This window comes from Ensifer sp. (genome assembly GCF_031989085.1).
Lineage (GTDB): Bacteria > Pseudomonadota > Alphaproteobacteria > Rhizobiales > Rhizobiaceae > Ensifer.
Genome location: NZ_DALZXU010000001.1, coordinates 731,207 through 788,253 on the forward strand (window position 1 = coordinate 731,207; position 57,047 = coordinate 788,253).

49 protein-coding genes (1 of these 49 cut by a window edge) are annotated in these 57,047 nt (G+C 63.4%); 30 read left to right on the forward strand and 19 right to left on the reverse strand.

Annotated features, from left to right (window positions below):
* Positions 1-5 precede the first annotated feature (5 nt).
* The 6 genes from RTP54_RS03555 to RTP54_RS03580 all read right to left on the reverse strand — a co-directional run bounded on the left by RTP54_RS03555 (position 6) and on the right by RTP54_RS03580 (position 6,422).
* Positions 6-833: a DUF937 domain-containing protein gene (locus tag RTP54_RS03555; protein ID WP_112808810.1), complete on the reverse strand. Its 828-nt coding sequence runs from the start codon at positions 831-833 to the stop codon at positions 6-8.
* A 200-nt stretch (positions 834-1,033) separates the two neighbouring features.
* Positions 1,034-2,407 carry a glutamate--cysteine ligase gene (locus RTP54_RS03560; protein WP_312361023.1) on the reverse strand — a complete coding sequence of 458 codons (1,374 nt, stop codon included), beginning with the start codon at positions 2,405-2,407 and terminating at the stop codon, positions 1,034-1,036.
* A gap of 146 nt (positions 2,408-2,553) precedes the next feature.
* Positions 2,554-3,291, reverse strand: coding sequence for a 16S rRNA (uracil(1498)-N(3))-methyltransferase (locus RTP54_RS03565; protein ID WP_112808808.1), 738 nt, complete (start codon positions 3,289-3,291; stop codon positions 2,554-2,556).
* A gap of 10 nt (positions 3,292-3,301) precedes the next feature.
* Entirely contained in the window at positions 3,302-4,807 is a 1,506-nt protein-coding gene (locus RTP54_RS03570) for an inorganic phosphate transporter (protein WP_312361028.1), read from the reverse strand.
* A 114-nt stretch (positions 4,808-4,921) separates the two neighbouring features.
* Positions 4,922-5,428 (reverse strand): NUDIX hydrolase, encoded by a 507-nt coding sequence (locus tag RTP54_RS03575; RefSeq protein WP_112808806.1) that lies wholly within the window; start codon positions 5,426-5,428, stop codon positions 4,922-4,924.
* Positions 5,429-5,633: 205 nt separating this feature from the next.
* Positions 5,634-6,422 (reverse strand): FadR/GntR family transcriptional regulator, encoded by a 789-nt coding sequence (locus tag RTP54_RS03580; RefSeq protein WP_312361031.1) that lies wholly within the window; start codon positions 6,420-6,422, stop codon positions 5,634-5,636.
* 170 nt (positions 6,423-6,592) lie between these two features.
* Here RTP54_RS03580 and RTP54_RS03585 point away from each other — a divergent pair, with 170 nt between their 5' ends.
* On the forward strand, positions 6,593-7,867 hold the full coding sequence (locus RTP54_RS03585; RefSeq protein WP_112816813.1) for a DUF3422 family protein: 1,275 nt from the start codon (positions 6,593-6,595) through the stop codon (positions 7,865-7,867).
* Positions 7,868-7,870: 3 nt separating this feature from the next.
* Here the strand turns inward: RTP54_RS03585 and RTP54_RS03590 are convergent, their stop codons facing one another.
* Positions 7,871-8,767 (reverse strand): LysR family transcriptional regulator, encoded by an 897-nt coding sequence (locus RTP54_RS03590; RefSeq protein WP_112816812.1) that lies wholly within the window; start codon positions 8,765-8,767, stop codon positions 7,871-7,873.
* Between the two features lie 106 nt (positions 8,768-8,873).
* Here RTP54_RS03590 and RTP54_RS03595 point away from each other — a divergent pair, with 106 nt between their 5' ends.
* The 4 genes from RTP54_RS03595 (at position 8,874) to glcF (ending at position 13,348) form a co-directional block, all read left to right on the forward strand.
* Positions 8,874-10,313, forward strand: a complete 1,440-nt coding sequence (locus tag RTP54_RS03595) for an FAD-linked oxidase C-terminal domain-containing protein (RefSeq protein ID WP_312361038.1) — start codon at positions 8,874-8,876, stop codon at positions 10,311-10,313.
* Entirely contained in the window at positions 10,310-11,521 is a 1,212-nt protein-coding gene (gene glcE / locus RTP54_RS03600) for a glycolate oxidase subunit GlcE (RefSeq protein WP_312361042.1), read from the forward strand. Before RTP54_RS03595 ends, glcE begins: the two co-directional genes overlap by 4 nt.
* 27 nt (positions 11,522-11,548) lie before the next feature.
* Positions 11,549-11,929: a DUF4870 family protein gene (locus tag RTP54_RS03605; RefSeq protein WP_112808793.1), complete on the forward strand. Its 381-nt coding sequence runs from the start codon at positions 11,549-11,551 to the stop codon at positions 11,927-11,929.
* 123 nt (positions 11,930-12,052) lie between these two features.
* Entirely contained in the window at positions 12,053-13,348 is a 1,296-nt protein-coding gene (gene glcF / locus RTP54_RS03610; protein WP_312361045.1) for a glycolate oxidase subunit GlcF, read from the forward strand.
* A 51-nt stretch (positions 13,349-13,399) separates the two neighbouring features.
* Here the strand turns inward: glcF and RTP54_RS03615 are convergent, their stop codons facing one another.
* Both RTP54_RS03615 and RTP54_RS03620 read right to left on the reverse strand, forming a co-directional pair.
* A complete protein-coding gene (locus RTP54_RS03615; RefSeq protein ID WP_112816808.1) occupies positions 13,400-14,095 on the reverse strand; it encodes a L,D-transpeptidase in 696 nt (231 codons plus the stop codon).
* A gap of 191 nt (positions 14,096-14,286) precedes the next feature.
* Positions 14,287-15,060, reverse strand: a complete 774-nt coding sequence (locus RTP54_RS03620) for a L,D-transpeptidase (protein ID WP_112808787.1) — start codon at positions 15,058-15,060, stop codon at positions 14,287-14,289.
* 252 nt (positions 15,061-15,312) lie between these two features.
* On the opposite strand from RTP54_RS03620, the gene RTP54_RS03625 reads away from it, so the two are divergent.
* From RTP54_RS03625 to hisG, 4 genes are all read left to right on the forward strand, one after another.
* The gene (locus tag RTP54_RS03625; protein ID WP_312363158.1) at positions 15,313-15,957 is read left to right on the forward strand and encodes a DNA-3-methyladenine glycosylase I; all 645 of its coding nucleotides are present in this window, start codon (positions 15,313-15,315) and stop codon (positions 15,955-15,957) included.
* Positions 15,958-16,101: 144 nt separating this feature from the next.
* The gene (hisS, locus tag RTP54_RS03630) at positions 16,102-17,616 is read left to right on the forward strand and encodes a histidine--tRNA ligase (RefSeq protein WP_162704300.1); all 1,515 of its coding nucleotides are present in this window, start codon (positions 16,102-16,104) and stop codon (positions 17,614-17,616) included.
* 5 nt (positions 17,617-17,621) lie between these two features.
* Positions 17,622-18,764 (forward strand): ATP phosphoribosyltransferase regulatory subunit, encoded by a 1,143-nt coding sequence (locus RTP54_RS03635; RefSeq protein ID WP_312361055.1) that lies wholly within the window; start codon positions 17,622-17,624, stop codon positions 18,762-18,764.
* Positions 18,761-19,456 (forward strand): ATP phosphoribosyltransferase, encoded by a 696-nt coding sequence (hisG, locus tag RTP54_RS03640; RefSeq protein ID WP_112808781.1) that lies wholly within the window; start codon positions 18,761-18,763, stop codon positions 19,454-19,456. Before RTP54_RS03635 ends, hisG begins: the two co-directional genes overlap by 4 nt.
* A 245-nt stretch (positions 19,457-19,701) precedes the next feature.
* Here hisG and RTP54_RS03645 read toward each other — a convergent pair whose 3' ends face one another.
* The gene (locus RTP54_RS03645) at positions 19,702-20,454 is read right to left on the reverse strand and encodes a phytochelatin synthase family protein (RefSeq protein WP_112808779.1); all 753 of its coding nucleotides are present in this window, start codon (positions 20,452-20,454) and stop codon (positions 19,702-19,704) included.
* 175 nt (positions 20,455-20,629) lie between these two features.
* Between RTP54_RS03645 and RTP54_RS03650 the strand changes: the two genes are divergently transcribed.
* From RTP54_RS03650 to RTP54_RS03660, 3 genes are all read left to right on the forward strand, one after another.
* Positions 20,630-21,337 (forward strand): glutathione binding-like protein, encoded by a 708-nt coding sequence (locus RTP54_RS03650; protein WP_312361059.1) that lies wholly within the window; start codon positions 20,630-20,632, stop codon positions 21,335-21,337.
* A 94-nt stretch (positions 21,338-21,431) separates the two neighbouring features.
* Complete coding sequence (locus RTP54_RS03655) at positions 21,432-22,655, forward strand: FAD-dependent oxidoreductase (protein ID WP_312361061.1); 1,224 nt, start codon at positions 21,432-21,434, stop codon at positions 22,653-22,655.
* Positions 22,656-22,874: 219 nt separating this feature from the next.
* Entirely contained in the window at positions 22,875-25,673 is a 2,799-nt protein-coding gene (locus RTP54_RS03660) for an EAL domain-containing protein (RefSeq protein WP_112808775.1), read from the forward strand.
* A 76-nt stretch (positions 25,674-25,749) separates the two neighbouring features.
* Here the strand turns inward: RTP54_RS03660 and RTP54_RS03665 are convergent, their stop codons facing one another.
* The 3 genes from RTP54_RS03665 to groES all read right to left on the reverse strand — a co-directional run bounded on the left by RTP54_RS03665 (position 25,750) and on the right by groES (position 28,855).
* A complete protein-coding gene (locus RTP54_RS03665; protein ID WP_112808773.1) occupies positions 25,750-26,196 on the reverse strand; it encodes a hypothetical protein in 447 nt (148 codons plus the stop codon).
* A gap of 662 nt (positions 26,197-26,858) precedes the next feature.
* A complete protein-coding gene (gene groL, locus RTP54_RS03670) occupies positions 26,859-28,496 on the reverse strand; it encodes a chaperonin GroEL (RefSeq protein WP_112808771.1) in 1,638 nt (545 codons plus the stop codon).
* 62 nt (positions 28,497-28,558) lie between these two features.
* On the reverse strand, positions 28,559-28,855 hold the full coding sequence (groES, locus tag RTP54_RS03675) for a co-chaperone GroES (RefSeq protein WP_004675403.1): 297 nt from the start codon (positions 28,853-28,855) through the stop codon (positions 28,559-28,561).
* Between the two features lie 449 nt (positions 28,856-29,304).
* On the opposite strand from groES, the gene RTP54_RS03680 reads away from it, so the two are divergent.
* Positions 29,305-30,153, forward strand: a complete 849-nt coding sequence (locus tag RTP54_RS03680; protein WP_112816897.1) for a TIGR01459 family HAD-type hydrolase — start codon at positions 29,305-29,307, stop codon at positions 30,151-30,153.
* Between the two features lie 14 nt (positions 30,154-30,167).
* Positions 30,168-31,151, forward strand: a complete 984-nt coding sequence (locus RTP54_RS03685) for a bifunctional riboflavin kinase/FAD synthetase (RefSeq protein WP_312361066.1) — start codon at positions 30,168-30,170, stop codon at positions 31,149-31,151.
* A gap of 33 nt (positions 31,152-31,184) precedes the next feature.
* Here RTP54_RS03685 and RTP54_RS03690 read toward each other — a convergent pair whose 3' ends face one another.
* Positions 31,185-31,496 (reverse strand): hypothetical protein, encoded by a 312-nt coding sequence (locus RTP54_RS03690; RefSeq protein WP_162703443.1) that lies wholly within the window; start codon positions 31,494-31,496, stop codon positions 31,185-31,187.
* Here RTP54_RS03690 and ileS point away from each other — a divergent pair.
* The 3 genes from ileS to RTP54_RS03705 all read left to right on the forward strand — a co-directional run bounded on the left by ileS (position 31,495) and on the right by RTP54_RS03705 (position 35,637).
* The gene (gene ileS, locus RTP54_RS03695) at positions 31,495-34,404 is read left to right on the forward strand and encodes an isoleucine--tRNA ligase (protein ID WP_112809429.1); all 2,910 of its coding nucleotides are present in this window, start codon (positions 31,495-31,497) and stop codon (positions 34,402-34,404) included. The genes RTP54_RS03690 and ileS overlap by 2 nt on opposite strands.
* Positions 34,405-34,533: 129 nt before the next feature.
* Entirely contained in the window at positions 34,534-35,154 is a 621-nt protein-coding gene (locus RTP54_RS03700) for a hypothetical protein (protein WP_112808769.1), read from the forward strand.
* A 3-nt stretch (positions 35,155-35,157) separates the two neighbouring features.
* Positions 35,158-35,637: a GNAT family N-acetyltransferase gene (locus RTP54_RS03705; RefSeq protein WP_112808767.1), complete on the forward strand. Its 480-nt coding sequence runs from the start codon at positions 35,158-35,160 to the stop codon at positions 35,635-35,637.
* Positions 35,638-35,651: 14 nt separating this feature from the next.
* Here the strand turns inward: RTP54_RS03705 and RTP54_RS03710 are convergent, their stop codons facing one another.
* A complete protein-coding gene (locus RTP54_RS03710; protein ID WP_112808765.1) occupies positions 35,652-36,101 on the reverse strand; it encodes a nucleoside deaminase in 450 nt (149 codons plus the stop codon).
* A gap of 73 nt (positions 36,102-36,174) precedes the next feature.
* Between RTP54_RS03710 and RTP54_RS03715 the strand changes: the two genes are divergently transcribed.
* From RTP54_RS03715 to RTP54_RS03725, 3 genes are all read left to right on the forward strand, one after another.
* Positions 36,175-38,193, forward strand: coding sequence for a pseudouridine synthase (locus tag RTP54_RS03715; RefSeq protein ID WP_312361074.1), 2,019 nt, complete (start codon positions 36,175-36,177; stop codon positions 38,191-38,193).
* Between the two features lie 6 nt (positions 38,194-38,199).
* Positions 38,200-38,760 carry a 16S rRNA (guanine(966)-N(2))-methyltransferase RsmD gene (gene rsmD / locus RTP54_RS03720; protein ID WP_112808761.1) on the forward strand — a complete coding sequence of 187 codons (561 nt, stop codon included), beginning with the start codon at positions 38,200-38,202 and terminating at the stop codon, positions 38,758-38,760.
* Between the two features lie 72 nt (positions 38,761-38,832).
* On the forward strand, positions 38,833-39,717 hold the full coding sequence (locus tag RTP54_RS03725) for a patatin-like phospholipase family protein (protein ID WP_312363160.1): 885 nt from the start codon (positions 38,833-38,835) through the stop codon (positions 39,715-39,717).
* Between the two features lie 25 nt (positions 39,718-39,742).
* Here RTP54_RS03725 and RTP54_RS03730 read toward each other — a convergent pair whose 3' ends face one another.
* Positions 39,743-41,578: a monovalent cation:proton antiporter-2 (CPA2) family protein gene (locus RTP54_RS03730; RefSeq protein WP_112808759.1), complete on the reverse strand. Its 1,836-nt coding sequence runs from the start codon at positions 41,576-41,578 to the stop codon at positions 39,743-39,745.
* A gap of 151 nt (positions 41,579-41,729) precedes the next feature.
* Here RTP54_RS03730 and RTP54_RS03735 point away from each other — a divergent pair, with 151 nt between their 5' ends.
* The 6 genes from RTP54_RS03735 (at position 41,730) to lpxK (ending at position 47,817) form a co-directional block, all read left to right on the forward strand.
* Positions 41,730-43,076 carry a TldD/PmbA family protein gene (locus RTP54_RS03735; protein WP_112808757.1) on the forward strand — a complete coding sequence of 449 codons (1,347 nt, stop codon included), beginning with the start codon at positions 41,730-41,732 and terminating at the stop codon, positions 43,074-43,076.
* A 61-nt stretch (positions 43,077-43,137) separates the two neighbouring features.
* Positions 43,138-43,953: a 3'(2'),5'-bisphosphate nucleotidase CysQ gene (locus RTP54_RS03740; RefSeq protein ID WP_312361085.1), complete on the forward strand. Its 816-nt coding sequence runs from the start codon at positions 43,138-43,140 to the stop codon at positions 43,951-43,953.
* Positions 43,954-44,011: 58 nt separating this feature from the next.
* Positions 44,012-44,248: a DUF4170 domain-containing protein gene (locus RTP54_RS03745; protein WP_077504213.1), complete on the forward strand. Its 237-nt coding sequence runs from the start codon at positions 44,012-44,014 to the stop codon at positions 44,246-44,248.
* 91 nt (positions 44,249-44,339) lie between these two features.
* Positions 44,340-45,653 carry a lipid IV(A) 3-deoxy-D-manno-octulosonic acid transferase gene (waaA, locus tag RTP54_RS03750; RefSeq protein ID WP_112816800.1) on the forward strand — a complete coding sequence of 438 codons (1,314 nt, stop codon included), beginning with the start codon at positions 44,340-44,342 and terminating at the stop codon, positions 45,651-45,653.
* A gap of 25 nt (positions 45,654-45,678) precedes the next feature.
* The gene (locus RTP54_RS03755; protein WP_112808751.1) at positions 45,679-46,383 is read left to right on the forward strand and encodes an HAD family hydrolase; all 705 of its coding nucleotides are present in this window, start codon (positions 45,679-45,681) and stop codon (positions 46,381-46,383) included.
* Between the two features lie 393 nt (positions 46,384-46,776).
* Positions 46,777-47,817 (forward strand): tetraacyldisaccharide 4'-kinase, encoded by a 1,041-nt coding sequence (gene lpxK / locus RTP54_RS03760; RefSeq protein ID WP_312361096.1) that lies wholly within the window; start codon positions 46,777-46,779, stop codon positions 47,815-47,817.
* A gap of 113 nt (positions 47,818-47,930) precedes the next feature.
* On the opposite strand, the gene RTP54_RS03765 is transcribed toward lpxK, so the two are convergent.
* Positions 47,931-48,164 (reverse strand): DUF2093 domain-containing protein, encoded by a 234-nt coding sequence (locus tag RTP54_RS03765; RefSeq protein WP_112808749.1) that lies wholly within the window; start codon positions 48,162-48,164, stop codon positions 47,931-47,933.
* A gap of 94 nt (positions 48,165-48,258) precedes the next feature.
* Positions 48,259-50,070, reverse strand: coding sequence for a DNA mismatch repair endonuclease MutL (gene mutL, locus RTP54_RS03770; protein WP_112832701.1), 1,812 nt, complete (start codon positions 50,068-50,070; stop codon positions 48,259-48,261).
* Positions 50,071-50,376: 306 nt separating this feature from the next.
* Between mutL and RTP54_RS03775 the strand changes: the two genes are divergently transcribed.
* Both RTP54_RS03775 and RTP54_RS03780 read left to right on the forward strand, forming a co-directional pair.
* On the forward strand, positions 50,377-52,104 hold the full coding sequence (locus tag RTP54_RS03775) for a response regulator (protein WP_312361102.1): 1,728 nt from the start codon (positions 50,377-50,379) through the stop codon (positions 52,102-52,104).
* A gap of 265 nt (positions 52,105-52,369) precedes the next feature.
* Complete coding sequence (locus RTP54_RS03780; RefSeq protein ID WP_112808743.1) at positions 52,370-53,716, forward strand: putative bifunctional diguanylate cyclase/phosphodiesterase; 1,347 nt, start codon at positions 52,370-52,372, stop codon at positions 53,714-53,716.
* A gap of 16 nt (positions 53,717-53,732) precedes the next feature.
* On the opposite strand, the gene RTP54_RS03785 is transcribed toward RTP54_RS03780, so the two are convergent.
* Positions 53,733-54,665, reverse strand: a complete 933-nt coding sequence (locus RTP54_RS03785; protein WP_312361105.1) for a LysR substrate-binding domain-containing protein — start codon at positions 54,663-54,665, stop codon at positions 53,733-53,735.
* Positions 54,666-54,755: 90 nt separating this feature from the next.
* On the opposite strand from RTP54_RS03785, the gene RTP54_RS03790 reads away from it, so the two are divergent.
* Positions 54,756-56,306: a trimethylamine methyltransferase family protein gene (locus RTP54_RS03790; RefSeq protein WP_312361107.1), complete on the forward strand. Its 1,551-nt coding sequence runs from the start codon at positions 54,756-54,758 to the stop codon at positions 56,304-56,306.
* A gap of 90 nt (positions 56,307-56,396) precedes the next feature.
* Positions 56,397-57,047, forward strand: the beginning of a protein-coding gene (locus tag RTP54_RS03795) for an FAD-dependent oxidoreductase (RefSeq protein ID WP_312361109.1). 1,398 nt of this gene lie beyond the right edge of the window; the window shows 651 of its 2,049 coding nt (coding positions 1-651); it begins with the start codon at positions 56,397-56,399; its stop codon lies beyond the right edge, outside the window.

The window sequence follows — 57,047 nt, forward strand, 5'->3', positions numbered from 1 at the left end:
CCTGATCAGGCCTTGCTGCCAGTGCCGGCCTTGTAGCTGTCGAACAGCGCCTCGATGTTCTTCTGGTATTCCTTCTGCATCTCCAGCCCGCTGTCGAACATGCTGTTCATCATCTGGGAGAACTGAGCGGCGGCAGGGTTGTCCTGGGCCGACTTGGTCGTTGCGCCAGCACCTGGCTGCATCATGTCCTGAAATGCCTTCAGGAAGGGATTGTCGGCAAAGAAATCGGGAGCCTTGGCCTTCTCTTCGGCCTTGGCGCCGCCAAAGAAGCCTTGCATCGCCTGGGTAAAGGGATTGTCGAAGGGGTTGGCCTGCGGCTCAGGCTTCTTGGCAAACCCCGTCGCCTCCATCCATTGCTGCATCATCGTGGCCATGGGATTGTTTGCGAAGGCGCTGTTGGCGCCGGCAAACTGGCCGGTCGCCTGCTTGAACAGGCCACCCATCAGCGTGTCGGCCATGGCCGGAAGCATCTGCTTGTAGATCTCCTGGCTGATGCCGGTGACCTGGGCCGCCTGGGCGGCGATCGCCCGCGACATTTCCTTGGAGCCGAAGAGCTGGCCGAGAATGCCGTTGCCGTCGGCCATGCCCTGTGGCGTGAACGCCTGGGTGACGTCCTCGAAGTATTTGGCGTAATTGCCGCTCGACATCGCCGTCAGCAGCGCGCCGAAATCGTAGGGGTTTGTCGTGTTGCGCTTGAAGGCGGCGGAAAAGGCCGGCAGCAGAGCGGCGGTGGCCTTGGCCATCTGCTCCTGGGCAAGCCCGAATTGTCGGGCCATCAATTCCGAGGCCTGTCCGTTCTGCGCCTGCGTGAACATGTCAAAAAGCGGTGCCATCCCCGGTTCCCTTCGGCAAAACGACGTATGTCGTTGCACTATAACGGGAAATCGGAGGCTGGAAACCGCTTTTTACGGCATGGTTCCCTAAATCGCGTTTGATCCAGGGACAGGAATTATGCAGCAAATTTAAACTGTTGTAGCAACCCCTCGTGCGTCATGCCTGATGCGCGAGGGGCTGTAACTTGAGGCTTGCCGGTTCAGTACTGGTATTCGGCAAAGACCGGATCGACCGAACCGTTCCAGCGGCCGTTGTAGAGCGACAGCAGATCCTCGGCGAGAGTCGACTTCTTGGCCAGCACCTCGTCGAGCGGAGCCAGGAACTGGCTTTCGTCGATGCCGTCACCGTTCAGACGGTTGCGGCGCTTCAGGCCGCCGCGCGAGATCGAAACTGCCTCGCGGGCGATATCGTAGAGGCTGCCGGCGCGGAACGTCGCATTGAGCGCCTGCGCGGGAACCGCGTCGCGCAGCGTGCCGACCTCCTCGAAGGTCCAGTCGCGCGTCAGCGCTTCAGCGGCGGCCAACGCCTCGCCGTCATAGAGCAGGCCTACCCAGAAGGCCGGCAGCGCGCAGATCCGCCGCCACGGGCCGCCATCGGCGCCGCGCATTTCCAGGAAGCGCTTGAGGCGCACATCCGGGAAAAGCGTCGAGAGGTGGTTGGTCCAGTCGCCCATGTTCGGCTGCCAGTCGGCAATCTCACCCTTGAGCGCTCCGCCCATGAACTGGCGGAAGGTCACGTGGGTGCAGTCGTGATAGCGGCCATCGCGAACGACGAAATACATCGGTACGTCGAGTGCCCATTCGACATAGTCGGCAAAGCCGAAGTCCGGCCTGAAGGCGGAGGGCAAAAGGCCGGAACGCTGGTTGTCGGTGTCGCGCCAGATGTCGCCGCGCCAGGACAGAAGTCCGTTCGGCTTGCCGTCGGTAAAGGGCGAGCTTGCAAACAGCGCAGTCGCCAGCGGCTGCAGCTTCAACGATACCTGCATCTTGCGACGCATGTCCTCTTCCGAGGAAAAGTCGAGGTTCACCTGGATCGTGCAGGTGCGGTACATCATGTCGAGGCCCTTGGTGCCGACCTTGGGCATGTAGCGGCTCATGATGTCGTAACGCGATTTCGGCATGCGCGGGGTTTCGTCGAACGTCCATTTCGGGCTGCCGCCGATGCCGAGGAAGCGGATGCCGAGCGGCTCGGCCACTTCGCGCAGGACCGCCAGATGCTGGTTCGATTCCTTGCAGGTCTGGTGCAGGTTTTCGAGCGGCGCTCCGGAAAGCTCGAACTGGCCGCCCGGCTCCAGCGAGATCGCGCCGTTGCCGGAGTGCTCTGCAAGGCCGATGATGTTGCCTGCGTCTATGATCGGTTCCCAGCCGCTCTTTGCGGCCATGCCGTTCAGAAGCGCCTGGATGCTGGCGTCGCCGAAATAGGGGACAGGGCTGTTGTCCGCCTTAAAGAAGGCAAACTTCTCATGCTCCGTTCCGATCCGAAACCGTCCCTCCGGCTTCGAGCCCTCCGCGAGATAGGCGGTCAGGTCAGCAACAGAGGTTACCGGCGTCTGGTCGGTGGTATCTCGGGCCATGGGCGTCTTCTTTTGCTTGAGCGGTTTCCGCCGAAAAGCGGAAGTGGATGGTGGCTGCTTGAACCGTAATCAGGTGCGGTGCAAGTCAATTTCTTTCAAGATCTATTCAAAAAAAGTATGCGCCGCGCTTGCCCGCAGGCGACCGGTTAGTGCCAATCACCGACCGTTGCCTGTATCAGGGCCATGGCTGCAACCGCTGCGGTATCGGCTCTCAGAATGCGAGGGCCGAGCGGAATGGCGGTGACGAAATCGAGACTGCGCAACACGGTCCGCTCGCTGTCGGAAAAGCCACCCTCGGGCCCGATCAGCAATGCCAGCTTCTTTTCCGTGATGCCTTTGAGGATCGGCAGCGGGTTCTGGCTGTCGCTGCCTTCGTCGCAGAAGATGATGCGGCGATCGGCGGGCCAGGTCGCCAGCAGGTCCTCGAGCCGGCGCGGTTCTTCCACATTGGGAATGCCGAGCACGCCGCACTGTTCGGCTGCCTCGATGACGTTGGCGCGCACCCGGTCGAGATTGCCGATCTTGCCCTGGACGTGCTGCGTCATCACCGGCTGCAACAGGCCGGCGCCCATCTCCACGGCCTTCTGCACGAGATAGTCGAGGCGGCCGACCTTGAGCGGCGCGAAGAGATAGACGAGATCGCACGGTGCCGGCTGCGGCCGGGTCTGCTCGACGGCCGTCAGGATCAGCCGCTTCTTGGAGGCGAGCGAAAGCTCGGCGCGCCATTCGCCGTCGCGGCCGTTGAAGACGAGGATGGACGCGCCTTCTTCGTAGCGCAGGACGTTGATCAGATAGTTGAACTGCTCCTTGCTTGCTTCCTGTCCGGAGCCGGCCACAAGCGGATGTTCAACGAAAAGACGCTGCATGCGGAAATTGGCGCGCATGGAAAGACCTTCACATGAAAATGGCGGAAAGAACGAAATAGACGATCGCCGAAAGTGCCGCAGAGGCCGGAACGGTGATGACCCAGGCGGCGATGATCGTCAGAAAATGCGAGCGACGGACGAGACGGCGGCGGCGGACTTCGGCGAAATTGGTCTCGCTGTTTTCCATGAAGTCCGCTTGTCCGGTTTTCTTGCGGACGTATTCGAGACGACGCTTGGAGTGGCGGGTATACCATTCGCGGAAGAAGCCGACGCCGAAAACCGCGCCGACTGCCGTGTGGGTCGAGCTGATCGGCAGTCCCATGGCAGACGCGAGCAGCACGGTCACGGCGGTCGCGAGCGCGACGCAGAAGGCGCGCATGGGGTTGAGGCGGGTGATTTCCTGGCCGACGACGCGTATCAGGCGCGGACCATAAAGCAAGAGGCCGATCGAGATGCCGAGTGCGCCGATGGCCAGTTCCCAAAATGGCGTCGGTGTATTGCCCGTGGTGATGACCCCGTCGAGCGCGGAAACGATTGCAGCCAGCGGCCCGATAGCGTTGGAGACGTCGTTGGCGCCATGCGCGAAGGACAAGAGGGCCGCTGACAGGATCAGCGGCGCGCGAAAGAGCTTGCGCAGTGATTGATTGCGGTTGTCGAGCCCCTCGGACTGGCGACGGATCCACGGCTTGCTGAGGAAATAGGTGGCGGTGCCGCCGACAAGGCCAAGGCCGAGGCCCGACGGCAGCGAGATCGCGGCCACTTGGACAAGCGCGATCACGGCGAGGTAAGCGGTGAAGCTGCCGGCCGTCACGGCCAGCAAGACCGGCATCCAGCGACGGGCCGCGGCAATCTTGTCCTCGCGATAGATGATGAATTCCTTGAGGAACGCCAGGAACCCCGCTGCCATGACGCCGCCGAGAATAGGCGAAATCGACCAGCTGGCGGTAATCCCGGCAAGCGGCCACCATTGCACGCTGGAAACGCCGGCGGCGGCGATCCCTGCGCCGACGATGCCACCGATGATGGAATGCGTCGTCGAGACCGGTGCGCCGGAATAGGTGGCGATGTTGATCCACACGGCGGAGGAGGCAAGCGCTGCCATCATCACCCAGACGATCGTTTCGGGGCCAAGAATATTCTCGCCGTAAATGATGCCGGCCTCGACGGTCAGGGTCACCTGGCGGCCCGCAAGCATGGCGCCGGCGACTTCGAAGATCGCGGCGATCGTCAGTGCCGTCACCATGGACATCGCCTTGGCGCCGACGGCCGCTCCGACGTTGTTGGTGACGTCGTTGGCGCCGATGTTCATCGCCATGTAGCCGGCGATCGCGGCGGCGGCGATGATGATCGGCGCGGTTGCCGAATTGGTCACGAAGCTTGCGGCAAAGGCCATGCTGAGCAGCAGGAAGAGCAGAGCAAGGCCGGGTGCGGCCAGTCCGCGCATCACCTGCTGCGACGCCTCCTCGGCAAGGCTGAACTTGTCGAGGTCCTTGTCGAGCGTCTGCTTTTCAAGGCGCATGCGCGTCTTTGCCAATGGTGATCTCCCTTTTCACCATGGCCACTACTGCCACCGCGAAACGCTTTCAAGCGGAATTGATGATGTCTGCAAGCCTGTGCAACGGTCGGCGAAATTTATCGCCCCTGCCGGTTAGCCGTTGGCGGCCTTGGGTGCCGGGGAGGGCGGGATCGCCACGCGGCGGCCGAAGGCGAGGATAAGCTCCTTCAGTGTCGGTTCCGCGACACGGCTGGCGGCTTCCTCGTAGCCGACCCATTCCAGCTTGCGCACGCCCTCTTCGGGGAAATGCTTGCAGAGGTCGTCGACCTCGAGCGCATGTACCTGGACCTTGACTGAAATCTTGAGCCCATGGTCCATGCGCTTCTTGTAGAGATAGAACCCTGCCGGAGCCTTCTGCACCCGACCTTTGACGCCGGCCTCTTCATAGGCCTCGCGCTCCGCCACTTCGTGGGCGCGCTTGCCTTGCATCGGCCATCCCTTGGGGATGACCCAGCGGCCGGTATCGCGGCTGGTGATCAGCAGGATCTCGAGCGCCTTGGACTTCTTGCGAACCCGGTAACAGAGCGCCGCATACTGCATGCGCGCCGGTCGACGCAGCATAAGCTGCACATCGGATGCGAGCCGGTTCAGGAAGTTCAAGGTCGTTTGCTCTCCTCTAAGCGAATCAGTGTTCAGCAGGTTTACCGGCCAGTATGCCAGCGTCGCGTCGCGTGTAAATGTCGCGCCGCGCCAACTGCCGGATATGCGGCCAGCATCGTTGCAAACTGTGGTCCCTATGCGACAGAATATGGTGCCTTCGCGCCGGCTTTGCCAGCAGGGCGGCGAGGGGACGTCGGGCTGGGTGTCAGCCCGTCTGGTCCCGTTGCCGCAGCCGCAGCCTCGCGATGCGCGCCCACTCGCCGGTACGCTCCGCCTCGCGGGTGGAGGCGGCGACGAAATCGATATGGTTTTGGGCGGCCGCCTTCGCCGCCTTGGGATCGCCGGCTATGATCGCGTCGTAGATCGCCTCATGCTGGGCGAGCAGCCGGTCTCGGGCGCCTGGCGCGTCGAAGACCGAATTGCGGTGAAAGAAGATCCCTTGCGTCAACAGCCGGTAGCAGGCGCGCAGCGTGTGCATAAGGATGATGTTATGGGCGCTTTCGCCGATTGCCTGATGCAGCTCGACGTCTGAGGCAAGCTCGTCGTTGAAATCGCCGTCGCGATGGGCGGTCCGCATGCGCTCGATGATGCGCGTGAGGATATCGCGGTCGAAATCGGTGGCGCGGCTGGCCGCCAGTTCCGCGGTCAGGCCCTCGAGTTCGCGGCGATATTCAAGATAATCCTGCGTCGCCTTGTGATGGCGGCCAATGAGCTCGATCAGCGGCCTGGAGAAGACTTCGCCGACGACGCCGGCAATGAAGGTGCCGCCGCCGTGGCGGCTTTCGACCAGACCGCGCGTCTCCAGTTCCTTCAGAGCCTCGCGCAGGATCGGCCGCGAGACGTCGAAGCGCTTCGACAATTCCCGCTCCCCGGGCAGCCGGTCGCCGTCGCGCAGGATGCCCTCGAGGATGAGAAGCTCGATCTGCTGGACGACCTCGTCCGCCGTGCGGCTGTGGCTGATGCGGGCATAGAGGTCGATCTGGTCTTCGGTCACGCTTGGGTCTCCCATGCGCGGCAATCTAGGCATCACCGGCCAACTGGTCAATTTCCTTGTCCACTTCCGGGTCCTGACAAAAGTCAAACTGCGGCAATGCGTCCTTTTGCTTTTGCTCACCCGGTTGATAAGAAAGTGATGATGAACGCGTGAGGGGGACAAAGCGCTTCATGGCTAAGGGAAGTTTTGCATTTCCGGTCGCGCCGATGCGGGCGCAGGCACTGGGCGAGGTCCATTCGCGACCCTACGCCCTGGTGGCGACGCCGCGCGTGATTTTTCAGCTCGCCTTCATGACCGAGGGTGGCTCGATCGTCGATCACGCGGTTCTGTCGGAACTGTCCCGCTCGCGCGGCATCGCGCCGCCCGGACGCGACGCCAACCACCACGCCATGGCCTGGGGGCAGGGTACGCTGCGCTGGGAGCGGCACACGGAGTTTTCCACTTATTTCTGGGACGGGCCGGCGCCGGAACGGTTCGGCGACGACGTGGCGATCCATCCGTTCGGTGACGGCTTCTCGCCGCCGGGAACACTCATTTCGGGCATTCGCCTCGAGATCCGTCCGGATGAGCCGGAAACCCGAGAAGCCATCAAGGCTTTCGATCCGACCAGCCTCTGTTACAGCGAGACGAAAAACGGTCAGGCGATCCTCCTCACCGATTTTCGCCAGAACGGCGACGGCCTGACGCAGATCCTGGTGATCGACCGCGGCATGACCGAGGCCGGCACCGGCGCGCTGGTCCAGCGCCTGCTCGATATCGAGACCTATCGCACGCTTGCAATGATCGGCCTGCCGCTGGCGCAATCGCTGTCGCCGGAAATCCGCCGCACAGAGGACGGCCTGACGGCGATCACCCAGCGCATGAAGGAAAACGTGCGCGAAGAGGCGGACGACATGTTGGCGGAGATCACCCGGCTTGCCGCCGATCTGGAGGCAGGAGCCGCCCTCAGCCTCTATCGCTTCGGGGCCAGCCGCGCCTATTACGGCATCGTCCAGGAGCGCATCCGCACGCTCGCCGAAACGGCCGTTCCCGGATACGAGACCATCGGCACCTTTCTCGAGCGCCGGTTGGCGCCGGCGATGCGCACCTGCCAGTCGGTCGAAGAGCGGCAGGCGAACCTGTCGCGCAAGCTCGCCCGTGCTACGGCACTTTTGCGCTCATGGGTCGACGTCGAACTGGAACGGCAAAACAGCGCGCTTTTGAACTCGATGGACCGGCGCGCGAAGCTGCAGCTGCGGCTGCAGCAAACGGTGGAAGGCCTGTCGGTCGCCGCGATCTCCTACTATGTCGTCGGCCTGTTCGGCTATCTCGCCAAGGCGGTCAGCCACGAACTGCCGATCGACCCTGGCCTGTTGACCGGGCTTGCGGTTCCGCTTGCGGTGGCCGGCGTGTGGCTGACGGTGCGGCGCATCCGCCACCATCATGGCGACGGCGAGCACAAATAGCGGTTATTGCTCCCAGTAGGGCACGGGCCCGTAGAGGGTGGCGAGATAGTCGATGAACAGGCGCACCTTGGCTGGCAGGAACTGGCGGCTCGGGTAGACCGCCGAAAGCGTCAGGTTCTTCGACCCTTCCCATTGCGGCAGAACCTGCACCAGCTGGCCGCTGCGCAGCTCCGGGCCGATATCCCAGGTGGAGCGCAGCGCAATGCCGGCGCCGGCAATCACCGCCGCCCGCACGATTTCCGACGAATTGGTGACGAGCGGTCCCTCGGGTTGCCAGACGAGTGATCCCTCCGGCCCTTCGAGCTTCCAATTGTCGTTGTTGTGGGCAGGCAGGCAGAAATGTCGCGCGAGGTCGCCGATCTCGTTCGGTGCGCCATTGCGCGCGATATAGTCGGGCGAGGCGCACAGCAGCCGGCGCACCGGCGCGAGCTTGCGCGCCACCAGGCTGGAATCGGTAAGCTCTCCGATGCGCACTGCCATGTCGAAACCGTCGGCGACGATATCGGTGAAATCGTCGGTCAGCACGATATGGAGCTTGAGGTCCAGGTGGTCCTTCATGAAGCCGGTCAGATGCGGGGCGATATGCATGCGGCCAAAGGACGTCGGCGCCGAAATGCGAAGCACGCCCTGTGCCTGCGACGAGCGCCCGGACGCGTAGGCTTCCGCCTCTTCTATGCCCGTCAGGATACCGAGCACGCGGTCGTAGAAACCCTGGCCCGCCTCGGTCAGGGAGATCTGCCGGGTGGTGCGCTGCAGGAGTCGCGTGCCCAGCCGGTCTTCCAGTCGCTTGATCCGCTTGGAGATGACGGCTGGCGAGAAGCCGAGCGCCCGGCCGGCAGCCGACATGCTGCCTGTGGAAACGACCCGTGCAAAAATCTCAAGATCGCCTAAATTCGTCATCAATCGTTGCCATTGTTTCCGAAATGGAAAAGCTCAATAGCATTTGCGGGGGCGCAGTCCTAGTGGTAAAGAAAATGAACCAATTGACTTCAGGGCGGAGGATTTGATGGCGGAAACGATCGGCTTTCTGCAGCCACGGCCCGCCGTCATGGCCCGCCGGCGCGACATCGCCGCGGACCTGGCTGACCTCTTGCCGTCCGGCTGCCTCATCAGCGACGAGCGCGGCTTGAAGCCGTTCGAGACCGATGCCTTCATCGCCTATCGTCGCATGCCGCTGCTGGTCGCCTTGCCCGAGACGACCGAACAGGTCGCAGCCGTGCTCAAATATTGCAGCCGCTATGACATTCCCGTCGTGCCGCGCGGCGCGGGCACGTCACTTTCCGGCGGCGCCATCCCGCAGGAAGACGCCGTCGTGATCGGGCTGTCGAAGATGTCGCGCATCCTCGATGTCGACTTTTTCAACCGCACCGCGACCGTCCAGGCCGGCGTGACCAATCTCAACATTTCCGAAGCCGTTTCCGCCGACGGCTTCTTCTATGCCCCCGATCCGAGTTCGCAGCTCGCCTGCACCATCGGCGGCAATATCGGCATGAACTCCGGCGGTGCCCATTGCCTGAAATACGGTGTCACCACCAACAATCTGCTCGGTGTGAAGATGGTGCTGTTCGACGGCACGATCATCGACCTCGGCGGCAAGGCGCTCGATGCGGCAGGATATGACCTGCTCGGGCTCGTCTGCGGCTCGGAAGGTCAACTCGGCATCGTGACGGAAGCAACCGTGCGGCTGATCGCCAAAGCGGAAGGCGCGCGTCCGGTTCTGTTCGGTTTTGCCTCGTCGGAAGCCGCCGGCGCCTGCGTCGCCGATATCATCGGCTCGGGCATCATTCCGGTCGCCATGGAATTCATGGACAAGCCGGCGATCGAGATCTGCGAGGCCTTCGCCCATGCCGGCTATCCGCTCGATGTCGAAGCCCTGTTGATCGTCGAGGTGGAGGGCTCGGAGGCGGAAATGGACGCGATGCTGGCGGGCATCATCGACGTTGCCCGTCGCCATGGCGTGACCACCATCAAGGAATGCCAGTCGGCGCTTGAAGCGGCGCTGATCTGGAAGGGGCGAAAATCCGCCTTCGGCGCCACCGGGCGGATCGCCGACTATATCTGCATGGACGGCACGGTGCCGCTCAGCCAGCTGTCGCACGTCCTGCGCCGCAGCGGGGAGATCGTCGCGTCCTATGGCCTGCGCGTAGCCAATGTCTTCCATGCCGGCGACGGCAACATGCACCCGCTGATCCTCTACAATATCAACGACCCCGAAGATGCAGCACGCGCCGAAAGTGCGGGCAACGACATCCTCAAGCTCTGCGTCGATGCCGGCGGCTGCCTCACCGGCGAACACGGCGTCGGCATCGAGAAGCGGGACCTCATGCTGCACCAGTTCACCCAGACCGATCTCGATCAGCAGATGGCGGCGCGCGCCGCCTTCGATCCGTTATGGATCCTGAACCCGTCCAAGGTCTTTCCGCTCGAAGGACGCCCAGCCGCATGATCGTGCATTTCGAACCCGCCAGCGAAGAGGGGATTGCGACGGTCGTTCGCGCTATGGCCGCGGACAGGGCGTCGCTTGCCGTGATCGGCGGCGGCACGCGCTCCGGTCTCGGCAATCCCGTGCGCGCCGACCGGGTGCTGTCGACCCGTCGCCTCTCCGGCATCGTTAGCTACAATCCGGCGGAAATGACGGTCAGCGCGCTTGCCGGCACGCCGCTTTGCGAAATCGAGGCCGCACTGGCCGAAAACCGCCAGATGCTGTCCTTCGAGCCGATGGATCATCGCCCGATCTTTGCGACGAGCGGCGAGCCGACGATCGGCGGCGTGTTTGCAGCCAACGTCTCGGGTCCGCGACGCCTGATCGCCGGTGCCGCCCGCGACAGTCTGCTCGGCATCCGCTTCGTCAATGGCAGTGGCGATGCGATCAAGGCCGGCGGCCGCGTGATGAAGAACGTCACCGGCCTCGATCTCGTCAAGCTGCTCGCCGGCTCGCACGGCACGCTCGGCATCCTGACCGAAGTGACGTTCCGCGTGCTGCCGACGCCGCCCACCGCAGAAACCGTCGTCATATCAGGCTTGAACGATGCGGAGGCTGCCGCCGTGATGGCGGAAGCCATGGCGCAGACGGTCGAGGTCTCGGGTGCGGCACATCTGGCCGAAAGCGTGCGCGGCCGGTTCATCGGCGGCAGTTTGCCGGATGGTGCGGCAACCGTCCTTCGGCTCGAGGGCTTGCCGGCGTCGGTCTCGATCCGCGCTGAAAAACTGGTCAAGGCGCTCGACAGATTTGGCGCGGTCACCCGGCTCGACGCGGAACCGACGGCCACACTCTGGTCGGAGATCCGTGACGTCAAACCCTATGCCGACGGCACCGAGCGGCCGCTCTGGCGTGTCTCGGTCGCGCCATCGGCCGGTCACCAGCTCGTTGCGGCCCTGCGGCTGCAGACGGGGGTCGATGCCTTCTATGACTGGCAGGGCGGGCTTGTGTGGTTGCGCATGGAGGCAGATCCAGAGGCGCCGCTGTTGCGTCGTTACATCAAGGCGCTTGGCGGTGGCCATGCCACCTTGGTTCGGGCAAATGACGGCTTGCGGGCCGCCATTCCGTCATTCGAGCCTCAGCCTCAGCCGGTGGCACTCCTGAGCGAGCGGGTGCGGGCGAAATTCGATCCACAGCGTATCTTCAATCCCGGCCGGATGCAGGCCGTTTCCTAAGCAATCTGACGAACGAGGGGGGTGCCGATGAATGACAATGGTTCGCAGTCTCCGCGCCGCAGGGAGACCGATCGCTGGCTCGAGCCGGGCAAGATCAACGTCCAGGTCATCTATGTGCTCTATCTCGTCGCTTTCGCGGTCGGGATCACCGCAATTATCGGCGTTGTGCTCGCCTATCTCAACCGCGGCAAGGGTGCGCCCTGGGTCCAGACGCATTATACCTGGGCGATCCGCACGTTCTGGATTGCCGTCCTGTTCAGCATCATCTCGGCCTTCTTGATGGTGGTGCTGATCGGTTTCCTTGGGTTCATCGCCACCGCCGTGTGGATCGTCGTGCGCTGTGTCGTCGGCTTGCAGCGGGCCGCCCTGGAGGAGCCGATCAGCAACCCGCAAAGCTGGATGGTCTGAGCGCCCCACAGAGCCGAAGCCGTTTTGCTAGAACGCCACGCGAATACAAGAGCTTGAAGCCGCAAGCGATCTCCGGGGATCGCGACGCGCAGAGGGGCAGGGCCCCGATACTGGAGTAAGCGTTTGCAGACCAATTTTACGCCCGCGCAGCTTGCCGATCCGCACGTGGCCGAATCCGAGGCCATCCTGCGGAAATGCGTGCATTGCGGTTTTTGCACCGCCACCTGTCCCACCTATGTGACGCTCGGCGACGAGCTCGACAGCCCACGCGGCCGCATCTACCTCATCAAGGACATGCTGGAGAACGGCCGGGCCGCCGACACCGAAACGGTGACCCATATCGATCGCTGCCTGTCCTGTCTTGCCTGCACCACGACCTGTCCGTCCGGCGTCGACTATATGCATCTGGTCGACCATGCCCGCGTTCATATCGAGAAGACCTACAAAAGGCCATTGAAGGACAGGCTGGTGCGCACGGTGCTGGCGCAGGTCTTGCCCTATCCCTCACGCTTCCGTCTTGCCCTGAAGGCGGCTTCTCTCGGGCGGCCCTTCGCCAAGGTGCTCAAGCGCGTTTCTGCCCTCAAGACCTTCGGCGTGATGCTCGATCTGGCGCCAAAGACGGTGCCGGAGCCTTCGGCAAACGCGATGCCGGGCACGCATGCCGCGAGCGGCAAGCGCGTCGGTCGCGTCGCACTTCTGAACGGCTGCGCCCAGCCGGTGCTGAAGCCGGGGATCAACGAGGCGACGATCCGGCTCCTGACCCGCCTCGGCATCGAGGTGGTCGTCTCTCCAGGCGAGGGCTGTTGTGGCGCGCTTGTGCATCACATGGGGCGGGAAAACCAGGCGCTCGCCGCTGCGCGGCGCAACGTCGATGCCTGGCTGAAGGTCTTGGACGAGGGTGGTCTCGATGCCATCATCATTACCGCATCCGGCTGCGGCACGACGATCAAGGATTACGGCCATATGCTGCGCCTCGATCCCGCCTATGCGGACAAGGCCGCACGGGTCTCGGCCATGGCGAAGGACGTGACCGAGTATCTGTCGACGCTCGACCTGCCGGCGCAGGACCCGCGCGGCATGACCGTCACCTATCATTCCGCCTGCTCGATGCAGCATGGCCAGAAGATTACCATGGCGCCGAAGCAGTTGCTGAAGCAGGCGGGGTTCGTGGTGCGCGATCCGGCCGAAGGCCATCTCTGTTGCGGCTCGGCGGGCACCTACAACATCCTGCAGCCGGAGATCTCGGAGAAGCTGAAAACCCGCAAGGTCAAGAACCTGGTAGCCACGAAGCCCGACGTGATCGCGACCGGCAACATCGGCTGCATCACCCAGATCGCCACCGGCACGACGATACCGATCGTCCACACGGTCGAACTGCTGGACTGGGCCTATGGCGGCGCGAAGCCGGCCGGATTGTAGAACGAAAAATGCCGGCGCGATGCGCCGGCATTGATGTTTCTGGCGCGTGGATCAGCCGCCGAAGATCTGGCGGAAGATGTCGACGCCGCGATCGTTGAAGTAGGTGTCGCCGGTCTTGCTGCCGGGGCCGATGACGATGACCTTGGTGCCGACATCGGCGCGATCATAGAGGTGTTCGACGTCGTCGTTCATCATGCGGATGCAACCGGAAGACATGTTCTGGCCGATCGTCCAGGGCTGGTTGGTGCCATGGATGCGGAAGATGGTGTCGCGGCCGCCCTTGTAGAGATACATGGCGCGCGCGCCGAGCGGGTTGTCGATGCCGCCTTCCTGTGTCACGGGCAGGATACGACCCTTGGCCGCTTCGCGCACGCGCATTTCCTTCGGCGGTGTCCAGGTCGGCCATTCCGCCTTGCGTCCCACCTTCACCACACCCGACCAGCCAAAGCCTTCCCGGCCGACGCCGATGCCATAGCGGGTCGCGCGGTTCGGGCCGTCGATATAGTAGAGAAACTTGTTGTTGGTATCGACGATGATCGTGCCGGGGGCTTCGTCGGTGCTGAAGCGGACCTTGGTGCGCCAGAATTGTTTCGGCGGCTTCTTCTGCGTCGCGACAAGCACGACATCGCTGGTTTTTGGCGTGGTGCCGGATGTCGGTGCGGGCGTGAAGGCCTGCGCAGTGGCGGCGACAAGAATAGTGCTGGTCGCGACGGCAATCGCGACCATTCTGCTGGCATGACGTTTCATATATGATTCCCTCTCAGCCCTCGTTACATCAAGGCTATGCAAATCGGCCCGAAGTTCAACCCCGCGATACATCCGATGGATCAAACGTGATCACAGGTCTTGTATCTTAGGGCCCGCCTGTTGCCTGAAGATCACGAACAGACAACAGCAAGACGCGCGGAAAGAGGGAAATATTCTATCGCCGACGTCAATTATATGACGATAACCTTCGTGCCGACGTTCACCCGTTCATAGAGGTCGACGACGTCCTCGTTGCGCATGCGGATGCAGCCCGAGGAAACGGCATAACCGATGGTCCAGGGCGCATTGGTGCCGTGGATGCGGTAGAGCGTCGAGCCGAGATACATGGCGCGCGCGCCGAGCGGATTTTCCGGGCCACCGTCCATCCGCGCCGGCAGGTAGTGGCCCTTGGCCGCCTCGCGCGAGATCATCTCCTTCGGCGGCGTCCAGCTCGGCCATTCCGCCTTGCGCGTGACCTTGTGGGCGCCGGCCCATTCGAAGCCCGGCTTGCCGACGCCGACGCCGTAGCGTCTGGCCTGGCCGTTGCCGGTGACGAGGTAGAGGAAGCGGTTGTTGGTATCGATGACGATCGTGCCCGCCTTTTCCTTGCCGTCATAGGCAACGGTCTGCGGCAGATATTGCGGATCGAACTTCGATTTGACCGGGCGCTGGGCGGCGCGGGTGGCGTTGACCGGCTGGAGCAGGGGCGTGCCGACACGGCGCTTTGCCTGCGGCTGTACGGTCTGTCCCTGATAGTACTGTTTTCGGGTGGTTGCCGGAATCTGCTGGCGGTAGATGACCCGGCGCGCCTGCTGCGGCTGGCCGCCGAGCTGCATCACCCAGGGGGCGGTGAGGTCAGGGCTGACGATCACCGGGGGCCGGTTCTGGTATCGGTCCTGAGCTTCCACCTGGCCCGCGACGAGCGTGAGGATGGATGCGGCTACAAGAAGGGATTTTTTCAACATCGGACGGACTCGCTACCTTTCGCCGAAACGTATCAAAAAGGGGCGCGGCCCTGGGGAGAGCGGATCTCCGGAATGGACGGAATGCGCCTTGGCAATGGCGCGATCGTGTCATCGCGGCGCCACCGAATGGTAAACGGCGGTCCGTCAAAGGCGCAAAGCGGCGATAAAGCTTTGGGTAGGGTTATCCGTCGCTTTAGGAATCTGGTTTGTGAATGGTAAATGCGTGAACAGCGGGAAGAAACGAGGCTGATGATGACGACCACGGGCATAATGATCGGCGATGACGGCCTCGGGCGCTGCGCCTGGCAGAGCAATCTCGACGACTACAGGCGCTATCACGATGAGGAATGGGGGCGGCCGGTCGTCAATGATCAGCGCCTGTTTGAGAAGATCTGCCTGGAAGGCTTTCAATCCGGCCTGTCCTGGCTGACGATCCTCAGGAAGCGCGAGGCCTTTCGCGCTGCCTTCGCCGGCTTCGACTTCGACAAGGTCGCGACCTTCGGTGACGCCGACATCGAGCGCTGCCTTGGCGACACCGGCATCGTGCGCCATCGCGGCAAGATCGTCTCGACCATCAATAACGCCAGGCGCGCCCAGGAGCTCAAAGCCGAATTCGGCTCGCTTGCCGCCTATTTCTGGTCGCATGAGCCGGGCGCAAATGAGCGGCCGGCATTCGTCAGCTACGAGGTTATCGCCGCCAATCCGACGACGCCGACCTCAACGCTGATTTCCAAGGACCTGAAGAAGCGCGGCTGGACCTTCGTCGGCCCGACGACGATCTACGCCTTCATGCAGGCGATGGGCCTCGTCAACGATCACATCGAAGGCTGCCATTGCCGTGGCGTGGTCGAGGGCCTGAGGCAGGGCCTTTCGCGTCCAGTGCCGCAACCGGCCTGAAGATCCCGTTCGGGCCGGCAAGGAAAGGCGGCCCGAGCCGGCGGTGCCGGCAAGAAGGCGCTTTGCACCGCGCAAACCCTTGCCGCCCATGCCTCGATCCGGTAGGGAAAGCTCCGAAACCGCTGACAGTCCGGAATGCTCCCCATGACCGAGAAACAAAAGAAACCACAGAAGCTCAAGGCGCGCCTGCCGCGCGGCTTTGTCGATCGTTCGGCCAGCGATATCCGCGCGACCGACGAGATGATCGTCAAGATCCGCGAAGTCTATGAGCGTTATGGTTTCGATCCGGTCGAAACGCCGCTGTTCGAATATACCGATGCGCTCGGGAAATTTCTGCCCGACAGCGACCGCCCGAATGAGGGCGTGTTTTCGCTGACTGACGACGACGATCAGTGGATGTCGCTGCGCTACGACCTCACGGCGCCGCTTGCCCGTCACGTCGCGGAGAATTTCAACGAGATCCAGCTGCCTTTCCGCACCTATCGCGCCGGCTACGTGTTCCGCAACGAGAAGCCGGGTCCGGGTCGCTTCCGCCAGTTCATGCAGTTCGACGCCGACACGGTCGGCGCCGCCGGCGTCCAGGCGGATGCCGAAATGTGCATGATGATGGCCGACACCATGGAAGCGCTCGGCATCAAGCGCGGCGACTACGTGATCCGCGTCAACAATCGCAAGGTTCTCGACGGCGTCATGGAGGCGATCGGCCTTGGCGGCGACGACAAGGCGAATGACCGCCTGACGGTGCTGCGCGCCATCGACAAGCTCGACAAGTTCGGTCCCGAAGGCGTGCGCCTGCTGCTCGGCGAGGGTCGCAAGGACGAAAGCGGCGACTTCACCAAGGGTGCTGGCCTGACCGGCGAGCAGATCGACAAGGTCCTGTTCTTCGTCGGTATTGAGAACTACGCCGAAAGCGCTGACGCACTCGCAGCGCTCGTTTCGGGCACCGCCAGGGGCGGCGAGGGCGTCCAGGAACTTAACACCATCCGCAGCCTGGTCGTCAGCGCCGGCTACGAGGCCGACCGCATCAAGATCGACCCTTCGGTCGTGCGTGGGCTGGAATATTATACCGGTCCGGTTTTCGAGGCCGAGCTGCAATTTGCCGTCACCAACGAGAAGGGCGAAAAGGTCGTCTTCGGCTCGGTCGGCGGCGGCGGTCGTTACGACGGTCTCGTCTCGCGCTTCATGGGCCAGCCGGTGCCGGCCACCGGTTTCTCGATCGGCGTCTCGCGCCTGATGACCGCGCTCAAGAACCTTGGCAAGCTTGGTTCGGCCGAGGTTGTGGCACCCGTCGTCGTCTGCGTCATGGACCGCGACATCGACAGCATGGGCCACTACCAGCGCTTCGTGCAGCAGCTTCGCCATGCCGGCATTCGCGCCGAGATGTACCAGGGCAACAAGAAGAATTTCGGCGACCAGCTGAAATATGCCGACCGTCGCGGTGCCCCGCTGGCGATCATCCAGGGCGGCGACGAGCGCGCCGCCGGTCTGGTGCAGATCAAGGACCTGATCGAAGGCAAGCGCCTGTCGGGCGAGATCGAGGACAACGCCGCCTGGCGCGAGGCGCGGGTGGCCCAGGTCTCGGTCCCAACAGGCGAACTGGTCGAAAAGGTGCGTGAGATGCTCGCGGCACAGGCCGAGGACCGGGCAAGGGCTGGCTGACGGCGATGGCTCTGATCAACCTTCCCGCCTTCTCCCAGGAGCTGCTCGCAGATTTCGAAAGCCTCGGCACGCTTCGGGTCGATACGCCGGTGATCCAGCCGGCCGAGCCGTTTCTCGCCATGGCCGGCGAAGATCTTCGCCGCCGCATCTTCATGACCGAGAGCGAGACCGGCGAGAGCCTCTGCCTGCGGCCGGAATTCACCATCCCCGTCTGCCTGCGCCACATCGAAACGGCGACCGGCACGCCCAAGCGCTATGCCTATCTCGGCGAAGTCTTCCGCCAGCGCCGCGAAGGCGGCAATGAATTCTACCAGGCCGGCATCGAGGATCTCGGCGATACCGATATCGCCGCCTCCGACGCGCGCGCGGTCGGCAGTGCCATGCGGGTGGTGGCCAATCGGCTTCCCGGCCGGCGCCTGGCGGTTACGCTCGGCGACCAGTCGGTGTTCGAGGCGGTCGTCGGTGCCTGCGGCCTGCCTGGCGGCTGGCAGAAGCGGCTGATCCATGCCTTCGGCGACCAGAAGCACCTGCAGAAGCTGCTGGCCGAGCTTGCCGATCCCAAGGCTGCCGGCGTCTTCGGCCCCGAGGTCGAACGGCTGGCGATCAACGGCATGCTCGACGACGAGGCGCTGCTTGTCGCCCATATCGGTCAGACCATGGAAGCAACAGGCTATTCCACCAATGCCAGCCGCTCGCCGCAGGACATCGCCCGTCGCCTGAAGGAGAAAATGGAGCTGGCCAATACGCGGCTCGATCCGGAAACGCTCGACCTCGTGCGTGAATTCCTGGCGCTCGACATGCCGCTTGCCGACGCGCCGGCCGCGCTTTTCCGCTTTGCCGAAAAGACAGGCCTGGCACTCGATGGCGCGCTTTCGGGCTTCGACGCGCGTGTCGCGGCGCTTGCCGCCATCGGCGCCGACGTCTCCGCCATTCGCTACCGCGCCGCCTTCGGCCGCCCGCTCGATTATTACACCGGCCTCGTCTTCGAGGTCGAAGTCGAGGGCACACAGGCTGTGCTCGCCGGTGGTGGACGCTTCGACCGGCTCCTGACCCTGCTGGGCGCGCAGGAACATATCCCCGCCGTCGGCTTCTCGCTCTGGCTCGACCGGATCGAAACGGCGATCGCCGTCAGCCGAGGTGCCGCATGACCATCACCATTGCTCTGCCGTCCAAGGGGCGCATGAAGGACGACGCCTCGGCGATCTTCGAGCGCGCCGGCATGAAGATCGTCGCCGTCGGCAACGATCGCTCCTATCGCGGCCGGGTCGAGGGCTGGGAGGATGTCGAAATCGCCTTCTTGTCGGCGTCGGAGATTTCGCGCGAACTTGGCAACGGCTCGATCGATTTCGGCGTCACCGGCGAAGATCTCGTGCGCGAGGGCCTTGCCAATGCCGACGCCCGTGTCGAATTCTGCGCCCGCCTCGGCTTCGGCCATGCCGATGTCGTCGTCGCTGTTCCGGAGATCTGGTACGACGTCGACACCATGGCCGATCTCGGCGACGTTGCCGCCGATTTCCGCGCCCGCCATGGCCGGCGGCTCGCAATCGCCACCAAATACTGGCGGCTGACGCAGAACCATTTTTCCGGAAGCCACGGCATCCAGCTCTACCGGATCGTCGAAAGCCTTGGCGCGACCGAAGGTGCCCCGGCCTCCGGCTCGGCCGATATCATCGTCGACATCACCTCGACCGGCTCGACGCTTACGGCAAACCACCTGAAGATCCTGGCCGACGGGGTCATCCTGCGGTCTGAAGCCTGCCTGGTGCGCGCCCGTAAGCCGGCGCACGATACTGACCCGACAGTCGGTCGCATCCTGTCGGCCGTGCGCGACGCGCTCTGAGCGTCACCGCACAATCTGCAAGAACAGCTTCGGGCGGACCGGCAGGTGCCGATCCGCCCGAACAACGTTGGGCCGCGATCTCTCCCGTGCCGATCGTTCACGTGAGCGTACGAAGGACCATGACAAGCGCCTCCCGGCTCGGCGCCATTCCAGAAGAACCGATATTTCAAGTCGACATGTGATCCTGCAAAGGTTGCATTGCCGCCTTCGACGGATCTTGCCCCGAACGGCGCGGCGCTCCGGCGTCAGCCCTTCTTGACGTGCACCCATCCGCCGGTCTCGCCGGCAAGCACGCCCTGGTCCTTGGGCGCCGGGCGTTGCATCGCCTTGTACAAGGTCTCGGTCGAGGTCCAGTAGGGCACATACCATTCGCGATCGATATCCATCACCAGAACGCGGTCGTTTCGGGCATCATAGGCGCCGATCGGGGAGACGTGCGGCCCATCCCAGTCGCCGGTGACCACGCCCTGGTTGAAATAGACGACGATCATGTCGCTGGCCGATTTCTCGTTTTCGGCGAGCGCCTTGCGAAATGCGTCGAGCGTGGCTTTCGCATCAGCGCCGACATGGTTGCCAGAAACGGTGGCCTTGATCTCAAGGGCTACAAGGCTCGCATCGGTCTGCGCGACGAGGTCGGCAAAGAGAACGCCGTCGCCGTCCTCCTTGGTCTGTTCGCGCCACTTGCGGCTGTCGACGGCCTCAAGCAGCCCATCCTGGGTGATGAGATCGTCCTCGGCCCCGCCGGGCAGTCCGCGCAAGGCATTCGTCAGCATGGCGAGCGAGGCCAGCGAGCAGGCGCTCGAGGTCTGTTGCGACACGTAAAACGGAGCGAGGGCCCAATAGTCAGGGGCTGCCGACATGCGCAGGTGGCCATTGTCGACGGTCACGGGTATCGCCAGCGCGCCGAACTTCGGCTTGTTCGTCTCTTCGGCCTGCAGCGGCCCGGCCACGGCCAGCAGGCCGATTACGGCGAGCCATCGGGCGAATTTGTGTGGCATGTCTTCCTCGTTGATCGTTGCCTGCGGCAAGGCCGCATCGTCCTGTTGCCTGCCAAGCGCTTATCGCGGCGCGGTAAATTTTGCTTCACCGGCTGACAAATACGCGCGAATGACCTTATCTACGCGGGGCCAAGCGGCGGCTGCCGCTGGCACCATTCGTTTCGAGGAGAATTTGATGGCCGATCTTTCCGCCTTCCCGATCACCAAGCGCTGGCCTGCGAAGAACCCTGATATTCTCCAGCTCTATTCGTTGCCGACGCCGAACGGCGTGAAGATCTCGATCGCACTCGAAGAGCTGGGGCTGCCCTATGAGCCGCACCGGATTGCCTTCGACACCAACGACCAGAAATCGCCCGAGTTCCTGTCGCTCAATCCCAATGGCCGCATTCCCGCGGTGATCGATCCGAACGGGCCCGGCGGCAAGCCGATCGGCCTGTTCGAATCCGGCGCAATCCTTCTCTACCTCGCTGAAAAGACAGGTAAACTCCTGCCTTCGGATCCGGCTGCGCGGTATGAGACGATCTGCTGGGTGATGTTCCAGATGGGGGGTGTCGGCCCCATGCTCGGCCAGTTCGGTCACTTTTTCAAGTTCGCGGCCAACAAGGTCGCCAACAATTCCTATCCGGTCGAGCGCTACCGCGACGAATCGAAACGTCTGCTCGGCGTGCTGGAAGGCAGGCTGCAGGGCCGGCAATGGCTGATGGGCGACGATTATACGATCGCCGATATCGCCACCTATCCCTGGGTCGAGGGCGCGCGCCGGTTTTATGGCGGCGCCGACGTGCTCGATTACAAGAGCTTCCCCAACGTGATGGCCTGGGTCGACCGCGGACTGGCGCGCCCGGCCGCCCAAAAGGGCATGGAAATCCCGGCCAAGGGTTGAGCGATCGCCGGGTATGGTCAATCGTTCGAGTTGACGAGGCTCGGGCGGAAAGGCTACGCCTTGTTGTACAAACGAATACATGACGGGTGAGAGCGTGTCCGGAAGGCTTGTTGTTATCGGTGGCGGCCAGGCCGCCTTTGCGTTGGTTGCCAAACTGCGGGCGCTGAAGGACGAAAGACCGATCACCATCGTTTCGTCCGAGGCAAGCCTGCCCTACCAGCGCCCGCCGCTTTCGAAGAAATACCTGCTGCGCGAGATGAGTCTCGACCGGCTGCTGTATCGGCCAGAGGCCTGGTACGGCGAGCACGACGTCGACGTGCGGTTGGACACCACGGTGACGGCAATCGATCGTGACACAAGGCGCGTGACACTGAGCGACGGTACGGCACTCGACTACGAGACACTGGCCTTTGCAACCGGCGCCACCCCACGCCGGCTGCCGGCCTCGGTCGGCGGCGACCTAAACGGCGTCTTCACCGTTCGCGATTTCAGGGATGCCGATCTGCTGGCCGAAGAGATGAAGCCGGGCAGGCGGGCGCTCGTCGTCGGTGGCGGCTACATCGGCCTTGAAGCCGCAGCCGTTGCCCGCACGCTCGGGCTCGATGTCACCGTGATCGAGATGGCCGACCGCATCCTGCAGCGCGTCGCGTCAGCCGCAACCTCCGGCATCGTGCGTGAGATTCATCGTTCTCGCGGCGTCGACATCCGCGAGGGGACCGGACTGAACCGGCTCGTCGGGGAGAATGGCCGCGTGACCGGCGTCGAATTGTCCGACGGGACGGTGCTTCCGGTCGATCTCGTCATCGTCGGCATCGGCGTTACCGCCAATGATCACCTGGCCCATGCCGCCGGCCTTGAGACGGCAGGCGGCATCGTCGTCGACGATCATGGCCGCACCGCCGACCCCGCGATTTTCGCGATGGGCGATTGCGCGGTCCAGCCCTGGGACAACATGCGCATCCGGCTCGAATCCGTCCAGAATGCGGTCGATCAGGCCGAGGCCGTCGCAGCTGTCGTCGCCGGCGGCAACGAGCCCTATGCGCCAAAACCCTGGTTCTGGTCCGACCAGTATGACGTGAAGCTGCAGATCGCCGGATTTGGTCTCGGCCACGACGAAACCATCGTCCGCCCCGGCCAGCGCGAGGGCAGCGTTTCCGTCTGGTACTTCCGCGAAGGCAAGCTTGTGGCCGTTGATGCGATCAACGACGCCAAGGCCTATGTCACCGGCAAGAAGCTGCTTGAAACCGGCATCCATCCGGACAGGGCGGTCATTGCCGATCCGCAGTCGGATCTGAAGGCACTTGTGGCGCAGGCCTGACAGCGCGGCTGTCCCGGCCTCATTGAGCCCGTCTGAAAAATTCAACTACAAGACGGTGGTATTTCAGCCTTCGTTAAGGACGAAAGCATCGCTCCTGCTGGAAAAGCCGGTTGCAGGCTGGCTTTCACCATTCCTTAAAAGGCACAACGCCAACAAAAGCGACAAACCGGAAGTGGATGATCCATTTGCGGACCAGAATTTTCATTTAGGCGTTTGGCGATGTTCAAGGTTCTCACATGCCTCGTGGTCGAGCATGATCCCAAGCTGGTCGTGCTTGCCGCCCTCATCTGCTTCCTTTCAAGCTATGGTGCGGTCACCCTGCTTCAACGCGGGCGGGCATCCGCAGGCAGGGCGAGAGCCATTTGGGCGGTCGCCGCCGGCATTGCCAGCGGCTTCGGCATCTGGGCCACCCACTTCATCGCCATGCTCGCCTATGATCCCGGTGTCGTGCTCGGCTACCAGATCGATCTGACGGCGCTGTCGCTCGGCGTTGCGATCGTGCTGACGACCATGGCGCTTTTGATCGCCACCTACGCGCACGGCGCTTCCGGCTGGATCATCGGCGGCATCGTTCTCGGCTTCGGTGTCGCCTGCATGCATTTTCTCGGCATGGCGGCACTCGATGTGCCCGGGCGCATCCACTGGGACTGGACGCTGGTCGTGTCTTCCGTCGTCGCCGGCTCCCTCTTCGATATCGCCGCGCTACGCGCCGTCACGCATATCGACCGGCCGCTGAAGGCGAAGATCCTGGCGACGCTGTTCATGACGCTCGGTATCGTCGCCCTGCATTTCACCGCGATGGGAGCGGTCACGATCGAGGCCGACCTGCTCCTGCCGACGCCCGAAGGGATGATACAGCCGCATTTCCTCGCTTTCGTCATCGCCGGGACGGCTTTCTTCCTGTTGACGATGGTCTTGCTTGCTGCAGGGTTTGCCCATCATGCCGAGTTGTCTGCCGCCGCCTCCGAGCGCGAGTTCGCCCGCTTCGTGAAAAGCGTCAAGGACTACGCCATCTACATGCTCGACGTGAAAGGCAACGTCGCAAGCTGGAACGCCGGCGCCGAGGCCAACAAGGGCTATACCGCCGACGAGATCATCGGCCGGAATTTCGCATGCTTCTACTCGGCTGAGGATCAGCGGGCAGCGTTGCCGCAACAGGCGCTCGACGAGGCTTGCACCAACGGAAAGTTCGAGTGCCAGGGCTGGCGCTATCGCAAGGACGGCACGCGCTTCTGGGCGCATGTGGTGATCGATCCCTTCCTGCATGAGGACGGCACCCATGCCGGCTTCATCAAGATCGTCAAGGATATCACCAAGGAAAAGGTCGATGCGGACCGCATTGCCGAGGTCAGCATGAACCTCGACATCGCGCTCGAAAACATGTCGCAGGGCATCTGCCTGTTCGACAGCGGCGACCGCCTGCTGCTGTCCAACCGCCGTTGCCGCGAGATCTTCGGTTTCTCCGAGACGTTGGCCGGAAAGGGCCTGACGTTTCACCAGATCCTCGACGAGGTTTTCGCGCGGGCCTATTCCGATCCGGCGATCGCCCGGGCAAAGTCGGAAGAACTTTACCAGAAGCACCGCGTGGACATGGTCGGCAAGGGCGGTGGCGACATCGTCGAGAAGCTGCCGAACGGACGCTCGATCCTGACCAAGCATCGCACGCTTGCCGATGGCGGCTGGGTCAGCACCTATGAGGACATCACCGAACGGCTGGACAGCGAGGAGCAGATTTCCTTCCTCGCCCGTCACGACAGCCTGACGGGCCTGCCGAACCGGTTGCAGTTCAGCAATTACCTCGAGGAGGAGCTCGACGCCGCCGTCTGGTTCTCGCGCAAGGTCGCCGTCATCGGCATGGACCTCAACAAGTTCAAGGAAGTCAACGACCTGCATGGCCATGCGGCCGGCGATTTCGTGCTGGTCACGATTGCCCAGCGGATGAAGTCGTTGTTGCAGGAAGGTGAGTTCGTCGCGCGTTTTGGCGGCGACGAGTTCGCCGCCGTCAAGCGCTTCGAGGAACTGTCCGAACTGAACGACTTCGTTCGCCGTATCGAAAAGAGCCTGCATGAGGAAATGCGCTTCGGCGATTTCGAGCTGAAGTCCGGCGGCAGCATGGGCGTGGCCATCTACCCCCAGGATGCCGAGACGGCGGAAACCCTGATCAACAATGCCGACCTCGCGATGTACCGCGCCAAGGCGGCGCTCAACCAGACGGTCTGCTTCTACGAGGTCTCGATGGATGAGGCGGCTCGCCACAGGCGCAGCCTGGCCAACGACCTGTGGGATGCGATCGAGAAGAAGCAGCTTGCCCTGCATTATCAGGTGCAGAAGTCGGTAATGTCGGGCGACGTCATCGGTTATGAAGTGCTGCTGCGCTGGAACCATCCCGACCGTGGCATGGTGCCTCCGAGCGAATTCATTCCGCTTGCCGAGGAGTGCGGCGCGATCCTGCCGATCGGGGAGTGGGTTCTGCGTGAGGCCTGCCGCGAGGCCGCGGGCTGGCAGAGTGCGCACAAGATTGCCGTCAATCTCTCGCCGGTGCAGCTTGCCAATGGCGATATCGTCAGCCTCGTCGAAGACGTTCTGTCTGAAACCGGGCTCGACCCGAAGCGGTTGGAACTTGAAATCACGGAATCGACGATCATCGACGACAAGGAGCGGGCGCTTCTCACCCTTCGCCGGATCAAGGAGCTTGGGGTGACGATCGCAATCGACGACTTCGGCACAGGCTATTCGTCGCTCGAGACGCTGCGGTCCTTCCCGTTCGACAAGATCAAGCTCGACAAGAGCTTCATGTGGGAGGTGGAGGCGAGCCCGCAGGCCAAGGCAATCGTCCGGGCCATTCTAGCCCTTGGCCAAAGCCTCTCGGTTCCCGTACTGGCAGAGGGTGTGGAGACCCAGAAGCAGCTCGACATCCTGCAGGCTGAAGGCTGCGACGAGGCGCAGGGCTACCTGCTCGGGCGGCCGGCGCCGATCTCGAGCCATGTTTCCGGGAAGTCGAAGGTGGCGGCGGCCTGAAAGCCGCCATCGCTCGCCGGCCCCGGGGATAGCCTCAGGGCGCGGCTGATGCAGACGCATGATAGTGCGGGGGCGCCTACTGGCGCAGCAGCGCCTTGCCTGCGCTTTCGACCAGGAAGCGCGGGAAGAAGAAGATGCCGTGGATCGTGCCGGAATAGCGCTCCTCGAGGCCCGAGGATTCGCCGATGCAGAACACCGGCTGCTTGTGTCCCGAGTCCAGGCTGATCGTCGTCGAGAAGCAGAAGGACGAGCAGCTCGTGGCTGCCTGCTCGAACAGTTCGAGCACATGATTACGGTCTGCAGGGTCGTAGCAACGAACGAAGTTCAGCAATCCGCATTCACTCTCGTTGAGGCCATGGATCGCGGATGCCTTGTCGCCGAGCCGAAACAGGCCCGTCGACAGATCACCCGACCAGCCTTCCGACACGCAGAACTGCTCCAGGAATTCCTGATGCGGAAGACCGGAATGCATCTGTCCCGGCACACCGAGGGGAACTGAATTTGTTCTCGTGATCTTAAACACGGTCTACCCCAGCACTGCCCCTGGCGAATGTCGTTGTCCGACCAGGCAGCCACAATCCCCAATATACAACCATCGCCCGCCATCGCTCCATGGCAGCAAGACCACGCACGACTAGTCGTTTGGGTCTCTCTGTATGGAAAAGTCACCAAGTTGTGACGTAGCTCGCCAAGCGAAGTGATTTCGAAGGCAGGGCCGGCTTATTTTGCGATTAAATACTTATATGCTTTGCGTGATCGTCTCAAAGAGAGCTTGGACTCACAGTTAATATGAAAAATTTGAGCGATATTCCGCTCGCTTTAGGTTCGCCGTCCAGTCTCTCGTGAATCTCAGTCCACTTGGGCCGTTGTTATAGTTCGTTTTTTTTCGACTTCAACGCTTTTTTAGCGTCACTACAGCCGCCTTGTAATTTTTCCTGCGGACAGCTTTGACGTGCACGTGAAATGCGCCAGTGGATGTGTGCGAAAACAAGAAAGGGCGACCCGAGGGTCGCCCTTTCCGATCCGGATGGATCATCGTGGATCTGCTTGAACAGGTCCGCGACAAGGCTTTCGCCCTATCACATCATGTCCATGCCGCCCGTTCAGCGCGCTTGACGCGCTGAACCGCTTTAAGTGCATGGGCGAAGCTTCATGGACGATGCTGCGATTAAGGCTGGCGCCTTATCACATCATGTCCATGCCGCCCATGCCGCCCATGCCGCCCGGCATTGCCGGAGCGTCCTTCTTCGGCAGTTCGGCGATCATGGCTTCCGTCGTGACGAGGAGGCCAGCAACCGAAGCTGCGTCCTGAAGGGCGGTGCGAACGACCTTGACCGGGTCGATGATGCCCATGGCGATCATGTCGCCATATTCGCCGGTCTGGGCGTTGTAGCCGAAGTTGTCCTGGTCCTTGTCGAGGATCTTGCCGACAACGATCGAAGCTTCGTCACCAGCGTTCTCGGCGATCTGGCGGGCCGGAGCCTGCAGAGCGCGACGAACGATGTTGATGCCGGCTTCCTGGTCGTCGTTGACACCCTTGACGGTGATCTTGACGGAAGAACGCAGCAGGGCAACGCCGCCGCCCGGTACGATGCCTTCCTGAACAGCAGCGCGCGTCGCGTTCAGAGCGTCGTCGATGCGGTCCTTCTTTTCCTTGACTTCAACTTCCGTCGAGCCGCCAACGCGGATCACGGCAACGCCGCCAGCGAGCTTGGCAAGACGTTCCTGCAGCTTCTCGCGGTCGTAGTCGGAGGTGGTCTCTTCGATCTGAGCCTTGATCTGGGCAACGCGGCCTTCGATGTCGCTCTTCTGGCCGGAACCGTCGACGATCGTCGTGTTTTCCTTGGAGATCGAAACCTTCTTCGCACGGCCGAGCATGTCGAGCGTGACGTTTTCGAGCTTGATGCCGAGGTCTTCAGAGATCACGGTACCGCCGGTCAGGATGGCGATGTCTTCGAGCATGGCCTTGCGGCGATCGCCGAAGCCCGGAGCCTTGACTGCAGCAATCTTCAGGCCGCCGCGCAGCTTGTTGACGACCAGCGTAGCAAGAGCTTCGCCTTCAACGTCTTCAGCGATGATGAGGAGCGGCTTGCCGGTCTGAACGACAGCTTCGAGAACCGGGAGCATGGCCTGCAGGTTCGAGAGCTTCTTCTCGTGAAGGAGAACGAAGACGTCGTCGAGGTCAGCGACCATCTTTTCCGGGTTGGTGACGAAGTAGGGCGACAGGTAGCCGCGGTCGAACTGCATGCCTTCGACGACTTCGAGTTCGGTCTCGGCAGTCTTGGCTTCTTCAACCGTGATGACGCCTTCGTTGCCGACCTTCTGCATCGCTTCTGCGATGTCGAGGCCGATCTGACGCTCGCCGTTTGCCGAGATCGTGCCGACCTGAGCAACTTCTTCCGACGTGTTGATCTTCTTGGCCTTGGCCTGGAGATCCTTGACGACTTCGCCGACAGCGAGGTCGATACCGCGCTTCAGGTCCATCGGGTTCATGCCGGCGGCAACGGCCTTTGCGCCTTCGCGAACGATCGCCTGGGCAAGAACGGTTGCAGTCGTGGTGCCGTCGCCGGCGATGTCGTTGGTCTTCGAAGCAACTTCGCGGACCATCTGGGCGCCCATGTTTTCGAACTTGTCTTCGAGTTCGATTTCCTTGGCGACCGATACACCGTCCTTGGTGATGCGCGGAGCGCCGAAGGACTTGTCGATGATGACGTTACGACCCTTCGGGCCGAGCGTGACCTTTACGGCGTCAGCGAGGATATCGACGCCACGCAGCATCTTTTCGCGCGCGGTGCGGCCGAATTTAATTTCTTTTGCAGCCATTTGAGAAAACTCCCGGGCTCATTGCCCATTGGTTGTCATGGAAAGGTGTGGGTGACGGCTGATCAGCCGATGATGCCCATGATGTCGGCTTCCTTCATGATGAGAAGGTCTTCGCCGTTGATCTTGACTTCGGTGCCCGACCACTTGCCGAACAGAACGCGGTCGCCAGCCTTGACGTCCAGCGCAACAACCTTGCCGCTTTCGTCACGGGCGCCCGAACCAACAGCGACGATTTCGCCTTCCTGCGGCTTTTCCTTGGCGGTGTCCGGAATGATGATGCCGCCCTTGGTCTTTTCCTCAGACTCGACGCGGCGGACGACAACGCGGTCGTGCAGCGGGCGGAAATTGGTGCTTGCCATTAGTCTAATCCCTCGATCAAATGACATATCGGATCGCTCATCGACCCGATGGATGGGTGTTAGCACTCTCTCTTGTAGAGTGCTAGCGAGGCCGAGATAAGGCTGGGTCCGGTGCGAGTCAAGGATTGGCCGTTTAAAAATTTCCGGCGACATGGTTATCGCGAGGCTTGGTAGGGTCGCTGCAGATTGCGGCCGGAACGGGCGCGAACATTGCTGTTGGAGGAATCCGCCGGAATTGGGGCAGTCAGCGCGCGGCTCGATCCGGTTGCTGTCGTAGGACCCGCTGGCCTGCGCCCATCTTCGGCCCGCACGCCCGAGTGCCACACCTCGCCATCCGGTGCGCGGGCCGTTGAATCCTTGGGAATGGCGGCGTTTTTCGCGAGCCGAGGCTTGTATTCTCGGCCCTTCCTTGCCATGCAAGCCGGAAACCGAGTTTGCAGGAAGCCCGCATGGCCGCACGGATCAACAGTTTTCGGGAAATCGCAGGGCGCTACGACGTCGTGCTCTGCGACGTCTGGGGCGTTCTCCACAATGGTGTCCAGGCCTTTGCGTCCGCATGTGAAGCGCTGGCGGAGGCGCGCGCGGCGGGGCTGACGGTGGTGCTCATTACCAACTCGCCGCGGCCGAGCCCGAGCGTCAAGGTGCAGATCCGCGGGCTTGGCGTTCCCGATGAAGCCTATGATCGCATTGTCACGTCGGGAGATGTGACCCGCGGCTTGATTGCCGCTGCCGACAAGAAGATCTTCTTCATCGGCGCCGAACGCGACCTGCCGCTGCTCGAAGGGCTCGGCACCGAGATCGTCTCGTCGGAAGATGCGCAGACCGTCGTCTGCGCCGGCTTCTATGATGATGAAACCGAAACGCCGGAGCACTACCGCGCGACGCTGACGGGGCTTGCCAGGCGCAAGATCCCGTTCATCTGTGCCAACCCGGACCTGGTGGTCGAGCGTGGCCACCGCCTGATCCCGTGCGCCGGCGCCATCGCCAAGCTTTACGAAGAGCTCGGCGGCGAGGCGCGTATCGCCGGCAAGCCTTACATCTCGATCTACCGTGCCGCACTGACGGAGGCCAAGGCCGTTCGCGGCGCGCTGGACCTGTCGCGCATCATTGCAGTTGGCGACGGCATGCCGACCGACGTCAAGGGGGCCCAGGATGCCGGTTTCGACCTGCTCTACATCAGCGCCGGCATTCACGCTCTGGAATATATGAACGAAAGCCGGACCGACGAGGCGAAGCTTGCGGCCTTCCTCAAGAAGGAAGGCGCTTCGCCGAAGTGGTGGATGCCCAGGCTCGCCTGACGGGGGAGATCGAGATGACGGTTTTTCATCGCAACGAGACCCGCGATCCGCTGCCCGAGCGCCTGCGTGGCGGCGTCGTCGCCATCGGCAATTTCGACGGCGTGCACCGCGGTCATCAGTCGGTGCTGGAGCGGGCGCTGGAAGAAGCCAAGGCCCGCGGCGTGCCCGCGCTGGTGCTGACCTTCGAACCGCATCCGCGCACGGTGTTTCGGCCCGACACGCCGGTGTTCCGCCTGACGCCTGCGCCACTGAAGGCCCGCATCCTTGAAGGCATGGGCTTTGGCGCGGTCATCGAATATCCGTTTGACCGCACCTTCTCCGAACTGTCGGCCTCCGACTTTATCCATCGCGTGCTCTTGGAATGGCTGCACGCCTCGCATGTCGTCACCGGCTTTGATTTCCATTTCGGCAAAGGGCGCGAAGGCGGCCCCGCCTTCCTGATGGCGGCGGGCGGCGACAATGGTTTCGGCGTGACGCTCGTCGATGCGTTTCGCGACGAGAACGCCTCGGTGATTTCCTCGAGCTTCATCCGCGCGCTGCTGGGGCAGGGTGACGTGTCCCACGCCGCCGGCCTGCTCGGCTACCGCTATACGGTCGAGGCCGAAGTGATCGACGGCAAGAAGCTCGGGCGAACGCTCGGCTATCCCACGGCCAACATGCGCCTGCCGCCAGAAGTCGAGCTTCGCGCCGGCATTTATGCCGTGCGGTTCCGCCGGGCCGACGGCTCGCTTTATGACGGGGTCGCGAGCTTCGGCCGTCGCCCGACCGTCGACAGCGACGGCGAGGCGCTGCTCGAAACCTTCGTCTTCGACTTTTCCAGCGATCTCTACGGCGAGGTCTGTTCGGTCTCGTTCTTCGGCCACCTGCGCGACGAACTGAAATTCGACGGGCTCGACCCGCTGGTGGCGCAGATCCGGCAGGACGAGGAAGAGGCAAGGGCGCTGCTCTCCGGCGTCGCGCCCCTTGGCGATATCGACCGCCGGATCTGCTTTGCCTGAAAGAAATCCGTCGCGCCGCAGCGGCGGACCTTTTCAAAAGGCCGAAAACGCCTTAAACAACCGGCCACCATGACCCGGCACCGTCGACTGACCATCGATCAGCGAATTATCGGCCCGGCTTTCCGCGCGCACTAGGCCGCCGGAAGGTCCGGGATTTCGGCGTTTCCAGCGCCCCCAGTCATTTCTAGAGCGCCGCGCGTCTGCTGGATGCGCACAGGTCGCTTTGAAACTTTGAAGCTGCGCATGATCCCTTCTAAAGATCGATCCCGATTTCGGGGGCTGCGCCAGATACCACCCTTTGGCATGCGCGATGACCCGCGCGGAAAAGATGATTGCAAAGACCATGACAGATACCGCTGAGAAGATCGACTATTCCTCCACCCTCTACCTGCCGCAGACCGAGTTTCCGATGCGCGCCGGCCTGCCGCAGAAGGAACCGGAAACGGTCGCCCGCTGGCAGAAGATGGGCCTCTACAAGAAGCTGCGCGCCTCGGCTGCCGGCCGCGAGAAATTCGTGCTGCACGACGGCCCTCCCTATGCCAACGGCAACATCCATATCGGCCACGCGCTGAACAAGATCCTCAAGGACGTCATCAACCGCTCGTTCCAGATGCGCGGCTTCGATGCTAACTATGTCCCGGGCTGGGATTGCCACGGTCTTCCGATCGAATGGAAGATCGAGGAGAAGTATCGCGAAAAGGGTCAGAACAAGGACGAGGTTCCGGTCAACGAATTCCGCAAGGAGTGCCGCGACTTTGCCGCCGGCTGGATCCAGATCCAGGCGGAAGAGTTCAAGCGTCTGGGCATCGAGGGCGACTTCGACAACCCCTACACGACGATGAACTTCCATGCGGAAGCCCGTATCGCCGGCGAACTGATGAAGATCGCCAAGATGGGCCAGCTCTATCGCGGCTCCAAGCCGGTGATGTGGTCGGTCGTCGAGCGCACGGCGCTGGCCGAGGCCGAAGTCGAATATGCCGACGTCGAAAGCGACATGATCTGGGTGAAGTTCCCGGTCACGGAAGGTCCGCAGGATCTGGCCGGCACCTTCGTCGTCATCTGGACGACCACGCCCTGGACCATCCCCGGCAACCGCGCGATCGCCTTCTCCTCGCGTTATGCCTACGGCCTTTATGAAGTTGCGACTGCCGAAAACGACTTCGGCCCGCAGCCCGGCGAAAAGCTGATCTTCGCCAAGCGCCTGGCCGACGAGTCCGCCGCCAAGGCCAAGCTCACCTTCAATTTCGTCCGCGATATCGAAGGCAGCGAACTGGCCTCGGTCACCTGCGCCCATCCTCTGCATGGCCTGGGTGGCGGCTACGCCTTCAAGGTGCCGCTGCTCGACGGCGATCACGTGACCGACGACGCCGGCACGGGCTTCGTCCACACGGCGCCCAGCCACGGCCGCGAGGACTTTGACGCCTGGATGGACAATGCCCGCGCGCTCGAAGCCCGCGGCATCTCCTCGGCGATCCCGTTCACCGTCGACGACGCCGGCTACTTCACCGCCGACGCCCATGGCTTCGGTCCGGACGCCGAAGGCGGTGCCGGCCGCGTGCTCGACGACAAGGGCAAGAAGGGCGACGCCAACGAACGCGTCATCAAGGCGCTCATCGGCCGCCAGGCACTGTTTGCCCGCGGCCGCCTCAAGCACTCCTACCCGCACTCCTGGCGCTCGAAAAAGCCGGTGATCTTCCGCAACACGCCGCAATGGTTCGTCTACATGGACAAGGGCTTCGGCGACGGCACGACGCTGCGCTCGCGGGCGCTGTCTGCGATCGACGACACCCGCTTCGTGCCGGGCACCGGCCAGAACCGCCTGCGCGCGATGATCGAAGGGCGCCCGGACTGGGTGCTGTCGCGCCAGCGCGCCTGGGGCGTGCCGATCGCGATCTTTGCCGACGAGCAGGGCGAGATCCTCGTCGACGAGGCCGTCAATGCTCGCATCCTCGACGCTTTCGAGCTGGAAGGTGCCGACGCCTGGTTTGCCGACGGTGCCAAGGACCGCTTCCTCGGCAACGACCATGACCACGAAAAGTGGCACCAGGTCATGGACATTCTCGACGTCTGGTTCGATTCGGGCTCGACCCACACCTTCACGCTCGAAGATCGTCCTGATCTGAAGTGGCCGGCCGACGTCTATCTCGAAGGCTCCGACCAGCATCGCGGCTGGTTCCACTCGTCGCTGCTCGAATCCTGCGCGACGCGCGGTCGTGCGCCCTACAACGCCGTTGTCACCCATGGCTTCACCATGGACGAGAAGGGCGAGAAGATGTCGAAGTCGAAGGGCAACACCGTTACCCCGCAGGAGGTGATGAAGGATGCCGGCGCCGACATCCTGCGTCTCTGGGTGATGACGACGGACTATTGGGAAGACCAGCGTCTCGGCAAGACGATCATCCAGACCAATATCGACGCCTATCGCAAGCTGCGCAACACCATCCGCTGGATGCTGGGCACGCTGGCACACGACCAGGGCGAGGAGATCGCCTATGCCGACCTGCCCGAACTCGAAAAGCTGATGCTGCATCGCCTGGCCGAACTCGATCAGGTCGTTCGTGAAGGTTACGATGCATTCGACTTCAAGCGGATCGCCCGCTCGCTGATCGATTTCTCGAATGTCGAACTCTCGGCCTTCTATTTCGACGTCCGCAAGGATGCGCTCTATTGCGACGCGCCGTCGAGCCTTCGTCGTCGCTCGGCACTTGCCGTGATCCGCAAGCTGTTCGATTGCCTGGTGCTGTGGCTGGCGCCGATGCTGCCCTTCACCTGCGAGGAAGCGTGGCTGTCGCGCAAGCCCGACCAGGTCTCCGTTCACCTCGAGCAGTTCCCGCAGATCCCTGCGGAATGGAAGAACGATGCGCTCGAAGCGAAGTGGGAGAAGATCCGCGCCGTGCGCACGGTCGTCACCGGCGCCCTCGAAATCGAGCGCCGCGAAAAGCGCATCGGTTCGTCGCTGGAAGCCGCACCGGTCGTCCATATCGCCGATCCGGATCTGCTGAAGGCACTCGAAGGTGAAGATTTCGCCGAAATCTGCATCACCTCCTCGATCACGGTCGAGGCGGGCGAGGGGCCTGCGGAGGCCTTCCGTCTGCCCGAGGTCGCGAAGGTGACTGTCGTGCCGCAGACGGCCGTTGGTCGCAAGTGCGCCCGCTCCTGGCGGATCACCACCGATGTCGGTTCGGACGCACTCTACCCAGAGGTGTCTGCCCGCGATGCTGCCGCACTCCGGGAACTTGGCTTCAAAGCTTAAGGGATCATTTACCGGATGAATTGCGCTTACTGCATTCATCCGGTAAAACCTGCCCGAAATTTGGCGGATTTCTCCGCCATGGGCGCTGTGTGGCCGCGCACGGGACGGTGGCCGGCTGGAAGGAATCTCATGGAAATGACGCGAGAGTTGCGACTGTTTGCTAGCGTTGCCGCCGTCCTGGCGAGCGGCCTGGTGCTTTCCGGCTGCATCGGCGGCCCGACCTATGGCACCGACAAGTCGGCAGGCGAGCAACTGATGGACGATCTCGGAAGCGCTGTCAGCATTGCTCCGAAGAGCGGCGCTCCGGTCAAGTATCAGCCCCGCCCGGGCCTGGTGTTGCCCCCGTCGGCTCAACAGACGGCTCTCGTTGAGCCGCAGACGTCGCTTGCCAGCCGCGAAGCCAACCCGCAATGGGTCGAGTCGCCGGAAGAAGCGCGCAGCCGTCTGCGCGAAGAGGCCGACGCCAACAAGAACAACCCGAACTACGTTTCGCCGCTCGCCAAGGCCAGCGCCAATGGTCGCCGTCTTTCGACCAAGGAGCAGCAGGAAGCCTATCGCGAGGCGCGCAAGATCGAGATGGGCGCCTATTCCGACAAGCGCCGCTTCCTGAGCGACCCGCCGCTTGAATACCGACGCCTGCCGGAAGGTGCCGAAGCCGATCTGGGCGAACCGGAGAAAGCCAAGGAGCGCCGCCGCAAGAAGGAAGCCCAGGTCAAGGATTCCGGCACCAAGTGGTACTGGCCCTTCTAAGCCATGACGATCAGCATCCGCGACGCGCGCCCTGATGACGCCGAGGTCATTCTGCGGTTCATCACCGAACTTGCCATCTACGAGAAGGAGCCGGACGCCGTCGAGGCGACGGTTGAATTGATTGAGGCTTCTCTCTTCGGTCCGGCCGCGCTCACGCGCGCGGTGATCTGCGAGAAGGACGGAAGGCCGGCCGGCTTCGCCATGTGGTTCTACAATTATTCCACCTGGCAGGCGCGCAAGGGGCTCTATCTCGAAGATCTCTATGTAACGCCCGATTGCCGCGGCTCCGGCGCCGGCAAGATGCTGTTGAAGCATCTTGCAAGGATCGCCGTCGAGGAGGGCTGTGGCCGCTTCGAATGGAGCGTGCTCGACTGGAACGAGCCGGCCATCCGCGTTTACGAGGCCGTCGGCGCAGAGCCGATGTCGGAGTGGACGCGCTACAGGCTCTCGGGCGCGGCGCTCGAAACCTTTGCTGCCGGCTGAGAGGTTCGGCAGCGTCAGCGTTTCGCGGCAAAGAAGTCCCTGAGAATATCGGCTGCCTCGCGCTCGCCAAGCCCGGAATAGACATCCGGAACGTGATGGCAGGTCGGCGAGCCGTAAAAGCGCACGCCGCTGTCGACGGCGCCGCCCTTGGGGTCTTCGGCGCCGTAATAAAGGCGACGGATGCGGGCAAACGAGATCGCGGCCGCGCACATGGTGCAGGGCTCCAGGGTGACGTAGAGATCGGCACCCGTCAGCCGCTCGTCCCCGAGCGCCTGGCAAGCCTCCCGGATCGCCACGACCTCGGCATGGGCGGTGATATCGTTGAGCTCGCGGGTCCGGTTTCCGGCCCGCGCGATGATCTCGCCATTGAAAACGACCACGGCGCCGATCGGCACTTCGCCGCGCTGGCCCGCCTTTTTGGCCTCTTCGAGGGCCGCATCCATGAAGCGTGTCGTATCAGCCATCGCTCAAACAATAATTTCTCTTAACCCACGGGCTTCGACCTGATAGGACAGCCGCAAAAGGCAGGCAACACAAATGACATCCAAAGACAAGCCCACGCGGCCTGGCGGCAAGCCCGCCGGCCGGGACAAGAAACCTCACTTCGCTGGCAAGAAGGCGCATGCGCCTCACGCCGGTGGCCCTCGGCCGCCCAAGGCAGGCCCGAAGCCCGCCGCTGCAGGCCCCAAGCCCGCGTCAGCAGGCAGCGACGAGCCGCAGCGCATTTCCAAGATCCTCGCGCGCGCCGGCGTTGCGTCGCGCCGCGATATCGAGCGCATGATCATGGAAGGCCGGGTTTCGCTGAACGGCGTCGTTCTCGACACGCCGGTCGTCAACGCAACGCTTGCCGACCATATCGAAGTGGATGGTCACGCCATCCGCGGCATCGAGCGCACGCGTCTCTGGCTCTACCACAAGCCGGCCGGTCTGGTGACCACGAATGCCGATCCGGAAGGCCGCCCGACGGTTTTTGACAACCTGCCGGACGAGTTGCCGCGTGTCCTGTCGATCGGCCGCCTCGACATCAACACCGAAGGCCTGCTGCTTCTGACCAACGACGGCGGTCTTGCCCGCGTGCTCGAACTGCCCTCGACCGGCTGGCTGCGCCGCTACCGTGTGCGCGCCCATGGCGAAATCGATCAGGACGAACTGGACAAGCTGAAGGAGGGCATCGCCGTCGACGGCGTGCTTTACGGCGGCATCGAAGCGACGCTCGACCGCGTGCAGGGTTCGAACGTCTGGATCACGATGGGGCTGCGCGAAGGCAAGAACCGCGAGATCAAGAACGTGCTCGGTGCGCTCGGCCTCGACGTCAACCGCCTCATCCGCATTTCCTACGGGCCGTTCCAGCTCGGCGAACTGCCGGAAGGCCATGTGCAGGAAATTCGTGGCCGCACGCTGCGCGACCAGCTCGGGCCGCGCCTGATCGAAGATGCCAAGGCGAACTTCGATGCGCCGCTCTACAACGATCAGTCGGCAACCGTTGCCAACGAGGCGCCGGAGGCAGACGCTTCCGATCCGCGCAAGCCTGAGCGCGCCAATCGTTGGGAAAAGCCGGAAGACAAGCGCGAGCGCGCGCTTTCCAAGCTCGACACCCGTCGTGACGACCGCCGTGATGGTAGCCGTGGCAAGGATGGCCCGCGCGGCAAGGGTGGCCCGCGTGACGACCGCGGCGATGCCAAGTTCGAGGACCGGCCGAAGCGCACGCCGGCGCAGCGTGCCCGCACGGCCAATGTCTGGATGGCGCCCGGCGCCCGTCCGCTGGCCGAGAAGAAGCCGAAATCGGCTGAAGGCGATGCATCGGCAAAACCGGTTCGTCGCGAGCGTCCGGAAGGCGCTCCGGCAACCAAGCGTTACGGCCGCAACAAGGACGGCTTTGCGACGAAATCGTCCGGCAAGTTCGATCCCGACCGCAAGGGCGGCACGCAGAGGGATTTCGATCGCCCGGCGTCCGTCGCTCCGGTCAAGCGTCGGGATGAAGAGGGCGAATGGATCAGCGCAAGCGAACCCGCACGCCGCGGCAAGGACGAAGGTCGCGATGGTGGCTTCGGCCGTCGCAAGTCGGGTGACGGCGGTGACCGCAAGTCACGCGATCATGGTGACCGTCCGCCGCGCCGCGAAGGCGGCGATCGGCCTGCCCGGTCCGAGGGTGGCCCGCGCAGCTTCTCAGACAAACCGCGCTTCCCGCGCGCCGATGGCGACCGTCCTGCTCGCCGCGAAGGTGGAGACCGTCCGCCGCGCCGCGAAGGTGGCGATCGGTCGTTCGGCGACAGGCCTGCTCGCTCCGAGGGCGGCCCGCGCAGCTATTCCGACAAGCCGAGAGCGCCTCGCGCTGAGGGTGATCGTCCTGCGCGCCGCGAAGGCGGTGACCGGCCGTTCGGCGACAAGCCTCGCGGCAAGTCGTTCGGTGGCAAGCCATCTGGCGGCAAGCCTTTCGGTGAACGCTCGGGCGGTCCGCGCGGCGGCAAGCCCGGTGGTGGCAAGCCGGCTGGCGGCGGCCGTCCCGGTGGCGGTGGACGTCCTGCAGGCGGCAAGCCGCGCGGCAGAGGAAACTAAGCCGTCGTGCGCATCGTTGGCGGAGAGTTCCGTGGCCGCAGTCTGGCCACGCCCAAGTCGAACGACATCCGTCCGACGACCGATCGGACGCGCGAAAGCCTGTTCAACATCCTGAGCCATTCCTACCCGGAGGCTCTTGATGGCACCCGCGTGCTGGATCTCTTTGCCGGCACGGGGGCCGTGGGCCTCGAAGCCCTGTCGCGGGGGTGCCGTCAGGCACTCTTCGTCGAGCAGGGCGTCGAGGGCAGGGGCCTGTTGCAGAACAATATCGAGGCCTTCGGCCTTCAGGGACGCGCCAAGGTCTTTCGTCGCGATGCCACCAGCCTCGGCTCGGTCGGCACGATGGAACCGTTCCATCTTGTCTTTGCCGATCCGCCCTACGCCCAGGGCCTGGGCGAGAAGGCATTGGAATCGGCGGCACGCGGCAATTGGCTGGTGCCTGAAGCCCTGGTCGTGCTGGAGGAGCGTGCAGACGTTCAGCCGGCGCCGTCGGCGGTTTTCGACCGGCTGGACGTCAGGGTGTTCGGCGACACCCGCATGCATTTTTACCGCTTCCGTGGCATCTGACGTCACATTTTTGGTTCGCTTGCAAAGCTAGGTTCTGACCCTAGACTGTCGATGGAGCCGGGGTGCATGTCGATGAAGCAGGACGTTTCCACAATCCGTACTTCGCCCGAAGGCACGAGCGAGCCTTCGGTCGCGCTGGCGCTCGGCGGCGGCGGCGCCCGCGGACTTGCCCATATTCATGTCATCGAGGCGTTCGACGAACTGGGCATCCGTCCCGTCGCCATCGCCGGTTCGTCGATCGGCGCCATCATGGGCGCCGGCATGGCAGCGGGCCTCAGCGGCGCCGAGATCCGTGAACATGCGCTTGCGACCGTCGGCCATCGCCGCGAGGTGGTCAATCGCCTGTGGCAGCTGCGGCCAGCGAGCTGGTCCGAGGCCATGACCAATGGCTTTCGCTTCGGCCAGTTCAACATCGAGCGTGTGCTCAAGGCGTTCCTGCCCGAGGCCATTCCGGCGTCGTTTTCCGAACTCGCCATCCCGCTCAAGATCGTCGTCACCGATTATTACGGCCAGACCGAACACGTCTGCGAGACCGGCGATCTGCGCAAGGCGCTGGCCGCATCGGCGGCGCTGCCGGCGGTCTTCATGCCGGTGAAGATCCACGACCGGGTGATGATCGACGGCGGCATCTACAATCCCATTCCCTTCGATCACCTGCGCGGTGTCGCCGAGATCGTCGTTGGCGTCGATGTCGTCGGCGGCCCGGATGGCGACGGCAAGACGATCCCGAGCCGCATCGACAGCCTGTTTGGCGCCAGCCAGCTGATGATGCAGTCGATCATCGCCATGAAGCTGAAGGAAGGGGCGCCCGACATCCTGCTCAGACCCGACATCGGTCGCTACCGGGTCATGGATTTTCTGCGCGCAAAAGAAATCCTGGCGGCGACATCAGGCCTCAAGGATCAGTTCAAGCGCACGCTTGAAACGCGCATGCGGACCGACGACGCGGCAAGTTGAAGCCGCCGATCGGGCGGGCGGCGGATCAGGCGCTTTCGCGTGCTTCGGCCGACAATCCCGGCAGGATACTCTCGCCGGTTTCCGCCGAATGATCGACTTCGCGCTTCGGCTTGACCAGTGGCTCGGGGCGCACGGGCTGCGAATGCAACATGTCGCGGCCGGCGGTGATGCCCTCTGCCTCCTGTAGCACCAGGCGAGCCTCGTCGCGCCTGCGGATATCGTCCATGATCGCCTGTGCCTCGTCGTTGCCGACGCCCAGCGCCTCCAGCGTCTTTCGTCCGAACAGGAGGCCGGACTCGAAGGTTTCGCGCAATTCGTAATCGACGCCCTTTGCCCTGAGCTCCAGCGTGTGCAGCCGGTCGTAGGAGCGCGCGAAGATGCGGGCATCCGGATATTCGGCCTGGACTAGATCGACGATGCGGTCGGTGGTTTCCTTCTTCTGGGTACAGATGGCGATGAGCTTTGCCCGCTCGATGCCGGCGGCGCGCAGCACGTCGAGCCGGTTGCCGTCGCCGAAATAGATGCGGAAGCCGAAGGTCGCCGCCTGGCGAACGCGGGCCGCCGAATGATCGATGATCGTCACGTCACGGCCGCCGGCCAAAAGGATCTGGGCCGCGATCTGGCCGAAGCGCGAGAAGCCGATCATCAGCACGTCGGCGTCGGCCCCTTCGAAATCCTCTTCCATCTCGTCGACCATATCCTCCTGCTCGCGCATCAGCCGCGGCGCGAGCATGGAGGCGATCGGCGTCAGCGCCATCGACAGTGTCACGATGGCAACGAGCAGCGAGCCGCTGCCCTGGGAAAAGACACCGGCTGTCGCTGCGGCGGTGAAGAGGACGAAGCCGAATTCGCCGCCCTGAGGCAAAAGCAGGCTGATGCGCACGGCATCGTTGTGATGGGATCCCGCCAGCCGGCAGAGCCAGTAGAGCACGAAGCTCTTCACCAGCATCAACAACGGCACGGCGACGATGATCACCAGGTATTTGTCGATGATGACGTCGAGCTGCAGCGACAGGCCGACCGCCATGAAGAACAGTGCCTGCAGGATGCCGCGGAATGGCTCGATATCAGCCTCGAGTTCGTGGCGGTAGGAGGATTCGGCCAGGAGCACACCGGCGAGAAAGGCGCCCATCGCCATCGAAAGCCCGGCCATCTGCATCAGAGTCGCAGCGCCCATGACGACCAGCAGTGCCGCCGCGATCATCACGTCACGCGCACCGGTACGGGCGATGATCTGGAACAGCGGATTGAGCAGGTAACGCCCGGCGGCGAAGAGGACGGCGATCGCGGTGATGGCGACGGCGAAATCCTCGAGCGGGGTCGTGGTATCCTCGGGCGCCTGGGCCGCCAGCAGCGGGATCAGGGCAAGCAGGGGAACGATCGCCAGATCCTGCAGCAACAGGATCGAGAAAGCGCGCTGACCGAAACGGGTGTTGCGATCGTTTCCTTCCTCGAGGATCTGCATGGCAAAGGCCGTGGAGGACAGCGCCAGGCCGAAACCGGCGATGATGCTTCCCGCGTGATCGAGCAGGCCGGTCAGCGCGATGCCGTAGGAAAGGATTACACCGGTGATGAGGACCTGGGCGGTGCCCAGCCCGAAGATGTCGCGCCGCATCTGCCAGAGCCGCGATGGCTTCAGTTCCAGCCCGATGATGAACAGCAGGAAGACGACGCCGAGCTCCGAGACATGCAGGATCTCTTCGCCCTCCGTGATCGTCTGTGCGACCGGGCCGATGAGAACGCCGGCCGCGAGATAGCCGAGGATGGTGCCAAGCCCGAGGCGCTTGAAAATCGGTGCCGCGAGCACGGCGCCGCCAAGCAGCAACAGCGCCTGGGAGTAGATCATCGGGGTCGTCGTCATGCGCGCGGCTTTCGATATCGCCTCGTCCTGCCCTGGGGCAGACGAAGGTCTCGGCGGAGGTAACATTGCGGTGTAGGGGCGGGAATCATGCCAATGCCCTTGATGCATGCTTCAGTGCACAATAAATGGGGCAGGAATGAAAGGCCACATCATGTCAGAAACGATCGATTCCGCCTCCCTCGAAAAACGTGCCGCCGAACTGGTGGAACTTGCCCGCAAGGCAGGCGCCGATGCGGCCGACGCCGTTGTCGTTCGCGGCCGTTCCCGCTCCGTCTCGGTTCGCCTCGGAAAAGTTGAGGCCACTGAAGCCTCCGAAAGCGACGATTTCTCCTTGCGCGTCTTTGTCGGCAACCGCGTCGCCAGCGTCTCGGCCAATCCCGGCTTCGACCTGAAAGTGCTTGCCGAGCGGGCCGTGGCCATGGCCAAGGCCTCGCCGGAAGATCCTTTCGCCTCGCTTGCCGATGCGGACCGGCTGGCCAAATCCTATCCCGATCTCGAGCTTTTCGACGGGAGCGATGTTTCGACGGACGCCCTGACGGAAGCAGCGCTTGCGGCCGAGGAAGCAGCGCTCGCCGTCTCCGGCGTCACCAATTCCAGTGGTGCCGGCGCGTCGGCCGGCATGGGCGGGCTGGTGCTCGTCACGTCGCACGGCTTTTCCGGCTCCTACATGGCGACGCGTTTCGGCCGTTCGGTGAGTGCGATTGCCGGTGAAGGCACGAAGATGGAGCGCGACTACGACTACGACAGCCGCATCTACTTCGACGAGCTGCGCGCTGCCGACGACATCGGCCGCGTAGCCGGCGAACGGGCGGTGGCGCGCATCAACCCCCGCCAGGTTCCGACGGCAAAGAATGTGACCGTTGTCTTCGATCCGCGCATGGCGCGTGGTTTCGTCGGCCACATCGCCGGCGCCATCAATGGTGCGTCCGTCGCGCGTAAGACCAGCTTTCTGCGCGAAATGATGGGCAAGCAGATCATGAAGGCCGGCCTGTCGGTGACCGACGACCCCCTGATCGTCCGCGGCTCGTCGTCGCGGCCGTTCGATGGCGAAGGCGTCAGCGGCGGCAAGTTGACGATGGTCGAAGATGGCGTGCTGAACCACTGGTTCCTGTCGACCTCGGCTGCCCGCGAGCTCGGCCTTCAGACCAACGGTCGCGGCGTGCGCGGTGGCCCGACGGTCAATCCGGCTTCGACCAATCTGGCGCTCGAGCCGGGTTCGATTTCGCGCGAAGACCTCATCCGCAGTGTCGGAACCGGCTTCTATGTCACCGAACTGATCGGCCAGGGCGTCAACATGGTCACCGGCGAATACAGCCGCGGCGCCTCTGGCTTCTGGATCGAAAATGGCGAGCTTACATTTGCCGTCTCCGAAGTTACCATCGCCTCGAACCTCAAGCAGATGTTCATGGCGATGACGCCGGCTGACGATATCGACAGGAAGTTCGGCGTTGCCGCACCGACGCTCGCCATCGAAGGCATGACGCTTGCGGGCCTGTAGGCCGCTGACGTCACAGGAAGGCAAAGGCGTTCGGCGACGTGCCGGCGCGTGAAGGATTGGAATGTCAGATAAAGCACCATCGACCGCGACATTGAAGGAGGATCTGGACCTGATCCTGTCCGCCGCGGTCGCCGCTGGCGAAACGGCGCTGCGCTACTTCCGCAACAAGCCCGATGTGCGCTGGAAGAACGAGGGGCGCTCGCCGGTGAGCGAGGCCGATATCGCCGCCAACGACGTCCTGAAAGAGCGTCTGCTTCTGGCCCGGCCGAATTACGGCTGGCTCTCGGAGGAGACCGACGACGACAACAGTCGCCTGTCCTGCGAAACGGTCTTCGTCGTCGACCCGATCGACGGCACCCGCGCCTTCATCGCCGGCAAGGATCTCTGGTGCGTCAGCGTCGCTGTCGTGCGCCGTGGCCTTCCTGTCGCCGGCGTTCTCTATGCGCCGGCGCTCGACGAGATCTTCCAGGCGACCGTGGATGGTCCGGCGCTGAAGAATGGCACGCGCATCGGCGTGCGCGCGGCAAGGGACGGCGAGGCGGTGCATGTGGCGGTTGCCGAAGACATCGTCGCGACCCTTGCGCCGTCCTACGGCAGCGGCATCGTCCGGGTTCCGCATGTGCCTTCGCTCGCCTACCGGCTGGCCATGGTGGCCGACGGGCGGATCGACGGAACCGTCGTCAAGAAGAACTCCCATGACTGGGACCTTGCCGCCGCCGATCTCATCCTGCAAAGGGCCGGCGGCGCGCTCCATACACTGCAATCGCAAGGCCTGTCCTACAATCGCCCCAATGTCGTCCATGGCCTTCTTTGCGCGGCATCGAATGCCGCGTTGCCGGGATTGCTCGCAGCGTCCAGGACCCTTGAGGGCCATTGACCTTTCGGGCCGAATGCCGCAAACCAACGCCCATACCCTATAAGAAAATGGAATTCCGATGGCTCACGACTCCGAGAAGAAACAACGTCTGCATTTGGTCTTTGGCGGTGAACTGACGACGCTCACCGATGTTCATTTCCGCGACCTGGACAAGCTCGATATCGTCGGCATTTTTCCTGACTACGAAAGCGCCCATATCGCCTGGAAGTCGAAGGCGCAGATGACCGTCGACAATGCCCATATGCGGTATTTCATCGTTCACATGCATCGCCTGCTCGACCCGGAAAACGATTGATGCCGATGCCGAGGGCATGCGTGGCGCGTTGCTGCGCGCTCGCTGCATCTGACCTTCGCCCGGAATTTCCACTGGGCGAGGGCCTGACGCCATGAGCAGCTTTCGCGCCCGGCTGGCGCTTTCCAGCTATCGCTGGATTGGCTCGGCAATCTATCCGTTCGTCTGGTCCTATCTTGCCCTGCGCGCTGCCAAGGGCAAGGAGGATCCCGCGCGCCGCCGCGAGCGGTATGGTCATGCCAGCGTTGCCAGGCCGCAAGGCCCGCTCGTCTGGTTCCATGCGGCAAGCGTCGGAGAGACCAATGCGGTCATCCCGCTGATCAAGGAGATCCATCGGCGCGGCATCAATGTGGTTCTGACCACCGGCACGACGACTTCGGCGCGGGTGGCGGCAGGTCGGCTCGGCTCGGCGGTCATTCACCAGTACGTGCCGCTCGATTTCAAGCCGGCGGTCAATCGCTTTCTCGAATACTGGCAGCCGGATCTTGCCATCATCGCCGAATCCGAGATCTGGCCGATGACGATCCTCGAACTTGGTCGGCGCCACATCCCGCAGGTTCTGGTCAACGGCCGACTTTCCGACCGCACGTTCGCGCGCTGGAAGAAGCGGCCGGCGCTTGCCGACGCGCTGTTTGAAAACCTCGCGCTCGTCATCGCCCAGTCTGATGTCGATGCCGAACGTTTTCGCACGCTGGGCGCGCTGCCTGTGATGGTATCGGGCAATCTGAAGGTGGATACCGATGCGCCGCCGCACGATCCGCAGGCGCTGAAGGAATATCGCCAGCAGATCGGCACGCGCAAGACCTGGGCGGCGATCTCGACCTTCGACGGCGAGGAGTCGGCCGCCGGCGTCGTGCACCGGGCGCTCAAGGAGCGCACCGGCCTTCTGACCATCGTCGTACCGCGGCACCCGGAGCGCAGCGACGCGATCGAGGCGGCGCTGACGGCCAAGGGCCTGAAGGTCGCGCGCCGCACGCGCCGCGATCCTCTGACGCCCGATGTCGACATCTTTCTCGGCGATACGATCGGCGAGATGGGGCTTTATCTGCGCCTGACGGAGGTCGCCTTTGTCGGCCGTTCGCTGTTTGCGGAAGGTGGGCAGAACCCGCTGGAACCGGCCATGCTCGGCTGCGCCGTTCTTTCGGGCGGCAATGTCCAGAACTTTCGCGAGACCTATCAGATGCTCGCCAAGAACGGCAGCGCCAAGATCGTGCGCGACGTCGAGATGCTGGCCAAGGGTGTCAACTATCTGCTCGCCAACGACGACATGCGTCGCTCGATGATCGATGCCGGCCTTGAAACCGTGCAAGAGATGCGGGGCGCTCTGTCCGCGACGATGAAGGGATTGGAGCCCTATATCAATCCGCTCGTCGTCAAGGCTCGGCTCGAGCCGCGCAACGACCTCTGAGCGCACCGGGAGACGTGAGATTACCATGAGCGCACCGACAGCCATTGCCGGCATCCTGTTCGACAAGGACGGGACGCTGCTCGATTATGCCAAGAGCTGGGTGCCGGTGAACTACGAGCTGGCGAAGATCGCCGCCAAGGGCGATGAAGCGCTGGCTCGCACCTTGCTCGAGGCGGGCGGGATGGACGCGGATACCGGTCATGTCCTGCCCGACAGCCTGCTGGCGGCCGGTAATACAGTCGAGATCGCCACCGGCTTCGTCGCGGCCGGTGCGCCGTTCACCGTGGAGGCGTTGACGACGCTGCTCGACGGGTTGTTTGCCCGTTCGGCCGAATATGCAGTGCCCGTCACCGACCTCGGCTCGTTCTTTGCCGGCCTGCATGCGAAGGGCTATCGCCTCGGCGTCGCCTCCAGCGACAACGAACGCTCAATCCGGGAGACAGCCCGGCGCTTCGGTTTCGACAGCTACCTGCACTACGTTGCAGGCTACGACAGCGGCTACGGCGTCAAGCCGGAGCCTGGCATGGTGCTTGGCTTCTGCGCCGCCACGGGGCTCGATCCGCAGCAGGTCGTGGTCGTCGGCGACAACAATCACGACATGCATATGGGCCGCAACGCCGGTGTTGGTATGACCGTCGCTGTGCTGACCGGCACCGGCTCGCGCCAGTCGCTGGCCGCTGCCTCCGACCACTGCCTGGCCGATATCACCGAGCTTGAGGCCGTCCTCTAGGTTTTCCATCGAACCTGTCGTCCATTGCCACGGGGTAGCAACCGCTGCCGCATGGCCGGATGGCGGCGAGGAGAAACACCGACAGGTAAGCCAAACGCCGAACACGGGCTGCGTGGCAGGTCGCGCAACCGCACAAATGTCGGGGAACGGCTCGCCGTGCGTCGGCTGAAAAGCGGATTTCCGGACTGGAATGCCGTCGATCTTCATGTGGAAACCCGGGATCGCAGCGGGATCACCGGGTCTGGCGCGCCAGCCATTGTCTTGTGCCGCTTGCCTTTTTCCGCGTTCTGACGTTTTTTGTCGGCGAATACGCCGTCGCCGGTTTTTTGGGGCAGCGGCAAAGATAGGCATCGTCCTTCCCGGAAGGACCAGGCGGGGGCCGCGGAAACAAAGATGGTATCGGAAGCGCCGCCGTTCTGGTGGACCAAGGCGGACTGGCGTGCCCGGGCTTTGTGGCCGTTTTCCTGGATCTACGGTCGGGTTGCTGGCCTGCGCATGGATCGTGCCCGCAGGGCATCGGTGCCTGTTCCCATCATCTGCATCGGCAATTTCACGGTCGGGGGCGCCGGCAAGACGCCGACGGCGATCGCACTTGCGCGCGCCGTCAAGGCGAAGGGCCTGAAGCCGGGCTTCCTCAGCCGCGGTTACGGCGGTTCGCTGGATGTGACGACCATCGTCGAGCCGGAACACCACCGCGCGCGCGACGTCGGCGACGAGCCGCTGCTTCTGGCGCGTGAAGCGTTGACCGTCGTCTGCCGACGTCGCGTCGATGGCGCCCGCCGGCTGGTGGCCGAAGGCGTTGATATCATCATCATGGACGACGGATTCCAGAGTGCCCGCTTGACGTTCGACTTTGCGCTGCTGGTCATCGATTCCCGCCGTGGCATCGGCAATGGCTTCCTGGTGCCGTCAGGCCCTGTGCGCGCGCCGATCTCCAATCAGCTGCGCCACGCGACCGCCCTGTTGAAGATCGGAGACGGGGTAGAGGCGGACGCCCTGATCCGCCGTGCCGCACGGGCCGGCAAGCAGATCTACGAGGCCGAGGTCGTGCGGCTCGACGACGGTTCGCTGAACGGCGTCAAGGTGCTGGCCTGGGCCGGCATCGCCGACCCGGAGAAATTCTATCGCACCGTGCGCGAGACCGGTGCCGTCATCGAGGAAACCCGCAGTTTCCCCGATCACCATCATTTCTCGGGCGACGAGATATCGGAACTGCTCGACCGTGCAGCGGCACTTGGCTGTGTCCTCGTGACGACCTCCAAGGACATGGTTCGCCTGGAGCCCGGCCACGGGCGGGCAGCGGAGCTGGCAGCGGCGAGCCGGGTGATCGAGATCGACGTCAGCTTCGACGACCCCTCGGCACCGGCAAAGATCGTGGCGACAGCGTTGTCGGCCGCGCGCGCCCGCAAGCTGCGGGAAGCGGAGCGGAAATGAGCTTCTGATCGGCATTGCGGCGTTTCCGTCCACGACGGATCACGCGCGCGTCTGATCTCGCTCGTTCGGTCCTGTCGCGGTGGGCATCGTTTCCAACCGCTTCCGGAAATGGACTAGCGGCGCTGGTTTGGCAGGGCGCCTGCGCGCTTCTCGGCCTCGAGCGACGCTTCAGCATCGACATAGGGCTCCTGCCGGGCAACGCTCCAGTAGCGCAGTTCGTCGACCGGGATGGTCTTGCCCGTCATCGCGCAGACGACGTGCGAGCCGGCGAGAACGATCTGGAAGTCGCCGTCGAGATAACGGATCTTCGCTTCGCGCGACGCGCTTCCTTCAAACCGGTTCATCATTGTCGGAGCCTATTCTGCCTTCTTGGTCTGATCTCTGATCTAGCTCGCCACCCGGCAAAATGCCAGCGTATTTCATCGCCTCGTGCCTGCGCGGTCAGCTCCTGCCGAACAGTCGCTCGATGTCGGAGAGCTTCAGCTCGATATAGGTCGGACGCCCATGGTTGCACTGGCCGGAGCCGGGCGTCGCCTCCATCTGGCGAAGCAGCGCGTTCATCTCCTCGGTGCGCATCCGGCGGCCCGAGCGGACCGAGCCATGGCAGGCCATCGTCGCGGCAAGATATTCGAGCCGGCTCGCCAGGCCGCTCGCCGTGTCCCATTCGGCAATCTCGTCGGCGAGCTGGCGCACGAGGGCCGTAGCGTCCATCTCGCCGAGCATGGCCGGCGTCTCCCTGACCGCGATGGCGCCAGGCCCGAAGCGCTCGATCCCGAGGCCGAGGCGCGAAAGCTCGTCCGCATGGGTCATCAGCCGGTCGCAGTCGTCCTCCGAAAGGTCGACGATCTCCGGGATCAGCAATGCCTGCGCGGCGACGGGCTTGGAATGCAGCGCCGTGCGCATCGTCTCGAACACCAGACGTTCGTGGGCGGCGTGCTGGTCGACGATGACGAGGCCATCCTGCGTCTGCGCGACGATGTAGTTTTCGTGCAGCTGGGCGCGCACCGCACCCAGCGGAAACGACTGTGGTGCCGGCGTGTCGGCAATCGGCCGCTCGGGCTCGCTCAAGGGGGGCGATGCGGTGCGGGCCGACGGCGCCGAGAAGGCGGCAAAGCTCGCCTGCGGCGTCTCGGACAGGCCGCGCACGATCGTATCGAAATGCGTTGGCCGGGAAGGCGAGGTCTCCGCGCTCCACGGCTGCTGCGGACGGTACTGCCCCGAGCGAAATGCCTGCATCATGCCGCTTGCGCCCGTCGTTGAGGCGCGATCGCCTTCGCGCGCCAGGGACTGGCGAATGGCGCCGATGACCAGCCCGCGCACGAGGCCCGGATCGCGGAAGCGGACGTCCGATTTTGCCGGATGCACGTTGACGTCGACGAGGGCCGGATCGAGCGTGATCGACAGCACGGCCACGGGATAGCGGCCGTGTGGTATCGTTTCGGAATAGGCGGCGCGAATGGCCGACAGCAGCTGCTTGTCCTGCACCGGGCGCCCGTTGACGAACACATATTGCTGCAGCGAGTTGCCGCGGTTGTAGGTTGGCACGCCGGCAAAGCCGGTAAGCTCGATGTCCTCGCGCTCGGCATCGATCTCGATGGCGTTGTCGCGAAAATCCTTGCCGAGCACTTGCGCCATGCGGGCGAGCCGGTCGTCGCCGGTGGCCGGAAACTCCAGTGTCGTGCGGTCCGATCCCGACAGCACGAAGCGCACCTTCGGAAAGGCGATCGCCATGCGCCGCACGACATCGGAGATCGCCGATGCCTCGGCCTTTTCCGACTTCATGAATTTGAGCCGGGCGGGCGTGGCAAAGAACAGGTCCCGCACCTCGACGACGGTGCCGGTGTTGGCGGGCGACGGGCGCACGGGGTCTGTCTTGCCGCCGGCAATTGTGATGATGGCGCCTTCGGTTGCGCCGGCCGTGCGCGTGGTGATCGAAAGCCGGGAGACCGATCCGATCGAGGGCAGGGCCTCGCCGCGAAAGCCGAGCGTGCGGATATCGAAAAGGTTGTCGTCGAGCTTCGAGGTGCAGTGCCGCCTGACGGCCAGCTCCAGATCCTTGGGCTGCATGCCGGCGCCGTTGTCGGTCACCCTGAGCAGCGTCTTGCCGCCTCCGGCGGTGGCGATCTCGATCCGGGTCGCGCCGGCATCCAGCGCGTTCTCGATCAGCTCCTTGGCGGCGCTGGCCGGTCGTTCGATGACTTCGCCGGCGGCGATCTGATTGATGAGGGTTTCGGAGAGCTGCTTGATGGCCATCGCCTATTTTCCCGGATTCGCCGGCGGAACGGAAGCGAAATTAAAGGTCCATCCCCGTTCGCGTGCCTGGAAACTGGGCCTTTGCTTGTGCAACCAGTTGGTGCACCCAAAATTGAGGCGGAGATTTAATTGCCCCTTAATATTCTGCTGCGATTTTCCACAACAACCTGAATGATCACGGGTTTTGTCTTTGGAGCACTGCGGCGTTGCTGGACGTCGCATCCACCCGCTCGAAGAGACGCCTTTCAAGGCCACCCCAGCATGTCCCGAAATGAAACCGCCGCAGGGGCGAGTGAGGACAGCGCAATGAACGATGGGGCGCCGAACGGCGCGGACATCAACAGGATCATTCTCGAGGCGAGCAGCGATGCGCTCGGCTTCGCGATGCTTGTCTGCGGGCGGGACGACACCATCCTCTTTGCCAGCCGCACCATGCTGCAATATTTTCCCGTGCCCGCCGAGATGCTCCTGCCCGGCACGCGCCTGCGCGATTTTCTCGGCGCCGTCTATGACACGGGCGTTCGCCCGGGCACCGTGCCCGAGAACAGCCGTCGTCGCACCAACCGCGAAGACTGGATTGCCGAGCACATGGCACTGCACTGGCGCGAACGCTATGAAAACGTCGAGCGATCCGGCCGCACCCGATGGGTGTCGATGCGAAAGCGCCGTCTCTCCAGCGGCATCGGCATCCTGTCGATCACCGACGTCTCCGACCAGAGAAAGCGCGACGAGCAGCTGCAGACGGATCTCGAGCGGGTCGAACTGACCGAGGAGATCCTCGACGCCCAGCCCAATCCGATCTGCGTCAAGGATCGCAATCTCAATTACATCGCGGTCAACAAGGCCTTCTGCCTCATCCACGATCTCTCCCAGGAGGCTATCCTCGGGCGCTCCGCCTGGGATCTGGTCGAGAGCGACCTTGCCGAACGGTTCGAACAGTCCGACCGGCGCGTGCTTGAAACCGGAAAGCCGCATTCGGAGGCCGAAAATATCGTTCGCGCCGATGGCAGCGACCTTTGGGTTCTGACCCGCAAGTATCGCGTCGGCATGCCCGGCCGCCATTTCGTCGTCACCTGCATGAACGATGTCACCGACATTGCCGGCTGGCATCATGGGGCACAGGACGGCTCGCTTCCCGCCAGCCTGCAGATCAACGATTACAGCATTTTTGCGCCGGCCCAGAATTTCTACGATCCGTTCCGGGCGCTGAACGTACAGCAACTGGTCGAGGCTGGTTCGATGATCGAGACCCTGCCGGCGCGGGGCTTGCGCGTGCTGCTTGCCTCCGCCGACCGCCCGACGGAGGAACGCCTCGTTGCCCGGTTGCGTGGCTCCGGCCTCGAGGCTTGCGCGGTGCGCAATATCGACGAACTGACCGCTTTCGGCATGGCGGCCGAAAGCGCAGGATTGAAGCTCGATATCCTTTTGCTCGACAGCGACTTTCCGGACGGTCAGCACGTCGCGTCCGCGTGGCGCAATTGCCCTGTTGTCACCGTGACGGCGGATGAGGATGCCGGTGCCGTGCTGGCGGAAGTCTTTCGCGTTTGTGCCGAACGCCCGCACGCCCCGCCGCTGCTGCAGTCGGACTGGTCGCTTTCCTTCGATGCGGAGGACGTCACTGCCGTTGCGGCTCCGGTCTCCCATGTTGACGTGCTCGTCGCTGAAGACAATCAGATCAATCAGTTCGTCTTCACACAGATCCTTGAGGGGCTCGGCGTATCCCACCGCATCGCCGCCAACGGCCGCGAGGCGGTCGAACTCTGGCATGAGCTTCAGCCCGCTCTGGTGCTGATGGATGTGTCCATGCCGGTCATGAACGGTTTCGACGCGGCGGTTGCGATCCGCACCGCGGAAAAGACCAAGGGGCGCAAGACGCCGATCATTGCGGTCACGGCGCATGCCCTCGATATCGACCTGCAGCAGAGCAAGGCGTCGGGCATGGATGATCACATCATGAAACCGGTCAGTCCTGATATGATCGAGGCCGTTTTGCGCAAATTCATGCCGGCAAAGGCGATGCGAACGACAGGTTGAGCAAAAACCGTGTCAACTCGCTAGAATTGGGGATGTCGATGGCAAATCTAGGAGCGGGGCGATATCGGATTGTTAACCGCCGATTGCGATCTTCTGCACCGTAGAGCCAAAAAGTGTAGAGCCCCGCCGGAATGCATCGCAGCCCCATAGCCATTCAAGCCCAGACCCTGCCGGAAGCGCACTGCCGTCCTGCGGGCGGGGAGGATGCGCGGGATGTGCTGATGTCCGACCCGCGCCGCTCGTTTGTAGCTTGGGCGATGGGCCGATGATCTCAGGCGAAACACCCTATCATCGGATCGGCAGGGAGCCGCCTGTTGCCAGTTCGGTCGACCCGTTGACCGGGCTTGGCGATGCCCGTCAGTTGCGCAAGACCTTTTGCGATCTGGCTGAAGAGCGCGCCAGCGATCCGGCGCCCTTTACCATCGGCCTTGCCAACATCGATGGTTTCAAGCCGATCAACGACCTCTTCGGTCCGCAGGCCGGCGACGAAATCCTTTGCCAGGTTGCTCATCGGTTGAAGGCCTGCGCGCCGGAAGGCGCGACGATCATCCGCTCGGAGAGTGACGAGTTCGCCTTCGTCCTGCCGCTCGTCTTCGAGCGCAAGGGCGCGGAAAAGGTCGGCCAGATGCTGAAGGAGGTGCTGTCGGCACCCTTCGATCTCGGCGACCGCAACGTGCGCCTGTCTGCGTCGTTCGGCTTTGCGGTCTATCCCTTTGCCGGTGAAGTCTTCGAGGATCTGCTGAAAAGCGCCGATACGGCGCTCTACCGTTCCAAGCGTCGCGGTCGCGGTCAGATCACCGTCTATTCGCAGGAAATCGCCCAGGAGATGAAACGCGCGACGCAGCTTGAGCAGGCGCTGCGCAATGCAATCATCGCCAACGAGGTCGATGTGCATTTCCAACCGATCGTCGATCTGCGCAACGACGCGGTTGTCGGTTTCGAGGCGCTTGCCAGGTGGTGCGACGCCGACCTCGGCTATGTCTCGCCGGCCGTCTTCGTGCCTTTGGCGGAAGAGCGAGGCTTCATCGAATCGCTTGCCGAGACGCTGCTGCGCAAGGCGGCACATGCCGCTCTGTCCTGGCCGAAAGAGTTGTTCCTGTCTTTCAATCTGTCGTCTGCACAGCTGATGGACCCGGCGACCAGCACGCGCCTGCTGACGATCATCAACCAGATCGGACTGGACCCGCGACGGCTGGAGCTGGAAATTACCGAGACGGCCGTCATGGCCGATGCGGAAACCGCGCAGAAGATCGTGACCGAGCTTCGCGCAGCCGGGGTCCGCGTCTCGCTCGATGATTTCGGCACCGGCCAGTCGAGCCTCGGGCGCCTTCGCGATTTCTCGTTCGACAAGGTCAAGATCGACCGGGCTTTCGTGTCGCGGATTTCGGCGGACCGGGCCTCCGAGCATATCATCAAGGCCATCGTCTCCATGTGCGAAGGCCTCGAGCTTGAGGTCGTTGCCGAGGGCATCGAGGATTTTTCCGAAGCATTGAAGTTGAAGGCGCTCGGCTGTGGCATGGGGCAGGGCTACTTCTATGGCAAGCCGGCCGATGCCGTTGCGACGATGCGCTATCTCTCAGACCGCTATCGCGAGGTTGCAGCGCAGCTTTAGGCCAGGAGGAAGATCGTCAGTCAGCGATGATCTCCGTCCGTTTCCGCGTGCCTTCCGCCAGCAACCAGTCTCTCACCCGCCGCGCCTGATTGTTGAGCTCGCGCGAGCGCGGCCAGACGACGTAGAATGCCAGTCCGGTTTTCAGCACATGGCTTCCGACCGGCACAAGCGCGCCGGAGCGAACCTGCGGATCGGTCAGATGCTCCCAGCCGAGCGCCACCCCTTCGCCCGACAACACCGCCTGGATCACCAGAACATAATCGTTGATCGCCAGGCGCCGGGCCTGCGGCGGGTACGCGAGGCCGGCGCTGGCAAACCACTCCGTCCAGTCGCAGGCGCGCCGCACCGGCTCCTCCAGGTGAATGAGGTTGTGGCGCAGGAGCTCGGCCGGCGTGCGCGGCAAGCCGTGCTGCTCGATATAGGCTGGCGTTGCAACCGCATTGACGACTTCGTCCGCCAGGAGGGCTGCATGGTAGCGCGGCCAATGGCTCGGGTCGCCGCCGCGAATGCCGAGCGGGATCGGCTCCTCGTCGAGGTCGAGGTCGCGCACGCTCGTCTGGATCCTCAGATCGATCTCGGGCAGGTCTTCGCGCATGCGGTTGAGGCGCGGCAGCACCCACATCGAGGCAAAGGCGGTCGAGGCCGCAAGTGTCACATTGGTCTCGCGCCCCTTGGAGCGGATGTCTTCCGCCGACTTCTGGATGCGCGACAGGCCGACGGAAACGTCGGCGTGAAACTTCTCGCCCGCCTCGGTCAATTCGACGGCGCGATGGACTCGGTGGAAGAGCGGTACGCCCAGCTGTTCCTCGAGGCCGCGAATGGCATAGGAGACGGCCGCCTGCGTCATGCCGAGCTCGTTGGCGGCGCGGGTGAAGTTCTGGTGGCGGCCGGCTGCCTCGAATACGATGAGGCTTGCGGCCGACGGGAGCAGGCGACGTAGATTTTCCATAACTTGAGCTTATTGCAAAGCTCAATTTTTTCCAGCGTTACAACGCATTTTTTCGCCAATACCATCATCTCAAATGATGGGAGAACGGCGATGGAAATGACGGCTGTGGCAGCGGGCGAAGCGCCGAGACGGACACGAGGCTCAAGGCCGCATCGCGGCGGTACAGCGACCAGGGATCTTGGTGTCCCCTACATCGTCCGCAACATTCCGACCTACGATATCCTGAGCGAGGGCAATCTGCTGCGGATCGAGGCGATTGCCGACCGCATCCTCGCTGAAGTCGGCATCGAATTTCGTGACGATCCGGCGGTGCTTGATCACTGGAAGCGCGCCGGCGCCAAACTCGACGGCTGTCGGGTGACGTTCGAACCGGGCATGCTGAAAGAAATCGTCAGCTCCGCGCCGCGACAGTTCACCCAGCATGCCCGCAACCCCGCCCGCAGCGTCGAGATCGGCGGCAAAAATGTCGTGTTCTCACCCGCCTACGGCTCCCCCTTCGTCACCGACCTCGACAATGGCCGCCGCTATGGCACGATCGAGGATTTCCGCAACCTGATCAAGCTGGCGCAGTCGAGCCCGTGGCTGCATCATTCGGGCGGCACGATCTGCGAGCCGGTCGACGTGCCGGTGAACAAGCGCCACCTCGACATGGTCTATAGCCACATCAAGTACTCCGACCGGGCCTTCATGGGCTCGATCACCGCGGAAGACCGCGCCGAAGACTCCATCGAAATGGCCCGCATTCTCTTCGGGCGCGATTTCGTCGATGAGAACTGCGTCATCCTCGGCAACGTCAACGTCAATTCGCCGCTCGTCTGGGACGGAACGATGACGAAGTCTCTGCGGGCATATGCCCGGGCAAACCAGGCGGCGGTTATCGTGCCCTTCATTCTCGGCGGCGCCATGGGCCCTGTCACCAACGCCGGGGCGATCGCGCAGTCCTATGCCGAGACGCTCGCCGGCTGCGCCTTGACCCAGCTGGAACGCAAGGGTGCGCCCGTGATCTTCGGCAACTTCCTGTCGTCCATGTCGTTGCGCTCCGGTTCGCCGACATTCGGCACGCCGGAGCCGGCGATTGGCAGCATGGTCGTCGGCCAGCTGGCGCGTCGGCTCGGCCTGCCGCTGCGCTGCGCCGGCAACTTCTCCAATTCTAAGCTGCCGGACGCCCAGGCGATGCAGGAAGGCGTGATGTCGATGCTGTCGGCAGTCCATTGCGGCGCCAATTTCATCTTGCACTCGGCCGGCTTCGTCGACGGGCTCCTGGCCATGTCCTACGAAAAGTTCGTCATGGACACGGACTTCTGCGGTGCGCTGCACTCCTATCTCGCCGGCGTCGTCGTCGACGACAATTCGTTGGCCATGGATGCCTTCCTGCAGGTGGGGCCGGGCAGCCACTTCCTCGGCTGCGACCACACGATGCGCAACTACCAGACCGCATTTTGGGATTCCGGGCTGTCCGACAACGAGCCGTTCGAAAAATGGACGGAGGAAGGCGGAACCGATATGGCGCAGAGGGCAAACCGCAGCTGGAAGAAGACGCTTGTCGAATACGAAGCGCCGCCGCTGGACGTGGCAATCGACGACGCTTTGATCGACTATGTCGCCCGGCGCAAGGACAGCATGGCGGACGCCTGGTACTGAACTTTGGCCAACCGCAAGGGACGCGAACAACACCGGTAATTATGGAGTGCCCCTGTCCGCACCCGGCAGGTGGCGCTCAAGGGAACAGACATGACGCTGCCGAAAGACCCGCTGCTCCAGCCCTACCACCTGAAACACCTGACGCTCAAGAACCGGATCATGTCGACGGCGCACGAGCCGGCCTATTCCGAAGATGGCATGCCTAAAGATCGGTACCGCCTCTACCACCTGGAGAAAGCCAAGGGTGGCATGGCCCTGACGATGACGGCGGGCTCGGCCATCGTCTCGGAGGATTCGCCGCCCGCCTTCGGCAATCTCCACGCCTATTCCGACGAGATCGTGCCCTGGCTGAAGAAGATCGCCGACGACTGTCATGAGCACGACACCGCGGTGATGATCCAGCTCACCCATCTTGGCCGGCGCACGGGCTGGAACAAGGGCGACTGGCTGCCAGTCCTCTCGGCCTCGCCGGTGCGCGAGGCGGCGCATAGGTCATTCCCGAAGGAAATCGAAGACTGGGACATCGAGCGTATCGTCGCCGACTATGCGACGGCTGCGGCCCGCATGCAGGCGGCCGGCCTTGATGGTATCGAGCTCGAGGCCTATGGCCATCTGATGGACGGTTTCTGGTCGCCGGCGACCAACCAGCGCGACGACGATTTCGGCGGGTCGCTCGATAATCGCCTGCGCTTTACCCACCTGGTGCTCGATGCGATCCGCACATCCGTCGGACCGGACTTT

What these genes read in the sequence shown, in the direction of transcription:
- RTP54_RS03555 (WP_112808810.1), bottom strand. Translation starts at nt 833, where the DNA reads ATGGCACCGCTTTTTGACATGTTCACGCAGGCGCAGAACGGACAGGCC.
- RTP54_RS03560 (WP_312361023.1), bottom strand. Translation starts at nt 2,407, where the DNA reads ATGGCCCGAGATACCACCGACCAGACGCCGGTAACCTCTGTTGCTGAC.
- RTP54_RS03565 (WP_112808808.1), bottom strand. Translation starts at nt 3,291, where the DNA reads ATGCGCGCCAATTTCCGCATGCAGCGTCTTTTCGTTGAACATCCGCTT.
- RTP54_RS03585 (WP_112816813.1), top strand. Translation starts at nt 6,593, where the DNA reads ATGGCTAAGGGAAGTTTTGCATTTCCGGTCGCGCCGATGCGGGCGCAG.
- RTP54_RS03590 (WP_112816812.1), bottom strand. Translation starts at nt 8,767, where the DNA reads ATGACGAATTTAGGCGATCTTGAGATTTTTGCACGGGTCGTTTCCACA.
- RTP54_RS03595 (WP_312361038.1), top strand. Translation starts at nt 8,874, where the DNA reads ATGGCGGAAACGATCGGCTTTCTGCAGCCACGGCCCGCCGTCATGGCC.
- glcE (WP_312361042.1), top strand. Translation starts at nt 10,310, where the DNA reads ATGATCGTGCATTTCGAACCCGCCAGCGAAGAGGGGATTGCGACGGTC.
- RTP54_RS03605 (WP_112808793.1), top strand. Translation starts at nt 11,549, where the DNA reads ATGAATGACAATGGTTCGCAGTCTCCGCGCCGCAGGGAGACCGATCGC.
- RTP54_RS03615 (WP_112816808.1), bottom strand. Translation starts at nt 14,095, where the DNA reads ATGAAACGTCATGCCAGCAGAATGGTCGCGATTGCCGTCGCGACCAGC.
- RTP54_RS03620 (WP_112808787.1), bottom strand. Translation starts at nt 15,060, where the DNA reads ATGTTGAAAAAATCCCTTCTTGTAGCCGCATCCATCCTCACGCTCGTC.
- RTP54_RS03625 (WP_312363158.1), top strand. Translation starts at nt 15,313, where the DNA reads ATGACGACCACGGGCATAATGATCGGCGATGACGGCCTCGGGCGCTGC.
- hisS (WP_162704300.1), top strand. Translation starts at nt 16,102, where the DNA reads ATGACCGAGAAACAAAAGAAACCACAGAAGCTCAAGGCGCGCCTGCCG.
- RTP54_RS03635 (WP_312361055.1), top strand. Translation starts at nt 17,622, where the DNA reads ATGGCTCTGATCAACCTTCCCGCCTTCTCCCAGGAGCTGCTCGCAGAT.
- hisG (WP_112808781.1), top strand. Translation starts at nt 18,761, where the DNA reads ATGACCATCACCATTGCTCTGCCGTCCAAGGGGCGCATGAAGGACGAC.
- RTP54_RS03645 (WP_112808779.1), bottom strand. Translation starts at nt 20,454, where the DNA reads ATGCCACACAAATTCGCCCGATGGCTCGCCGTAATCGGCCTGCTGGCC.
- RTP54_RS03650 (WP_312361059.1), top strand. Translation starts at nt 20,630, where the DNA reads ATGGCCGATCTTTCCGCCTTCCCGATCACCAAGCGCTGGCCTGCGAAG.
- RTP54_RS03660 (WP_112808775.1), top strand. Translation starts at nt 22,875, where the DNA reads ATGTTCAAGGTTCTCACATGCCTCGTGGTCGAGCATGATCCCAAGCTG.
- groL (WP_112808771.1), bottom strand. Translation starts at nt 28,496, where the DNA reads ATGGCTGCAAAAGAAATTAAATTCGGCCGCACCGCGCGCGAAAAGATG.
- groES (WP_004675403.1), bottom strand. Translation starts at nt 28,855, where the DNA reads ATGGCAAGCACCAATTTCCGCCCGCTGCACGACCGCGTTGTCGTCCGC.
- RTP54_RS03680 (WP_112816897.1), top strand. Translation starts at nt 29,305, where the DNA reads ATGGCCGCACGGATCAACAGTTTTCGGGAAATCGCAGGGCGCTACGAC.
- RTP54_RS03685 (WP_312361066.1), top strand. Translation starts at nt 30,168, where the DNA reads ATGACGGTTTTTCATCGCAACGAGACCCGCGATCCGCTGCCCGAGCGC.
- ileS (WP_112809429.1), top strand. Translation starts at nt 31,495, where the DNA reads ATGACAGATACCGCTGAGAAGATCGACTATTCCTCCACCCTCTACCTG.
- RTP54_RS03690 (WP_162703443.1), bottom strand. Translation starts at nt 31,496, where the DNA reads ATGGTCTTTGCAATCATCTTTTCCGCGCGGGTCATCGCGCATGCCAAA.
- RTP54_RS03700 (WP_112808769.1), top strand. Translation starts at nt 34,534, where the DNA reads ATGGAAATGACGCGAGAGTTGCGACTGTTTGCTAGCGTTGCCGCCGTC.
- RTP54_RS03705 (WP_112808767.1), top strand. Translation starts at nt 35,158, where the DNA reads ATGACGATCAGCATCCGCGACGCGCGCCCTGATGACGCCGAGGTCATT.
- RTP54_RS03710 (WP_112808765.1), bottom strand. Translation starts at nt 36,101, where the DNA reads ATGGCTGATACGACACGCTTCATGGATGCGGCCCTCGAAGAGGCCAAA.
- RTP54_RS03715 (WP_312361074.1), top strand. Translation starts at nt 36,175, where the DNA reads ATGACATCCAAAGACAAGCCCACGCGGCCTGGCGGCAAGCCCGCCGGC.
- RTP54_RS03725 (WP_312363160.1), top strand. Translation starts at nt 38,833, where the DNA reads ATGAAGCAGGACGTTTCCACAATCCGTACTTCGCCCGAAGGCACGAGC.
- RTP54_RS03730 (WP_112808759.1), bottom strand. Translation starts at nt 41,578, where the DNA reads ATGACGACGACCCCGATGATCTACTCCCAGGCGCTGTTGCTGCTTGGC.
- RTP54_RS03735 (WP_112808757.1), top strand. Translation starts at nt 41,730, where the DNA reads ATGTCAGAAACGATCGATTCCGCCTCCCTCGAAAAACGTGCCGCCGAA.
- RTP54_RS03740 (WP_312361085.1), top strand. Translation starts at nt 43,138, where the DNA reads ATGTCAGATAAAGCACCATCGACCGCGACATTGAAGGAGGATCTGGAC.
- RTP54_RS03745 (WP_077504213.1), top strand. Translation starts at nt 44,012, where the DNA reads ATGGCTCACGACTCCGAGAAGAAACAACGTCTGCATTTGGTCTTTGGC.
- waaA (WP_112816800.1), top strand. Translation starts at nt 44,340, where the DNA reads ATGAGCAGCTTTCGCGCCCGGCTGGCGCTTTCCAGCTATCGCTGGATT.
- RTP54_RS03755 (WP_112808751.1), top strand. Translation starts at nt 45,679, where the DNA reads ATGAGCGCACCGACAGCCATTGCCGGCATCCTGTTCGACAAGGACGGG.
- lpxK (WP_312361096.1), top strand. Translation starts at nt 46,777, where the DNA reads ATGGTATCGGAAGCGCCGCCGTTCTGGTGGACCAAGGCGGACTGGCGT.
- RTP54_RS03765 (WP_112808749.1), bottom strand. Translation starts at nt 48,164, where the DNA reads ATGATGAACCGGTTTGAAGGAAGCGCGTCGCGCGAAGCGAAGATCCGT.
- mutL (WP_112832701.1), bottom strand. Translation starts at nt 50,070, where the DNA reads ATGGCCATCAAGCAGCTCTCCGAAACCCTCATCAATCAGATCGCCGCC.
- RTP54_RS03775 (WP_312361102.1), top strand. Translation starts at nt 50,377, where the DNA reads ATGAACGATGGGGCGCCGAACGGCGCGGACATCAACAGGATCATTCTC.
- RTP54_RS03780 (WP_112808743.1), top strand. Translation starts at nt 52,370, where the DNA reads ATGATCTCAGGCGAAACACCCTATCATCGGATCGGCAGGGAGCCGCCT.
- RTP54_RS03785 (WP_312361105.1), bottom strand. Translation starts at nt 54,665, where the DNA reads ATGGAAAATCTACGTCGCCTGCTCCCGTCGGCCGCAAGCCTCATCGTA.
- RTP54_RS03790 (WP_312361107.1), top strand. Translation starts at nt 54,756, where the DNA reads ATGGAAATGACGGCTGTGGCAGCGGGCGAAGCGCCGAGACGGACACGA.